The organism is Chryseobacterium sp. Leaf201 (assembly GCF_001421435.1).
Classification (GTDB): domain Bacteria; phylum Bacteroidota; class Bacteroidia; order Flavobacteriales; family Weeksellaceae; genus Chryseobacterium.
The window spans coordinates 1-46483 of record NZ_LMKA01000064.1; the positions used below are offsets into that span (position 1 = coordinate 1).

General features: G+C 40.5%; 47 protein-coding genes and 2 pseudogenes. 23 read left to right on the plus strand and 26 right to left on the minus strand.

The window, feature by feature from the left end; genetic code table 11:
* Together ASE55_RS08110 and ASE55_RS08115 are read right to left on the minus strand one after the other, a co-directional pair.
* Window positions 1-452: transposase (locus ASE55_RS08110; protein ID WP_185116284.1), on the minus strand; the 452-nt coding region annotated here is incomplete at its 3' end.
* Between the two features lie 28 nt (window positions 453-480).
* Window positions 481-834 carry a hypothetical protein gene (locus tag ASE55_RS08115; RefSeq protein WP_056217676.1) on the minus strand — a complete coding sequence of 118 codons (354 nt, stop codon included), beginning with the start codon at window positions 832-834 and terminating at the stop codon, window positions 481-483.
* Between the two features lie 125 nt (window positions 835-959).
* On the opposite strand from ASE55_RS08115, the gene ASE55_RS08120 reads away from it, so the two are divergent.
* Genes ASE55_RS08120 through ASE55_RS08130 form a run of 3 tightly spaced genes read left to right on the plus strand, consistent with a single transcriptional unit; the run spans window position 960 to window position 3700 of the window.
* Window positions 960-1838, plus strand: coding sequence for a DMT family transporter (locus ASE55_RS08120; protein ID WP_056217798.1), 879 nt, complete (start codon window positions 960-962; stop codon window positions 1836-1838).
* 12 nt (window positions 1839-1850) lie between these two features.
* Window positions 1851-2933, plus strand: coding sequence for a PorV/PorQ family protein (locus tag ASE55_RS08125; RefSeq protein WP_056217680.1), 1083 nt, complete (start codon window positions 1851-1853; stop codon window positions 2931-2933).
* Window positions 2934-2947: 14 nt separating this feature from the next.
* Window positions 2948-3700, plus strand: a complete 753-nt coding sequence (locus ASE55_RS08130) for a hypothetical protein (RefSeq protein WP_056217682.1) — start codon at window positions 2948-2950, stop codon at window positions 3698-3700.
* A 58-nt stretch (window positions 3701-3758) separates the two neighbouring features.
* On the opposite strand, the gene uvrC is transcribed toward ASE55_RS08130, so the two are convergent.
* Complete coding sequence (gene uvrC, locus ASE55_RS08135) at window positions 3759-5552, minus strand: excinuclease ABC subunit UvrC (RefSeq protein ID WP_056217686.1); 1794 nt, start codon at window positions 5550-5552, stop codon at window positions 3759-3761.
* An 80-nt stretch (window positions 5553-5632) separates the two neighbouring features.
* Window positions 5633-6394 (minus strand): hypothetical protein, encoded by a 762-nt coding sequence (locus ASE55_RS08140; protein WP_056217689.1) that lies wholly within the window; start codon window positions 6392-6394, stop codon window positions 5633-5635.
* A 131-nt stretch (window positions 6395-6525) separates the two neighbouring features.
* Here ASE55_RS08140 and hutH point away from each other — a divergent pair, with 131 nt between their 5' ends.
* Together hutH and ASE55_RS08150 are read left to right on the plus strand one after the other, a co-directional pair.
* Window positions 6526-8013, plus strand: coding sequence for a histidine ammonia-lyase (gene hutH / locus ASE55_RS08145; RefSeq protein WP_056217692.1), 1488 nt, complete (start codon window positions 6526-6528; stop codon window positions 8011-8013).
* 217 nt (window positions 8014-8230) lie between these two features.
* The gene (locus ASE55_RS08150) at window positions 8231-9727 is read left to right on the plus strand and encodes a S8 family peptidase (RefSeq protein WP_056217694.1); all 1497 of its coding nucleotides are present in this window, start codon (window positions 8231-8233) and stop codon (window positions 9725-9727) included.
* A gap of 34 nt (window positions 9728-9761) precedes the next feature.
* On the opposite strand, the gene ASE55_RS08155 is transcribed toward ASE55_RS08150, so the two are convergent.
* From ASE55_RS08155 to ASE55_RS08170, 4 genes are all read right to left on the minus strand, one after another.
* Window positions 9762-10319, minus strand: a complete 558-nt coding sequence (locus ASE55_RS08155; RefSeq protein ID WP_056217698.1) for a hypothetical protein — start codon at window positions 10317-10319, stop codon at window positions 9762-9764.
* A 7-nt stretch (window positions 10320-10326) separates the two neighbouring features.
* The gene (locus tag ASE55_RS08160) at window positions 10327-10932 is read right to left on the minus strand and encodes a carboxypeptidase-like regulatory domain-containing protein (RefSeq protein WP_056217701.1); all 606 of its coding nucleotides are present in this window, start codon (window positions 10930-10932) and stop codon (window positions 10327-10329) included.
* Window positions 10933-11055: 123 nt separating this feature from the next.
* Entirely contained in the window at window positions 11056-11883 is an 828-nt protein-coding gene (ygiD, locus tag ASE55_RS08165; RefSeq protein WP_056217703.1) for a 4,5-DOPA dioxygenase extradiol, read from the minus strand.
* A gap of 97 nt (window positions 11884-11980) precedes the next feature.
* On the minus strand, window positions 11981-12493 hold the full coding sequence (locus tag ASE55_RS08170; protein ID WP_056217706.1) for a YceI family protein: 513 nt from the start codon (window positions 12491-12493) through the stop codon (window positions 11981-11983).
* A gap of 460 nt (window positions 12494-12953) precedes the next feature.
* On the opposite strand from ASE55_RS08170, the gene ASE55_RS08175 reads away from it, so the two are divergent.
* The 5 genes from ASE55_RS08175 to ASE55_RS08195 all read left to right on the plus strand — a co-directional run bounded on the left by ASE55_RS08175 (window position 12954) and on the right by ASE55_RS08195 (window position 18326).
* Window positions 12954-15095 carry a S9 family peptidase gene (locus tag ASE55_RS08175; protein WP_056217708.1) on the plus strand — a complete coding sequence of 714 codons (2142 nt, stop codon included), beginning with the start codon at window positions 12954-12956 and terminating at the stop codon, window positions 15093-15095.
* A gap of 15 nt (window positions 15096-15110) precedes the next feature.
* Window positions 15111-16178: an acyltransferase family protein gene (locus tag ASE55_RS08180; protein WP_056217710.1), complete on the plus strand. Its 1068-nt coding sequence runs from the start codon at window positions 15111-15113 to the stop codon at window positions 16176-16178.
* A 176-nt stretch (window positions 16179-16354) separates the two neighbouring features.
* Complete coding sequence (locus ASE55_RS08185; RefSeq protein ID WP_056217713.1) at window positions 16355-17377, plus strand: LLM class flavin-dependent oxidoreductase; 1023 nt, start codon at window positions 16355-16357, stop codon at window positions 17375-17377.
* 82 nt (window positions 17378-17459) lie between these two features.
* Window positions 17460-17711 carry a VF530 family DNA-binding protein gene (locus tag ASE55_RS08190; RefSeq protein ID WP_056217714.1) on the plus strand — a complete coding sequence of 84 codons (252 nt, stop codon included), beginning with the start codon at window positions 17460-17462 and terminating at the stop codon, window positions 17709-17711.
* A 114-nt stretch (window positions 17712-17825) separates the two neighbouring features.
* On the plus strand, window positions 17826-18326 hold the full coding sequence (locus tag ASE55_RS08195) for a peptidylprolyl isomerase (protein ID WP_056217717.1): 501 nt from the start codon (window positions 17826-17828) through the stop codon (window positions 18324-18326).
* Between the two features lie 62 nt (window positions 18327-18388).
* Here the strand turns inward: ASE55_RS08195 and ASE55_RS08200 are convergent, their stop codons facing one another.
* From ASE55_RS08200 to ASE55_RS08210, 3 genes are all read right to left on the minus strand, one after another.
* Window positions 18389-18766 carry a YchJ family protein gene (locus tag ASE55_RS08200; protein ID WP_056217720.1) on the minus strand — a complete coding sequence of 126 codons (378 nt, stop codon included), beginning with the start codon at window positions 18764-18766 and terminating at the stop codon, window positions 18389-18391.
* Window positions 18767-18974: 208 nt separating this feature from the next.
* Window positions 18975-21116, minus strand: coding sequence for a M3 family metallopeptidase (locus ASE55_RS08205; RefSeq protein ID WP_056217722.1), 2142 nt, complete (start codon window positions 21114-21116; stop codon window positions 18975-18977).
* Window positions 21117-21265: 149 nt separating this feature from the next.
* Window positions 21266-21631 (minus strand): SPW repeat protein, encoded by a 366-nt coding sequence (locus ASE55_RS08210; protein WP_056217725.1) that lies wholly within the window; start codon window positions 21629-21631, stop codon window positions 21266-21268.
* A gap of 232 nt (window positions 21632-21863) precedes the next feature.
* On the opposite strand from ASE55_RS08210, the gene ASE55_RS08215 reads away from it, so the two are divergent.
* Complete coding sequence (locus tag ASE55_RS08215) at window positions 21864-22685, plus strand: head GIN domain-containing protein (RefSeq protein WP_056217726.1); 822 nt, start codon at window positions 21864-21866, stop codon at window positions 22683-22685.
* A 1-nt stretch (window position 22686) separates the two neighbouring features.
* Here ASE55_RS08215 and ASE55_RS08220 read toward each other — a convergent pair whose 3' ends face one another.
* The 5 genes from ASE55_RS08220 to ASE55_RS08240 form a co-directional block, all read right to left on the minus strand.
* Complete coding sequence (locus ASE55_RS08220; protein ID WP_056217729.1) at window positions 22687-24573, minus strand: monovalent cation:proton antiporter-2 (CPA2) family protein; 1887 nt, start codon at window positions 24571-24573, stop codon at window positions 22687-22689.
* 3 nt (window positions 24574-24576) lie between these two features.
* Entirely contained in the window at window positions 24577-25098 is a 522-nt protein-coding gene (locus ASE55_RS08225) for an NAD(P)H-dependent oxidoreductase (protein ID WP_056217732.1), read from the minus strand.
* Between the two features lie 270 nt (window positions 25099-25368).
* Window positions 25369-26172 (minus strand): TPM domain-containing protein, encoded by an 804-nt coding sequence (locus ASE55_RS08230; protein WP_056217734.1) that lies wholly within the window; start codon window positions 26170-26172, stop codon window positions 25369-25371.
* Entirely contained in the window at window positions 26153-26584 is a 432-nt protein-coding gene (locus ASE55_RS08235) for a TPM domain-containing protein (protein ID WP_056217737.1), read from the minus strand. The genes ASE55_RS08230 and ASE55_RS08235 overlap by 20 nt, the downstream gene beginning before the upstream one ends.
* Window positions 26585-26589: 5 nt before the next feature.
* A complete protein-coding gene (locus ASE55_RS08240; protein ID WP_056217739.1) occupies window positions 26590-27198 on the minus strand; it encodes a LemA family protein in 609 nt (202 codons plus the stop codon).
* Between the two features lie 72 nt (window positions 27199-27270).
* Here ASE55_RS08240 and ASE55_RS08245 point away from each other — a divergent pair, with 72 nt between their 5' ends.
* Together ASE55_RS08245 and ASE55_RS08250 are read left to right on the plus strand one after the other, a co-directional pair.
* Complete coding sequence (locus ASE55_RS08245; RefSeq protein WP_056217741.1) at window positions 27271-27756, plus strand: dihydrofolate reductase; 486 nt, start codon at window positions 27271-27273, stop codon at window positions 27754-27756.
* A 107-nt stretch (window positions 27757-27863) separates the two neighbouring features.
* Window positions 27864-28433 (plus strand): hypothetical protein, encoded by a 570-nt coding sequence (locus tag ASE55_RS08250; protein WP_056217743.1) that lies wholly within the window; start codon window positions 27864-27866, stop codon window positions 28431-28433.
* A gap of 173 nt (window positions 28434-28606) precedes the next feature.
* On the opposite strand, the gene ASE55_RS08255 is transcribed toward ASE55_RS08250, so the two are convergent.
* The 4 genes and pseudogenes from ASE55_RS08255 to ASE55_RS08265 all read right to left on the minus strand — a co-directional run bounded on the left by ASE55_RS08255 (window position 28607) and on the right by ASE55_RS08265 (window position 31274).
* Entirely contained in the window at window positions 28607-29239 is a 633-nt protein-coding gene (locus ASE55_RS08255) for a trimeric intracellular cation channel family protein (protein WP_056217746.1), read from the minus strand.
* Between the two features lie 56 nt (window positions 29240-29295).
* Window positions 29296-29675 (minus strand): annotated as a pseudogene (locus tag ASE55_RS19865) (four helix bundle protein).
* A gap of 10 nt (window positions 29676-29685) precedes the next feature.
* A complete protein-coding gene (gene coaD / locus ASE55_RS08260; protein WP_056217749.1) occupies window positions 29686-30150 on the minus strand; it encodes a pantetheine-phosphate adenylyltransferase in 465 nt (154 codons plus the stop codon).
* Window positions 30151-30281: 131 nt separating this feature from the next.
* The gene (locus ASE55_RS08265; protein WP_056217752.1) at window positions 30282-31274 is read right to left on the minus strand and encodes a D-alanine--D-alanine ligase; all 993 of its coding nucleotides are present in this window, start codon (window positions 31272-31274) and stop codon (window positions 30282-30284) included.
* Window positions 31275-31429: 155 nt separating this feature from the next.
* Between ASE55_RS08265 and ASE55_RS08270 the strand changes: the two genes are divergently transcribed.
* From ASE55_RS08270 to murI, 5 genes are all read left to right on the plus strand, one after another.
* The gene (locus ASE55_RS08270) at window positions 31430-32557 is read left to right on the plus strand and encodes a PASTA domain-containing protein (RefSeq protein WP_056217755.1); all 1128 of its coding nucleotides are present in this window, start codon (window positions 31430-31432) and stop codon (window positions 32555-32557) included.
* Between the two features lie 73 nt (window positions 32558-32630).
* Window positions 32631-33704, plus strand: coding sequence for an RluA family pseudouridine synthase (locus ASE55_RS08275; protein WP_056217758.1), 1074 nt, complete (start codon window positions 32631-32633; stop codon window positions 33702-33704).
* Between the two features lie 51 nt (window positions 33705-33755).
* Window positions 33756-34706, plus strand: coding sequence for a type IX secretion system membrane protein PorP/SprF (locus ASE55_RS08280; RefSeq protein WP_027386794.1), 951 nt, complete (start codon window positions 33756-33758; stop codon window positions 34704-34706).
* Window positions 34707-34755: 49 nt separating this feature from the next.
* Entirely contained in the window at window positions 34756-35880 is a 1125-nt protein-coding gene (gene hemW, locus ASE55_RS08285; RefSeq protein ID WP_082474374.1) for a radical SAM family heme chaperone HemW, read from the plus strand.
* Window positions 35881-35944: 64 nt separating this feature from the next.
* A complete protein-coding gene (murI, locus tag ASE55_RS08290; protein WP_056217764.1) occupies window positions 35945-36775 on the plus strand; it encodes a glutamate racemase in 831 nt (276 codons plus the stop codon).
* Between the two features lie 100 nt (window positions 36776-36875).
* On the opposite strand, the gene ASE55_RS08295 is transcribed toward murI, so the two are convergent.
* The 4 genes from ASE55_RS08295 to ASE55_RS08310 form a co-directional block, all read right to left on the minus strand.
* Window positions 36876-37457, minus strand: coding sequence for an RsmD family RNA methyltransferase (locus ASE55_RS08295; protein WP_056217767.1), 582 nt, complete (start codon window positions 37455-37457; stop codon window positions 36876-36878).
* 72 nt (window positions 37458-37529) lie between these two features.
* Window positions 37530-38246 (minus strand): DUF3822 family protein, encoded by a 717-nt coding sequence (locus ASE55_RS08300; RefSeq protein ID WP_056217770.1) that lies wholly within the window; start codon window positions 38244-38246, stop codon window positions 37530-37532.
* An 18-nt stretch (window positions 38247-38264) separates the two neighbouring features.
* A complete protein-coding gene (locus tag ASE55_RS08305) occupies window positions 38265-38759 on the minus strand; it encodes a Smr/MutS family protein (protein WP_056217800.1) in 495 nt (164 codons plus the stop codon).
* A 222-nt stretch (window positions 38760-38981) separates the two neighbouring features.
* On the minus strand, window positions 38982-39476 hold the full coding sequence (locus ASE55_RS08310) for a metallophosphoesterase family protein (protein ID WP_056217773.1): 495 nt from the start codon (window positions 39474-39476) through the stop codon (window positions 38982-38984).
* Between the two features lie 80 nt (window positions 39477-39556).
* Between ASE55_RS08310 and ASE55_RS08315 the strand changes: the two genes are divergently transcribed.
* Window positions 39557-41101: a serine hydrolase gene (locus tag ASE55_RS08315; protein ID WP_056217776.1), complete on the plus strand. Its 1545-nt coding sequence runs from the start codon at window positions 39557-39559 to the stop codon at window positions 41099-41101.
* Window positions 41102-41327: 226 nt separating this feature from the next.
* Here the strand turns inward: ASE55_RS08315 and ASE55_RS08320 are convergent, their stop codons facing one another.
* Window positions 41328-41804, minus strand: a complete 477-nt coding sequence (locus ASE55_RS08320) for a SixA phosphatase family protein (protein WP_056217778.1) — start codon at window positions 41802-41804, stop codon at window positions 41328-41330.
* A gap of 113 nt (window positions 41805-41917) precedes the next feature.
* On the opposite strand from ASE55_RS08320, the gene ruvX reads away from it, so the two are divergent.
* The 4 genes from ruvX (at window position 41918) to ASE55_RS08340 (ending at window position 45084) form a co-directional block, all read left to right on the plus strand.
* The gene (gene ruvX / locus ASE55_RS08325; protein WP_056217780.1) at window positions 41918-42334 is read left to right on the plus strand and encodes a Holliday junction resolvase RuvX; all 417 of its coding nucleotides are present in this window, start codon (window positions 41918-41920) and stop codon (window positions 42332-42334) included.
* Entirely contained in the window at window positions 42331-42903 is a 573-nt protein-coding gene (gene def, locus ASE55_RS08330) for a peptide deformylase (protein WP_056217783.1), read from the plus strand. The genes ruvX and def overlap by 4 nt, the downstream gene beginning before the upstream one ends.
* A gap of 81 nt (window positions 42904-42984) precedes the next feature.
* Window positions 42985-43545 carry a DUF5606 domain-containing protein gene (locus ASE55_RS08335; RefSeq protein WP_056217785.1) on the plus strand — a complete coding sequence of 187 codons (561 nt, stop codon included), beginning with the start codon at window positions 42985-42987 and terminating at the stop codon, window positions 43543-43545.
* Window positions 43546-43920: 375 nt separating this feature from the next.
* A complete protein-coding gene (locus ASE55_RS08340; RefSeq protein WP_056217787.1) occupies window positions 43921-45084 on the plus strand; it encodes an NUMOD4 domain-containing protein in 1164 nt (387 codons plus the stop codon).
* Between the two features lie 1198 nt (window positions 45085-46282).
* Here the strand turns inward: ASE55_RS08340 and ASE55_RS19870 are convergent.
* Window positions 46283-46483: pseudogene (locus ASE55_RS19870) on the minus strand (IS5/IS1182 family transposase); the annotation flags it as partial.

A 46483-nucleotide genomic window follows, 5' to 3' on the forward strand; every position in this document is an offset into this window, starting at 1 on the left:
TGCTCAATAGCTTCCCAACGGTGGTTTATCCTTAATTCCTGCAACGCTTCTATGGCTAATTTCTGAACATGGAATCGGTCGATAATTTGTGTGGCATTGGGAAAACATCTTTTGGCGATGAGCTTCATAGAACCCGCCATATCTAAAGTAATTCCTTTTACATTTAACCTTAATTTTTTGTTGATTTTTAAGAGATATTCTATTACGGTATCACTCTTGGTTCCTTTGATGATGGCGACAATACTGCCTTTTCTGCCCATTGCTTTTTTGGAGGTCAGAACAGTGTACAATTCACCATCAGAAAGAGCAACTTCATCGAGAGATAGTTGGTGTGAGAGGTTTTSGGGATAGAGAATCCAATCCTCGGCGTGTGATTTTTGTTCCCACTTTTTAAAATTGCTGATGCTTTGTTTGTATTGCCTTTGGAATTTTCTGCCATCCACGCCATACATCTCGCCAATGGTTTTACAGGGAAGTGCTTTAGTATCGGCTGATTTTTTTTAAGAACTCGGCAAAATCCTGTGTCATGCGGGTTCCTTTGGCAATGAGATTCCAATCTCTCTGGATGATGTTGCCGGTTTTTGTATCGGTCCATCTTCTGCGTCTGATGTGGAGTTTTACTGTTTTTCCACGAAGAGGAAAATCGTCAACGGTAATTTCCGGAACAAAACCTTTTGACTGCAATAACAGAAACGAAAATTCTTTCGGAGCTGTATTTTTCTCGTCAAAGTAAATGTGGAGAATTTTGTTTTCTTCTGCAAATTTTACAATCTCAAAATGCTCAATCAAGAGTTCAGGTAAAAATAATTTGAGGAGTTCGGCATCGTTTAACATTCCTCAAAATTATCAATATTTCTTTTTCTCCCCAAGTTTTGAGATTGATCCCTTTGATGCACATATTTTAAAGGATTTGTAGAAACCGATTTGTAAATTTGCAGAAAATTAAAAAGAAAGCAGATATGTACAAATTGGCTCTTTTCAGGTTGCATTTGATTGTATTTTTATGGGGATTTACGGCAATTCTGGGAAAGTTGATTCAGGCCAATGCCCAGATCCTTGTGTTTTACAGGATGCTCTTTGCAGCCATCTTCCTGTACATCTATATCAGGATCTTTAAAAAAGAGAGCATTAAAGTTTCAAAGAAGATTTTCTTTCAGCTCGCTGCAATCGGTTTTTCAATGGCCTTTCACTGGTACTGTTTCTTTCATTCCATCAAAGTTTCCAATGTATCTATTGCCTTAAGCTGCCTTTCTCTGTCCACTTTATTCGCAGCCATTATGGAACCCATTATCTTTAAGCGCAAGATTGATATTTCCGAAGTGGTGATGGGCGTAGTTATTGTGGCGTGTATCCTCTTGATTTTTAAAACGGAATTCCGATTTAAAGAAGGCATCATGTACGGCGTACTGTGTGCTGTCTTCGGGACTATATTTTCTGTTTTTAACGGAAAGATGTTTGGGAAGACAAGCTCGGGGAATATTATTTTTTATGAAATTTTCTCCGGATGGTTTATTCTGATGGTTATTTATCTGTTCTGCGGGCAAATTTTTCAGATGAATGAAATAAGTTACCGTGATATTGCGTTAATAGTCTTGTTAGCAAGTGTTTTTACAGCTTTTCCGATGCTGGAATCGGTCAATCTGATGAAATATATCTCGCCCTTCACATTAATTTTAACAGTTAATTTAGAACCGGTTTACGGAATTATACTAGCTTTTTTTATCTTTGGGGAATCAGAACATATGAGCCCGGTTTTTTACGGTGCTTCAGGGGTTATGATACTGGCTATCATCGTCAACGGATTTATAAAAGCTAAGAAACAAAAAACTTTAAATTAAGCATCAATCTATATGATGAAAAAATATCTTTTACTCGTATTTTCCCTTGCATTCGGGGTGTCACAATCTCAGATCATCAGAAAATACTCCAATGAATTCCTGAACATCGGAGCAGGAGCCAGAGGTCTGGCTATGGGAGGCGCTGTAGTCTCCAATCAGGACGATGTATATTCCCCGATGTGGAACCCGGCAGGGCTGATGTCTGTAGAAAGAGACTGGCAGGGAGCGGCAATGCACGCCGAATATTTCGAGTCGATTGCCAAATACGATTATCTGGCTTATGCGAAAGTTCTGGAAACAGGCGTTTTCGGGGTTTCCGTAGTGAGATTGGGCGTTGATAATATCTTAAATACCACCCAGCTGATTGATACGGAGGGAAATATCGATTATGATAAAATTACCAGATTCTCCCAGTCGGATTATGCAGCAATATTGTCTTATGCATTTAATCCGGGCGGCAACACAAAACTGGATGTGGGGATCAATGCCAAGGTGGTTTACAGGAACGTAGGGAAGTTTGCGAACGGATATGGTTTCGGTTTTGATATCGGGGCTATTTACAAGCTGGATAACGGCTATAAAATAGGGGGGATGCTGAGAGATGCTACCACTACGGTGAATTTCTGGAGTGTGAACCAGAAGGAGCTTTCCACCATTGTAAACGGCGAAGAATTTAACCCGGCTCCGAAAGATAAAATGGAGCTTACCATGCCTAAACTGAATGTCGGGGCAAGTAAAATATTTGAGATCAACAGCAGTATCTATGTTTTGCCTGAAGCGGGGATCAATGTAGATTTCGCTAAAACGGCTGCGCTTCTTTCAACTGATTTCGCCAGTATTACGCCATATGCCGGTGCTGAACTGGGATACCAGAAAATGATCTTCGTGAGATTGGGGGTAAACCGCTTCCAGTCAATTACCGATATTGAAGATCTCAGCAGAAAAGTTTCTTTCCAGCCAAGTGCGGGGATCGGGATCAAGTACAGGGGCCTTACCCTGGATTATGCGATTACCAATTCCGGCATCGGAGGATCAAACTTCTATTCCAACTTCTTCTCCCTGAAACTGGATATGGGACAATTCAGAAACGATTAAATTAATTCCATTCAATGAAAAAGATTTCACTTATTATATTAACAGCCTGTTCAGTGGCTGCATTCGGACAAAAGGTTTCGGATTATAAATATATTTCGCTTCCTTCTAAATTTACAACCTTTAAAGAAGATTTCGGTTTAGGAGAGCTGCTGACCAAAACATTAAGAAGTAAGAATTACACCGTTATTCCGGCAGATAAGATGCAGTGGCCTTCAGAAGCAAAAGATAACCCGTGCAGCGTTGCAGCGGCAGATGTTATCAATGACAGCGGTTTTTTACGCAATAAAGTATTGCTTCAGTTTAAAGACTGTAATGATAAGGTGATTACATCGGTTAAAGGAGCCTCAAATATCAAGGAATATAAAGAAGGCTATCAGGATGCATTGAAACAGACGTATGTTTCTATTTCACCGGCTAATCCGGTAGTGCAGGCACAGCAGCCAGTCCGTGCCCAGGAACCTGTAGAAACTGCATCAGCTGAACCTGCCGTAACAACTCCAGCTCCAGCTGATACCGGCGCTGTGAAATACAGCAACGGAAAAACCGATTTCCAGAAAATACAGATTGATGACAGCCAGTTTATTTTAGTCGGTGCTAACAGTTCATCTCCCTTTGCCACTTTTAAGGCAACCACAAAGAATGATACTTTCAGGGTAAAGCTGCAAAACGGCAATTCTACTATGGGATATTACGAGAACGGAAATATTGTGATCGAGATTCCACAGGCGAACGGAGAGTATACCCGGGAAATATTTTTGAAGAAATAGTTTTGTCCATAAATTAAATAAAACACAAAGGGTTGGAAATTTTTCCAACCCTTTTCTTTTATGCATTATTAAAAAAATCATATACCACTTTCGCTTTGCTTTTCCCGAGAATCTCTTCCAGTGTTTCCAGGCTCGATTCTTTAACCCTCTTTACCGATTTTAATCTGGACAGAAGCATTTCAATGGTTTTTTCGCCCACACCGGGAATGCCCTCCAGCTCAGATTTTATGGTTGAATTGGATCTCCGGGTCCTGTGATGCTTCACCCCGAAGCGGTGGGCTTCATCCCTTACCCGCTGTAGGATTTTCAGCGTTTCAGATTTTTTATCGAGATACAGAGGGATGGGGTCTTCCGGAAAGAATATTTCTTCCAGCCTTTTGGCAATCCCTACAATCGTGATCTTTCCGTACAGTCCCAGTAAGCGTAAACTTTTCACGGCAGAAGACAATTGGCCCTTTCCTCCGTCAATCAGGATTAACTGCGGCAGGCTGTCCCCTTCTTCCAGTAGCCTTTTGTACCTGCGGTAAATAACTTCCTCCATCGTAGCGAAATCATTCGGGCCTTCCACTGTTTTGGGGTGGAAAATCCTGTAATCGGCTTTGCTGGGCTTCCCGTCTTTAAAAACCACACAGGCTGAAACGGGATTGGTTCCCTGGATATTCGAGTTATCAAAGCCTTCAATGTGCCTCGGTTCAACGGGCATCCTGAGCAGTTTCTGCATTTCTGCCATGATCCGGGTGGTATGCCTTTCCGGATCGATGATCTGTACCTGCTTTAATTTTTCCAGTCGGTATTCTTTGGCATTTTTTTCAGAAAGCTCCACAATCCGTTTTTTGTCGCCTACTTTAGGAACAATCAGTTTCACGTTCGGAATTTCGATTGGGAGATGGAAGGGAAGCAGGACTTCTTTTGAATCCGAATCAAATTTCTGCCGGATTTCAATCAGGGCTTCCTCCATAATATCCTCATCACTTTCTTCAAGGATCTTCTTGATTTCAGTGGTAAAACTCTGGATGATGTTTCCGTTCCTGATTTTAAAGAAATTCACGTAGGCAGCCGTTTCATCACTCGTCATCCCGAAAACATCCACATCATCGATATTCGGGTTTACTACGGTGTTTCTGGACTGGTAATCATCAAGTATATCAAGCCTTTCCTTAATGATCTGGGCATCTTCAAACTGAAGGTTGGAAGCATAGGTCGTCATTTTATCCGTCAGGTATTCTTTTGCCTTCCGGAAGTCTCCTTTGATAATACCGCGGATCGCATCAATCTTTTCATCATATTCCGCCTTGCTTTCCAGGGCTTCACAGGGGCCGTTGCAGTTTTTGATATGGTATTCCAGGCAGACTTTATATTTTCCTTCCTCAATTTTGGCAGGTGCCAGGTTAAGGTTGCAGGTCCGGAGTTTATAAATATGTTTGATGGTATCCAGTAAAATTTTTGCCGGACGTACTTTCGCATAAGGGCCGTAATATTCAGAGCCGTCCCGTATTTTGGTTCTGGTGAGGAAAATCCTTGGGAATTCTTCATTCTTAATGCAGATCCACGGGTACGTCTTGTCATCTTTCAGCATGACATTGTAGAAAGGCTGATGCTCTTTGATCAGGTTGTTTTCCAGCAAAAGGGCATCATACTCACTGTTAACGATTGTAGTCTCCAGCCGCTGGATTTTCCCCACCATAATCCTTGTCCGGTATCCGGGAAGGTTTTTATTGAAATAGGAAAGCACCCTTTTCTTCAGATTCTTTGCCTTTCCCACATACAGCAGCTGATCGTTTTTATCATAATAACGATAAACGCCGGGTTCAGAGGGTAAAGTTTTAAGCTGTAATTCTAAAGAAGGATTCATATAACAAAATTACGTAATTTAAGAGCAAGAAAAAAGCCACAGAATTCCTGTGGCCTTACAATTTATGTTAAAATTACCGGTTAGCTGTTGCTCATTTCGGTATATTCATTCACTAAGAAGCTGAAATAATCCCATTCAACAGAATTCTTAGGGTATTTTTTTATGAATTCAGCATTGTCCCCGAAAAGGAAATCATAATTGTCTTCAAAATCATCTTTATGAAGCCACATTATTTTATCGCCTTTTTTCACATAATATGATTTAAGCACACCACCGCCAAGCTGAGGGCCTCCGCCAAATGAGACCCCTCCGGTTTCTTTTGATCTCGGGTCATGATACACCGAAATAATCTCATCAAAACCGGGATTGATCACCTGCATCAGGAATTCTTTATCGTCTTTCTTATTTTTAAGGGAAACGGTTTGATTAACGAAGTAGATTCTGTCGTTACTGGTTCGTTTGGTTAACTTTTTGGTGCTGTAGTTTCTGATATTTCCCATATACTTTGCCACCTTTACTATTTTTTCGGCATTTCCTGCATATACATACATTTCAGCGATCTGATCTGCATTAAACAGTTCAGCTTTTTTTGAGATACTGTCTTTAAGGGAGACTTCAAAGATCTGTCCTTTTTTCGTGTCAATTTTACTGCAGAATCCTTTGTGCGTGCTTCCGTCTTTTAAAATCACAGTTGATGTCTTTCTCGGAGAAGGGGTGTTGAAGCCTTCATTGAAAAGATAGGTCTCCATCTTTTTGATGTCTTCTTTGGAATATTTTACTTTCTGAGCAAAAGAAGTTGCGCTTACAACGCATAAGGCAAGGAGTAAAGTTTTAAGTTTCATTTAGGTATTAATTTTTTATTTCGGCGGTAAAAATAGTAAATTAATTAAGTTATTTCAGCAAAAAATAAGGTATTGAAAATTAGTTTTCCCAATTATGGCTAAATGCTTAATTTTAAGACAAAATTTAGAGCATGATATACGGTGTAGATGTTTTCAGTTTCCATGATGTATTGGAAATCTGTAAAGCCCCAAATAAAGCAAAGCTGAACAAAACGGCAAAAGAACAGATTTTGAAATCCCAGAAAAATGTGCAGCAGATTGTAGAGTCAGACCGTTGTGTGTATGGAATCAATACGGGTTTCGGGCCGCTTTGCGATACGAAGATTTCGGCTGATGAAACGGCGCTTTTACAGTACAATTTAATTATTTCCCATGCCGTAGGCGTAGGCAAGCCGATTGATAAGGAACTTTCAAAAGTCATGATGATTGCGAAAGTCCATGCCCTGTCCAAAGGGTTTTCGGGTGTTTCCCTGGAAGTAATTGAGAGGCTGATCATCATGCTGGAAAAAGATATTATTCCGGTCGTTCCGGAGCAGGGATCGGTGGGGGCTTCAGGAGATCTGGCTCCGCTGGCTCATCTTGTTTTGCCGCTTTTAGGATTGGGAAAAGTATGGGTAGGAAACGAAATTTTTGAAACGGCGGAAATTTTAGAGAAAAATGGTCTTGAGCCTTTAATTTTAGGTCCCAAAGAAGGGCTGGGATTAATTAACGGGACGCAGTTTATCCTTGCCCACGCTATTAAAGGCCTGGAAAAGTTTGAATATTTGCTGGATCTTGCAGACATGACGGCGGCGATGAGCATTGAAGCGTACAGAGGCTCAGCCAGTCCGTTCAGAAAAGAGCTTCATGAGATCAGGCCGTTTGAAGGAAGCCGGAAAGTAGCGGCAAGAATGCTGAAGTTTTTGAAAAATTCTGAAAACCTGAAATCCCACGAATACTGCGACAGGGTTCAGGATCCATATTCCATTCGTTGTGTTCCGCAGGTGCACGGTGCCAGCAGGAATGCTTTTGAACACCTGAAAATAATGGCCGAAACGGAACTGAATTCTGTAACCGATAACCCAATTGTATTAAGTGCCGAAGAATCGATCTCAGGAGGGAATTTCCACGGTCAGCTGATGGCATTGCCATTGGATTATGCCACATTGGCCGCCGCTGAGCTGGGAAATATTTCAGACCGGAGAAGTTATTTACTGCTGGAAGGAAAATACGGTTTACCAAGACTTTTAACGGAAAGCTCAGGGCTGAATTCCGGGTTTATGATTCCGCAGTATACGTCTGCAGCATTGGTGACGGAGAATAAAACATTGTGTTTCCCGGCTTCCGCAGATTCTATCCCGACAAGTTTAGGACAGGAAGACCACGTATCCATGGGCAGTATTTCCGGAAGGAAATTCAATCAGGTTCTTGGGAATCTGGTTAATATTCTAGCTGTTGAACTGATGTTTGCCGCCCAGGGCCTTGAATTCAGGAGGCCTGCCACCTGTTCAAAACTCATTGAAGAAAACTTTGCCGTTATCCGTTCCAGAGTGGCTAAGCTTGAAGATGACCGCCTGATCGGTGAAGATATGCTGGCTATTGCAGAACTGATTAATGAGAGACAGTTTATTGTAAACTAGGATACATAATAATAGTACAGAATACATTCATAAAACGGACTTTTGTCCGTTTTTTTATTTCAGCAATTTATCAATCAGGTTCAGCCAAAAGCTTTAATGCAACACTTAATTCTGCATTGTTTCGTATTTCCAACATAACAAATTAAAGATAATTTGCACTTCATGTATCTGTAATTCAGGGTAAAGTGATATATTAGAGTCATCCAAATTATAGTATATGAAAAGAAATGTGTTTTACCTACTCATGCTGTTCTCAGTTTTTACAGCATGCAACAGAGATGATCTTCAAAGCAGTGCAGACTCCATTGAAGTAGTGCAGAAAGATCCCCTAACTGCAAGAGAGATCAATGAAAAAATCAATGAAACCATCAAAACCAAAGGACGGTTTTCATGGAATGCCTCATCTGATCATTTTGTGTGGAGTGCCATTTTCCAGGGAAATAAAGTGGCTTCCATCGGTTTCGGATCTTCTTTCGACAGAAGCCTGAGCCCGGACAGTGATGCGGTTGAACAGGAAATTTTAGACCTGATTAAAAAATATGAAGGAAAAACCGACCGTGTTCTGCTGTCTTCAGATCCGTATCTGAATCAGATTGATGTGGCCATCGAAAAACAGGAGACTATTATTGCCCTTCGCAAAATGAAAAATATCCGGTATTTGGAACCTGCAGATTACCGTTATTTTGAAAATGAAAAGAAATTCGGCGGAGCAGCAAAATCCGGCAGTTCATCATCGGGATGCGGATTGGAATCAACAGCTTTGAATGCGGCTGATTATACTACCGTAACCCCGAATGCAAAAGCACCGTGGTCTTTTTCAAAACACAATATCATAAGTGCTTGGAGCTATAGCAGCGGTGCAGGAGTAACCATCGGCGTTATCGACAGCGGGATTTCCCCAGAACAGACTTTATTGGGAAGCAGCTTCAATAACGGGCTTTCATCCGGAAGGACAATTACCAAAAATGGCGTTTATGTAGATTCGGCATGGCCGTGGAGCAGCGGGTATGACGGGCCGAATGACCAGTGCGGGCACGGAACAAGCATGGCTTCTGCAGCAGCAGCTCCGAGAAACAGCCTGGGTCAGCCGGTGGGTGTGGCATACAATGCAAGTTTGGTAACCTACAGAGCGGCTTCAAATGTAGTACTGGATGGCTACCATGAACAGAACGGGGTGAAAACCGCTTTTACGGAACTGGGGAATAATACCAAAGTGAAAATAATCTCCATGTCTATGGGGCACATTTTCTCAGTCGGAAAAATTGAAGACGGTGTAAAATATGCCTATTCTAAAGGAAAGCTGATTTTTTGCGCAGGCGGGACTTCTACAAGCTTCACTAATTTTGCCGGCGTGATTTTCCCTGCCTGGATGTCCGAAGCCCAGGCAGTAACCGGAGTGAAAGAAAATACATCCAACCAGAAATGTGATGTCTGCCATTCGGGATCTGAAATTGATTTTACGTATCAGATGGAACGAGCGTCCGGAAACAGCATCCCGGTACTGAGCTATTATAACGGACAGACCGATTATGTCGGTGGTTCTTCTGTAGCTACCGCTTCCACGGCCGGAATTGCAGCTTTGGTCTGGTCTAAAAACCCATCATGGACACGCGATCAGGTGTTGAATAAAATGAGACAGGCCTCAACGTATTATCCCAATCCGAATTCAGATTACGGCTACGGAAATATCAATGTCCTGCAGGCTGTTCAATAAAATGTAACTTAAATAAAAGGCGAAACGATAACTTCTAATCTCCCAGCTGATAATCCAGGGGAAGCATATTTTCAATTTTATTTTTTGTAAAATCCCCTTCAGTCAGCAGCAGATCCGGATTGGAAATACTTCCGTCTTGTGATACCTCGAAAGTTTCACCTTCAGGATGCAGGAATGACGATATAACAGCCAGGTTTTTACTTTTTATGAATTCTTTCCCTTTCAGTTCGTAATTATATTTTTTATAATTTACCTGAAGTATATCTTTAAAGCTGAAAAGAACACCGTCGCTGTTTCTTTTAACATAATCAGAATCCGGAATCATGGTCTTTATAATGGCCAGCGCAAACGGGTTCTGGTTATTTTTTCTCCGGGAAATATCAAGCAGATGCGAAGGAATGTCAAGCGTTTTGGTGAGCTTTGCAGCGTCCGTGAAATCTTTTAAAGTTTTTAATTCTTCCTCAGTAGGGTATTTCGGATTGGGAACCCTTATGACATGGTTGACAATAAACTGGTCGGCAGAAACCGTATTGCCGTGTATGCTTCTGAAAAAATGAAGCAGGCTTCCCTCATAGGCATTCATCCTGTTCATCCTTGTTTTAGGATTGTTTTTTTACCTCTTTAAAAAGGCTGGTCCCGGAACAGTTGACTATCTTCGAATCAAAATCAGCAGAGAAATTCACCAGGTTGTATTCTATTTCATAGCCCAGGTTTTTATTTTCAATCAGTAATGTTTTAGGAGCCTTTACCTTCAGTGTTTTATTCTTTTTATCATACGAGAATTTTAATGTTCTCTGATTTTTAATTCTTACATGCTCACGGTCCTGCCCGATAAACTTGTCCAGGAAATAACTGATGTAGTTTCTGTATGCTTCTTCCGTATAAGGAACAATGGTGACTTCTTCAATATCATTGCTTTTAAGCAGTACCACTTTTAATGTTTTGCCTGCAACTTCAGAAACAGGCTTCGTGAAACTTTCATATTCCTCTTTCCGGAAAACAATATTCCCTGAATTTTTTGCAGCCAGCGGTAAAGTAAAACTTCCGTCTTCTTTCGAAACGGTTCCGGTTCTGGTACCGTCAATATAGATATTTACATTACTGATTTTCAGTCCGGCATCATTGACTACGGTTCCCATGACTACCTGAGCCAATGAAAGATACAGCGGAAATAAAATTAAGAAAAGGAATATTGCTTTTTTCATGGTCAACAATATTACTAAATTTTTAGTGATAAAAACAAGTGGTTTCAAATGAAAATTTGGTAAGCCATAGGAACAGCCTTCCGTTTTTTTTAATTTCCAAATTCTTCCGCAGTCCCGGTTTTACTAACTGATCCTTACGCTTGTCATGCTCAGCGAACCGCCGATCAGTTCATCATTGAACAGAGCGAGATTTTCAGACTTATCTTTCAGTCCTAAAGAATAAATTAAAGGCAAATAATGGTCAGGGCTTGGGACAGCGTACTGCAGGGAGGTTCCCTGTTTATGGTAATCGATTATATTTTGGAAGTTCCCGTCCAGAAGCCAGCTGTTGGTCTTTTCCCGGGCTTCAATGGCCCAGTCCCATCCGGCACCGACGGTATTGAGATTTCTCCAGTCGATCAGCCGGAGATTATGGATAATATTTCCGCTCCCGATAATCAAAATTCCTTTTTCACGGAGCTTATGCAGCTTTTTTGCCAGGTCAAAATGATACTGTGGAGGCTTCGTATAATCAATGCTCATCTGGATAACAGGGATATCGGCTTCAGGATACATATGCCTGATCACCGACCATGCACCGTGGTCCAGTCCCCAGTGATGATCTTCCTCAACCAAAACGGGCGATAAAAGGCCGGCCGTTTCCTTTGCCAGTTCAGGGCTTCCGGGCGCAGGATATTCAACATCAAACAGAGCCTGCGGAAAACCTCCGAAATCATGAATTGTTTTCGGCATATCCATCGCGGTTACCTTAGTCCCGTCCGTAAACCAGTGTGCAGAAATACATAAAATGGCATTCGGCTTCGGTATTTCATCCGCTGCTTTCCTGAATCCCTGTACAAACTGGTTTTCTTCAATGGCATTCATCGGGGAACCGTGCCCTAAAAATAAGACAGGCATTTTTCCGGTATTCGTAAAATTATTGCTGAGGTTCTGTAAATCGCTGAGGTTCATAATCCAATGAGATGAATAAAGTTAGTATATTCAATAAATAAAAAAACTCAGTAATTTAGCGGGTAAATTACTGAGTCCTGGAAATTATAATAATTTACTATGCTTGTTTTACAAACTGCAGCTCTCCGGCAATTTTTACCTCTTCGCTTACCATGACACCGCCTGCTTCCAGAGCAGCATTCCAGTTCAGTCCGAAATCTTTCCTGTTGATTTTCCCTTCAAAAGAGAAGCCTGCTTTTGTATTTCCCCACGGATCTACATTGATACCGCCGAATTCCACATCCAGAACCACAGGTTTTGTAACGCCGTTAAGGGTAAGGTTTCCGGTTACTTCGTTGTTTAATGCAGAAGATTCAAAAGTAATCGTAGGGTTTGCTTCAGCATTGAAGAATTCCGCAGATTTCAGGTGGTTGTCCCGGTCTGTGTTATTTGTAGAGATAGAATTGGTCTGAATCGTAGCAGTTGTTTTTGCGTTGGCGAAAGTGTCGTCGTCAGCATCAATTTCTGCTGTAAAGTCGGTGAAGTTTCCTTTGATATTGGAAATCATCATGTGTTTTACTTTGAAAGTAATTTCACTGTGCACTAAGTCTAAGGTCCATTTTGTAGCCATTGTATTATATTTTTTATTGTTATGTATGATGCAAATGTAGAACAACAGACCTATACAAATCATTGATATAGGATAAGAAAAAAGTTCCTGCCTTAATTTAACTTTAAATTAACCTTAGCCTTGTTATTTGATAAGGAAGAACCCATTACCCATTACCGATTACTCATTACTTATTTCTTAGAAGCTGTTTCCAGCTATCCACTCATACTCCTCACGCCCAAGCTTGCCCGATGCCTGTTGCGGGGTAACCGTTGCTATCTGGGCTAGGGTTGGTGCCATTATTTTAGATATTTGGTATTTAATTCAAACCATACAACAACATTCATCAGCTAAAATTATCATCATGAATGTAAGAAATAAATACCACAGTTCATGGCCCTGGATTTTACCAATCTTTTATTTTAACACTTATTAACGGTTGATTTTTATTTCTTATTTTTGGTGCATTCAATTTTATACAATGAAATTACATACGTTTTCTTTAATGATGCTGGTTTTGGGCGGTTCAGCAATGGCACAGACCCAGAAATTTACGATGGCGGAAGCTGTTAACGGCTTGAGAAGCAACCTTGCCGTGAAAAATATCTCACAGTTTTCATGGTCTGATGACGGAAAATCATATATTCAGGCAGTAAAAGGCGGATACCTTATTACCAGTTTAAAAACGAATAAACAGGATACCCTGGTATCTCTGTCCCAGTTAAATAAAAACCTGGCAGACAATAAATTCAAAGCAGTTCCGCAGATTAAATTTACCGGGAATTCCAAAGGCTACTTCAGTGCCAATGGCCAGATGATGTGGGTAGAAAAATCCGGAAACGACTGGAAGGTAAAAAATTCCGTTGCTATGGACAAAGAAGCTGCCAATATGAAAGTCTTCAGTGATGGCCAGACGTTTGCCTTTACGGTAAAAAACAATCTGTTTGTCAGTAAAAACGGAAAAACAATCGCGGTAACCAAAGATACTGATGAAAATATACTGAACGGTGCTTCCAATGTCCACAGAAATGAGTTCGGAATTGATACGGGTATTTTTCCTGCTCCCAATTCTGAAAGTGTAGCCTTCTACAGGATGGATCAGACAATGGTAGCCGATTATCCGATCATCGATTGGTCCGTAACCCCGGCCGTGAATCACAACATCAAATATCCGATGGCAGGGCAGACCTCTCATCAGGTTACCTTAGGCGTTTTCAACATTAAAACACAGTCGACAGCATTTTTAAATATCGAAGGTGAAAAAGACCAGTATTTAACGGCGGTAACCTGGAGCCCGGATTCAAAATATATTTTTGTAGGCGTTCTGAACAGAGGCCAGAACCATCTGAAAATGAACCAGTATGATGCCGTGACGGGAAATCTGGTGAAAACATTATTTGAAGAGACAAGCGAGAAATATGTCGAGCCTCAGCATCCGTTGACGTTCTTCCCGAATTCAAACACAGATTTCATCTGGCAGAGTCAGAGAACCGGTTACAATCACCTGTTCCATTACAGCCTGGAAAAAGGCCTGGTTGCCCAGATCACGAAAGGGGATTGGCTCGTATCCGATATTTTAGGCTTTAATGAAAAGAAAAAGGAAATTTATTTCACTTCCACAAAAGAAACCCCGTTAGAAAAACATCTGTACAGGATCAACTGGGCAAACTTTAAAATGCAGCGTCTGGATAATGCAGCAGGGATGCACACCGGCGTTTTAAGCAGTGACGGTAATTATCTCTATGATATCTACAGCAACGAGAATATGCCAAGGGTCGTCAATATCATCAATACCAATACCTTAAAGACCAGCAATCTTCTTACCGCTGAAAATCCGCTGAAAAACTACCAGAGGCCCGAAATTAAAAATGTAAATCTGAAGGCAGACGACGGTACCCTTTTATACGGAAAAATCATTCTTCCGACGAACTTTGATCCGAATAAAAAGTATCCTGTCATTGTTTATTTATACAACGGACCTCATCTGCAGTTGGTTACCAATACGTTTCCGGCTTCAGGAAACCTTTGGTATGAATATATGGCGCAGAAAGGATACATCATTTTCACGATGGACGGAAGAGGCTCTTCCAACCGCGGACTGAAATTTGAGCAGGCGGTATTCAGAAACCTGGGAACTGCAGAAATGAGCGACCAGATGAAAGGGGTGGACTATTTAAAATCCCTTCCGTATGTTGATGCAGAAAGAATGGGAATCCACGGATGGAGCTTCGGAGGATTTATGACCACCAGCTTTATGCTTCGTCATCCTGAAGTGTTTAAAGTAGGGGTTGCCGGAGGTCCTGTAATCGACTGGAGCATGTACGAAATCATGTACGGCGAAAGATATATGGATACGCCGCAGGAAAATCCGCAGGGATATGCTGCATCAAACCTTTTAAGCAAAGTTCAGAACCTGAAAGGAAAACTGCTGATGATCCATGGGGCGCAGGATGATGTGGTGGTCTGGCAGCATTCGGTTAAATTTATCAAATCGGCTGTTGACAACGGCGTTCAGCTGGATTATTTCGTATATCCTGGGCATCCGCATAATGTAACCGGGAAAGACAGGGTACATTTAATGCAGAAAGTAACAGATTATTTTGATCAGTACCTGAAGAAATAATCCTGACCATACAGAATGAACTTTATAAAAACAGAGAGGGTACACTTTCATACATTTGATTCGCTGAGGTTCCTCTCTTTTTTACTGGTTTTCTTACGCCATTCCCCCGTTCCTGAAGACAGTATCTTGTACTTTTTCGCTAAGGAAGGCGGGATTGGCGTTTCTTTTTTCTTCGTCTTAAGCGGTTTCCTGATTACCTATATCCTGATTCTGGAAAAAATGAATAATCAGGGGAAAGTTTCGCTGAAGAAGTTTTTTAAAAGGAGGGTTTTGAGGATCTGGCCGCTGTATTACGCAATGGTCCTGTTTGCCATGTGTACGCCTTTCATACTTAATTATCTGAATCTTCCTTATTCGGATAAAGGATATCAGCCGAACTGGTTCCTTACGTTTACTTTTCTTGAAAACTATATGGTAATGTTCGCGCAGCAGCTTTCGAATGTATCTCCACTGATGGTAATCTGGTCCCTGTGTATCGAAGAGCATTTTTATATTTTCTGGGGACTGGCATTCTATTTCCTCTCATTGAAAAATATTCCTAAGCTGCTCCTCGGGTGTATCATATTCTCCTTTTTAATGCAGGTTATTTATGAACATTACCGCATCAGTACCTTAGACCTGTTTACGAACATCCATTACTTCGCTTTCGGAGCCATCCCTGCTTACCTGTTTGTTTTCAAAAAGAAGATTATTGAAAAACTGGAAGGGATTTCTGCCGTTTACAAATACGCATATGCTTTTATGGTGGTTGCCGTTATTTTAACGGTTGCCAATACCGATATCATCCCTGATGCGAAAATCAGTTCACTCCTTTTCAGTATCCTGTTTTCGGGGTTGATCCTTTTTACCCTGGGTGAGAAAAATGTATTCAGGATTCCGGACACCAGCATAACGGGAAGGCTCGGGAAATATACCTACGGACTCTATCTGTTCCATACCATCTGCATCAGTCTTTTTGTTAAAGTCGGGAGCATATTGGGAATAGGTTGGATAGCGGTCATTGCATTGTCCTTTGCTTCATCGGTTATATTTTCAGTACTGTCCTATCATCTTTTCGAAAAACACTTTTTAAAACTAAAATAATCCGGATCAGTTTTCATTACATTCTAAGCTTTTTACTGAATTCAATTTAGACAGTTTTTTATAATTATTAATCTTTCTTCATTAAATTCTGAGTCGTTTCAATCCTGTCGATCTTATCATTCATCAATGCTTTTTGCATTGGATTGCTGTAATTTTGTATTCATAAAATCAACAATATGGAATTAGGAATTGGAATGTTCGGCGACCTGTCATTCGACCCCGCTACCGGAAAGTACAGCGATGCCGGTGTTAAGATGCGTGAAATTCTGGAACAGGTAAAATATATGGATGAGGTGGGGATTGATGTTTTTGCCCTGGGGGAACACCACCGTCCCGACTATGCGGTTTCGTCACCGGAAATTGTCCTGGCGGCGGCAGCAAGTATCACAAAAAATATTAAACTGGCCAGCGGCGTTACGGTTTTAAGCTCATCAGAACCGGTAAAGGTATATGAAGATTTTTCAACACTGGATCTGATTTCTGACGGCCGTGCCGAGATTTTTGTCGGGCGCGGAAGTTTCATCGAATCTTTTCCTTTATACGGTTATTCTTTAAATGATTATGAACAGCTTTTTGATGAAAAATTAGAATTGCTGTTAAAAATCAATGCAGAAGAGAATGTAACCTGGTCCGGAAAGCTCCGTGCACCGATGCAGAACCAGACGGTTTATCCGAGAGCGAAAAATAACGGGCAGCTTCCGGTCTGGAGAGCTGTCGGAGGAACCCCGCAGTCTGTTTTAAGTGCCGCAAAGTTAGGAATGCCTTTGGTGGTGGCTATCATCGGCGGAATGCCGGTTCAGTTTAAAAGCTTAATCGAGTTTTACAAGCAGGAATATAAAAAAGCAGGTCATGATGAGGATAAAATGCAGATTGGGATTCACTCCCATACGTTTGTAAGCGATGACCCGAAAGTTATTGACGGCTATTTCAACAATTACAAATCCCAGATGGACAGGATCGGTTCTGCCAGAGGCTGGGCTCCGTTCACAAAAATGCAGTATGAGGGCGGAAGAAGCGAAGACGGGGCTTTATTTATCGGAAATGTTAAAGAAGTGGCCGATAAAATTAATTATATGAAAGAAATCTTCGGAATTACTAGATTTATAGGGCATATGGATGTCGGGAACCCTTCTCATGAAACCATGATGAGATCCATAGAACTATTCGGTAAAGAAGTAAAACCGGCTGTTAAAAATTAACACAATCAGCACCTTTACTAAATATCAGCAAAGGTGCTTTTATTATTTTCAGGATTAATATCCTTAATTTTACAGAAAAATTATGGAACAATCATCCAAAGACCCGCTTCACGGAAAAAGGCTTGATGCCATCCTTGAGGAACTTGTGGAATATTATAATGGCTTTGAAAAGCTGGGCGAACAGATCAACATCAAATGTTTTACCGACAACCCGAGCATCAGTTCTTCATTGAAATTTTTAAGGAAAACAGACTGGGCAAGAACGAAAGTTGAAAGCCTGTATCTATACGTTTTGAGACAGAAAAAGCGTGATGAAATGAACAGCGGAAAGTAAAAGCAGAGTAGTGTTTTAAGATTCTTTTAGCGATTATTCTTAAACCAATGATTTCAAAAACAGTATATTTGTACTGTTAATCGTGAAAAAGAATTCACGACAAAAAGATAATATATGACAATTGAAAACAACCATGTTGTAGCTTTGCGTTACATACTTCACACGATCGAAGAGGATGGAAGTAAGATTCTTGTAGAAGAAACAACAGCAGAAAATCCATTTACATTTTTGTATGGTGTGGGAATGATGATTCCGAAGTTTGAACAGAATATCCTTGGTTTAAAGGCTGGCGATAAAGCGGCTTTTACCATTCAGTCAGAAGAAGCGTACGGTGAAAAACAGCCGGATGCCATCGCGCAGTTGCCGATTGATATGTTTAACGAATCCGGAATTCCGCCTGTAGGTGCTATTTTGCCTTTATCTGATAATGAAGGGAATAATTTCCAGGCATTTGTAGTAGAAGTTACACCGGAAGTTGTAGTGGCAGACCTTAACCACCCAATGGCAGGAAAAACGTTAGATTTCGAAGTGGAAATTTTAAACACACGTCCGGCAACGGAAGAAGAACTGGCTCATGGTCACGCTCACGGAGCTGACGGAAACGAAGCTCACTAAAAACAATATCAATGTCCGGTTTTGCCGGACATTTTTTTGATTATCTATTCACTTATCCTTACTCATTCTAAGAATTTCCCCGAAACATAATACCATTTTTCATGCACTTTCTGAAATACGGAAAACTCATGATGAACCTGTGGATCTCCGTCCTGATCGGTATAATATGCCTTAAACTCAACCTGATTCAAAGCAGGTGTCTGTATAATTTCCAGTTTTGTCCATGTATTGATCTCACCCCATTCCTGCAGGTCTTTCTTATTATGGTATTTTCTTTTGCCGGGAAGCGTAGTTTCCATTAAATATTCACCGTTCGGAATAGCAAAGGCAGAAAACCTTGAGCGCATCAAAGCTTCTGCGGTTGGAGCACTTTTTTCTCCGGTGTGGTAAGGCTGGCAGCATTCGCCGTAGGATTTTCCTGAGCAGCAGGGACAGTTCATTGTTTCTGATTATTGTAAGGCACAAATTTACGCGAATATTCTTTCATGCATTCAAAGCCAACTTCATTTTATTAGTTCTCACTTAAGAAGCGGATTGATGGAAGCTTAAAACAAAATATTTTCTTCATTTTTAAATCCCGGACAGAAGATCTGCCAATAATGTACTCTTGGAATTAAAAAAGCATCCAAAAATTGAATGCTTAATATTTTATTTAATGAATCCTCTGTTCCTCAACAGCGGCTTGATATCCGGATCATGCCCCGTAAAATCCCTGAATGCCTGATTCAGGTCTACAGAATTTCCTACGGATAAAATATATTTTCTGAAACGGTCGCCGTTTTCACGGGTCAGTCCGCCATTTTTACTGATCCATTCCCAGGCATCATTGTCTAAGGTCTCAGACCACAGATAAGCGTAATATCCGGCAGAATAGCCTCCGCCCCAGATATGTGCGAAATAAGGCGTATGATATCTCGGGGGAACGGTTGCCAAAGTAAATCCGTGTTTAGTTAACGACTGCTTTTCAAAATCCAGTACGGGAATCAGCTGGCTTTCGTTGGTTACCGTATGCCAGTCCATGTCCAGCGCAGCTGCAGAAACCAGCTCGGTAGTCATGTATCCCTGGTTGAACGTTGCCGCTTTTTTAATTTTATCAACCAAAACCTGCGGGATCGGCTGTTTTGTTTCATAGTGAAGCGCGTAATTTTTCAAAACAACAGGGTCCAGGGCCCAGTGTTCATTGATCTGTGAAGGGAATTCCACAAAATCTCTCGGAACACTGGTTCCTGAAAGCGATGGGTATTTCTGGCTTGCAAACATCCCGTGAATGGAGTGACCGAATTCATGGAACATGGTAGAGACATCATCATAGCTGATCAGGGACGGTTTTCCCGGAGCCGGCTTCTGGTAATTGTAACAGTTGACAATCACAGGTTTTGTTCCCATCAGGTAAGACTGCTCCACAAAATTACTCATCCATGCACCGCCGTTTTTAGAGTCTCTGGTGTAGAAATCCAGGTAATAAATAGCAATTGATTTTCCGTCATGGTCAAAAACTTCATACGTTACCACATCCGGATGGTATACCGGAAGATCAGTCCTTTTTTTAAAGGTCATCCCGAAAAATTTTTCAGCGGCATAGAAAACACCTTTTTCCAGTACGGTGGTTACTTCAAAATAAGGTTTAATCTGGTTTTCATCTAAATCGAACTTTGCCTTTCTTACCTGTTCAGTGTAGAAATTCCAGTCCCAAGGTTCCACTTGGAAGTTCCCTTTCTGCTGATCGATCAGATCCTGAATGTCTTTTGCTTCACGTTTTGCCGTTTCTACCGCTGGGGTTGCAATCTGGTTCATCAGTTTGGTTGCTGCTTCCGGGGTTTTGGCCATCTGGTCCTGCAGTTTCCATTCCGCAAAACTCTTTTTACCTAAAACCTGTGCTTTTTTAAGCCTTAATGCAGCCAGCTTTTCAATGGTTTCGCGGGTATCGCTTCCATCGCCTTTTTCAGCCCTCATCCAGGATGCTTTGAAAAGCTTCTCTCTTGAAGCCCTGTTTTTAAGGTTCTGCAGAAGAGGCTGCTGTGTCGTATTTTGTAACGCCAGAAGATACTGTCCTTCTTTTCCTGCATTTTTAGCATCCGTTGCTGCCGCTGCAATCTCATCAGCAGTAAGTCCGTCCAGTTCTTTTGCATCGGTAAAGAATACACCGCCCTGTTTCCTGGCTTCGAGTAATTTATTTGAATATTGTGTGGAAAGCGATGCCAGCTCCTGGTTGATCTGCTTTAATTTTTCTTTATCTGCTGCCGACAGGTTAGCGCCCGCAATTTCAAAATTCTGCTTATAAAATTGCAGAAGTTTCCTGCTTTCGGCATCCAGCCCGTTATCCGTAATGGATTTTATTCTTTGGTACAGGTTATCATTCAGGTACATTTTATCCGAATGGGCCGCAAAAACAGGAGCGTATTCCTCGTCCAGGGCCTGAAGGGTAGGGTTGGTATTGGCACTGGTAAGATTAGAAAATACAATCATAGCTCTTTTCAATACTTCCCCGCTTTTTTCCAGGGCTACAACCGTGTTTTCAAAAGTCGGCTTTTCAGGATTATCGGCGATTTTTAAGATCTCAGCGTCATGCTGCTTTAACCCGAAATCAAATGCCGGCTTGAAATGTTCATTTTTGATCTTATCAAATTCGGGAGCTTCATACTGAAGTTTGCTTTTCTTCAGAAAAGGGTTTGATGATAGGGAAGCGTCCGGTGCAGGGACTTCCTGTTTTGTATCAGTGTTTTTCATGGTAGTACAGGATTGATTAAGTGCTAACGCAGAGAGTAATAATACCGACGAAATCTTCTTCATAAATTATTTATTAAAGCATAAAGATATTAAAACTTACGTTACGAATACAGATTGAAGATTTATACAGGCAAAAAAATAAGGTCCTCCTGAATTTCAGAAGAACCCTATCTATCACATTGAAAAATTAAAGGTTTGTTTTGTTTACCGCATTAAACCTGTCCCGTCTGACGGACGGTGCTGGTTTCTTTTCTGGACATCATTACAGCCAGAATTTCAAAAGCTCCTAAAATAACATGGGGCAGGTAAACCCTGTCACTGAAGCCGAACAGCCACGGTGAAGCCAGTAATAAAATACCGGCTACCAGATCAATCGTAAGGTGGATTTTGTAAGGCAGCATACGCGCTACGGCATATTCATAATTGGTGAAAAGACTGTACAGCAATGTGGAAGCCCCCAGAATAACAGGAACCATAGTAGCGGCACTGTCATCTGCAAATCCTAAAAGCCATGGTGCGGCAATTAACAGGATGCCTACCAGATAATCCAATATGGCATGTGTTTTTGATGAAATCATAATGTATATTTTTGTTGGTGTGTACAGTCTTAAGTTCAACTTCTGTACCATTGGAAATAAAAATGTGGTATAAGTGATTGATTTTTAGAATGTTTAATTAAGTTTTTAATAGAAAAAAAAGATTTGAAATATGCCGTATTATGATCAGGATAATATAATTTCTTAAACAGATGTAATATTTTTTATAAATTAGTTGTCATTAAATAACAGTAACCTATAATACAATCAGAATATGAAATCAACACCGCTTTTTATTTTTTCAGCATGCATCGCATTGGCATCCTGCGAAGGCAAACACGACAGGAATACCCGTGAAAACGGAAAAGACAACTGGGTGGAAAAGGTCGTTACCAATGATCACGGGCCGGCAAAACAGAAGCAGATAACCGGGAATTTTGACGAAATAGAGGTTTCCCAGGCTATTGATGCAGAAATTATAAAATCAGACGTTGAAAAAGTAGTCATCTACGCTCCCGAAAATATCATTGATGAGGTTTTGGCGGAGATCAGCGGTGGAAAGCTCCACGTTCACTATAAAGCCGGCATCAGGGTAATGGACAGCCATAATGTTTCAGCAAAGATTTATGCAAAGGACTTTAATAAGCTCAATGCCAATTCAGCGGCAAAAATTACCGTTAAAGATAAATTTGTTCAGGAAAAAACAGATATTGAAGTTTCCAGTTCAGGATCAGTCTCCGGTGATCTTGAAGCCAATGATTTTGAAATTTCAGCAGGCAGCAGCAGTAGTTTCAGCGGCAGGATCTGGGCGGTAGACCTGGATGTCGAGGCTTCATCAGGAGCCAGTATTGATATTGCCGGAAAAGCCAAGAATGCAGAGATTTCTTCTTCTTCGGGCAGCAGTATTTCAGCGAAAGATGTCATGGTACAGAACTTAAAGGCCGATGCTTCAAGCGGGGCCAGCGTTGATGTCAGTGCATTGTCATCCGTTAATGCGGAAGCGTCTTCAGGCGGAAGCATCAATGTTTATAAAAAAGGAAATATCACTTCAATAAATAAAGAAGAAACCAGCGGCGGAAGCGTAAACATCCAGTAAGCTACTTTTCAGTTTCCTGTTCCTCTTCTTCTTCATCGTTTGAAGAATCTTCCCATTGCTGATTATCAAAATTAAGATTATCATAAGCAAGTAAGTCCTCCTCCCGCTGGAGGAGTTCTTTCGTGGTAAACAGATGGATGTCATCATCATCATCAGATTTGGCCAGTTTCCGGATTGATCCTTTATCGATGGCCATGAACCTCTGTCCGAGCCGCCTTGCGGAATATTTCCGCATCCCGGTCTCATGAAGCACATCAACCGCCATATCCACGGCTGTCCCCAGGGTCTCACGATAAATATTATCAATCCCGTTGTTTAAATAATCGTAGGCATCAATCCTGTTTTTAGCCCGTACGAAAATCTTTACGTCAGGATAATGTTCCCTTACAATATCTGCAACAAATTTGTTATCGTCAGGATCATCCAGGCAGAGTACAAGGATTTCGGCATCTTCAATTCCGGCAGCACGCAGCGTAGGGAGCTTTGTGGCATCGCCGTAATATACTTTAAACCCATAGCTTCTCAGCAGTTTCACACGGTCTGAATCCCGGTCCAGTACGGTAGCGGATATTTTATTGGCTTTCAGCAGCCGTCCTACCGTACTCCCGAAATGTCCGAAACCGACAATGATAATTTTCTTCTGGCGGATCTGCCCATCCATGATATTAAAATCGTTGTCTGCATCAGGAACCTCTTTCATGAATTTAGGGTTGATCAGCTTATCATTAATGATTAAAAGGAAAGGGGTAATACACATGGTAATGGCAGTCACAGCCATCATTTGGGCATTGAGTTCATCATTTAAAAGATACAGGCTTGAGGCATAATTAATCAGGACAAAGGCAAATTCCCCGACCTGAGAAAGGGCAAATGCATAAAACAGGCTTTGTGGCGTATCGATCTTGAAAAATTTTCCGATGACATAAAGCACCATGAATTTTATCCCTAAAACGGCAAAAACCGTACTGAAAATAAATACCGGATCTTCCTGGATGATATTGAAATTCATGGTGGATCCGACACTTACAAAAAATACAGCAAGCAGAAGGCCTTTGAAGGGATCAATATGTGCTTCCAGCTCATGGCGGAATTCACTGTTGGCCAGCATGACGCCTGCCAGGAACGCTCCCAGTGCCGGAGACAGCCCGATGGCCACCATTAATTCTGACACGCCGATTACCAGAAACAGCGAAGAAGCCGTTAAAAGTTCGGTCATTCCCGATTTTGACACATACCTTAAAAACGGCACAAATACATATCTCCCGAGTAAGATTAAAATAGCCACCCCCAGGATTACGGTAGCAAACTGCATCCACTGCGGCAGGTTCTGGATGATCACCTGGATTTCATTGTCATTATTCGTTACCTTATGATGAGCGATCAGCGGAAGTATGGCCAGAATCGGGATTACGGCAATATCCTGGAACAGAAGTGTGGAAAAAGAGGCTTCTCCGGCCAGTGTTTTCAGGTTGTTCTTTTCCTGCAGCGTCTGCAGCACAATGGCGGTGGAAGAAAGAGCAAAGCACATGGCAACGGCAACGGCTTTATCAATCTGCCAGCCGGCCCACATGAATACGACAAAGAGCAGTGAAATGGTGAGAAGCATCTGGGTCATCCCGAGACCGATGATCTTCTTGCGCATTTCCCAGAATTTCCGGGGCTCCAGTTCCAATCCCACCAGAAAGAGCAGCATGATCACCCCGAATTCACTGGCGTGCATAATATCATTCACATCTTTTCCTGTCAGCCGTAACACATAAGGCCCGATAATAATCCCACCCGCAATGTATCCGATCACAGAACTGAGCCCGAATTTTCTCGCAAGCGGAACCATAATAATGGCAACGCCCAGAAAAAGAAGGGTGTTCATCGCTAAGCTGGTTTCCATGCTTTATTTTTTTAAAAGTTCAGTGAATTTCTGCTTATGCACTATGATGTCTTTTTTTGATAATTTATTGGCTTCGTACACCACTTTGATGTTTTTAACATCAGCTTTAAAGACGTTCAGAGAAACAATAAGCCCGCTGATCAGTTCTTCTACCGTGTATCCGTAGGTGCCTTCCTTACTGAACGATCTTTCTTTGCCACCTGTGGTGACCAGGATATAGACTTCTTTCCCTTCCAGCGGATTGGTATGCCCTTCTTTAAGCCAGTCGCGGTCAAATACCTCATCAACCCAGAGTTTCAGCAGGGGAGGAGTCCCGAACCAGATCAGAGGAAACTGAAAAATAAAACGGTCATAATATCTAAGCCTCTTCCTTTCCCTGAATGCGGCAATGTGAAAATCCGGATATTCTTCATACAGATCCCGAAGGGTAAAATGCTGGTGGCGGACATAGAAATTAATAAGCTCTGCATTTGAATTGGAGTGCTCTAAATAAGGATGTGCAAAAACGACCAGCGTCTTCTTCATAAGGCTGTTTTCAGTAAATATAATGAAAAAATTTTGGACTAAAGGTGTATATTAAGGCAGTTTAATGATTTTTAATTGTTAAAAAATAGAATTTGTATATCAATATATCATCACAACAGCCGTATATTTTTCTTTTCTCTCTATTGAAATCTTAAAAATTAAAATAGCTGTATCTGTCTCTATTTTAATTTTTTTGGAAGCAGTTTTATATGCTAAAAAATCGGTCATTGTATGACCGATTCTATTATTTGAAATATATATAGCTGTATTCTACCAGCCTCCGGATGCACCGCCTCCGCCGAAGCTTCCGCCGCCTCCAAATCCACCGAATCCGCCGCCGCCTGAACTTCCGCCACCAAATCCACCGCCTCCGAAGCTGCCGGGGAAAGGGAAAAATCCGCCCGGATAATTTCTGCGGCCCCTTCTGGAGATGATTACATCGTCATCGTCATCACCGCCTCTTCCGCCGCCTCTGTTTCTGAAAACAATGATAATGATGATGAAAATAACAATGGCAATAAATATAAAATTGCCGGCCCCTTTCTTACTGCCGGTCTTAGGATTGTTCAAAGGTTTGAATTTCCCCTGAACCGCTTCCATAATCGCAGAAGTGCCGCGGTTGATCCCTTCATACCATTGGCCTTTCTTAAAATGAGGCGTAACGATATAATCCAGGATCTGCCCTGCAACGGATGCTGTAAGATACTGTTCAACCGCTCTTCCCTGCTGGATAGACATGGTATGATCCTCAGTGGCAATTAAAAAAACAACCCCGTTGTCCACATCTTTTTTACCAATTCCCCATTTTTCCCCGAACATGGTCGCAAGGAAATTTATATCTTCCCCTTTGGTGGAAGGGATGATGACCACTTCAATTTCTGTAGAGGTGGAATCTGCAAAAGCAATCAGTTTTTTATTAAGATCGTCTTTTTCCTGAGGACTCAGTAAATTGGCTTCATCATAAACAGGATAAAGCAAATTGGGTTTTGCAGGAACCGTATACTGTGCCGATACAAAAGTGTAGAGGCAGATCAGTGCAAATGAAAAAACAATGTTAAGAGAAGGTAATTTCATTAGAAAGCTCGTTGTGGTTTTCCCCTTTTACAGGAAAATGTTTTTTTAGTTCAAGGCCTGTTTCCAGGATGCCGCTTTTTAAGGCTTTATAATAATTCCCTTTGGCAAACTCAGAGGTGATATAATCATGCAGGCGATCCCAGTAAGCCTGGTGTACTTTTTCATGAATGGCGGTATCTCCGATGATTGTAAGGTACCGCTGTTCAAAATTCACATGGAACAACACGGCGTTTCTTTCGGCCGTTTTATCCATGCACAGTTCCCTGAAAACCTCAAATGCCGTTTTGGCACTGTCCTGATCCGTTGAAGAATCAATATGTACCCTGATCTCGCCGGTAGAATGCTCCTCTGCTGACTGAATCGCTTCCACAAGGAAAGCGATCTGCTGACTGGTTAAGAAATTACTGCTCATTTATATTATTCTGAGAATACATCAGGTGCTTTCTGTGCTCCTGCATCTGCTTTGAAATAAGGCTTTTCCTTAAAGTTGGTGAAGTTTGCCAGAATATTATTCGGGAAAGTTTTGATTGAGGTATTATAATCCTGGGCAGCTGCATTGTAGTAAACGGTTTCCGTTCTTACACTGTTCTCAATTGCCGTGTACTCTCTCTGGAAATTGATGTACTGCTGGTCTGCTTTTAAATTCGGGTAAGATTCCACCGTTGCAATCAATCTGCTTAAAGCTCCTGACAGTTCTCCCTGTGCAGCCTGGAATTTGGCAAGATCCTGCTCGGTCATATTCGTAGGATCAATATTAATGGATGTTGCTTTTGAACGCGCTTCCACTACTCTGGTTAACGTTTCCTGCTCAAATTTTGAATAGGATTTTACGGTTCTTTCCAGATTTGGGATCAGGTTAGCTCTTTTTTGGTAAACGGTTTCTACATTAGACCATTTGGTATTGACGTTCTGTTCTTTTGTAACAAAATTGTTGTACCCGCTTTTTCCCCAGAAGAATAATACGGCAACAATAATCAGAAGAGCAATACCGATGGTTCCGGCGCTCAGACAGCCTCTGTTTTTCATAGTTTATTTATTTTACTTTCTTGTGCTAACCAAATATACAAATTATGTGCTAATTTTGTAAAAAATTATTTAATGGTTACAATCGTTGTTGCGATGGGGGAAAACAGAGGGATTGGTTCTAATAATCAAATGCTTTGGCATCTCCCGAAAGATTTAAAACATTTTAAAGAAATCACATCAGGACATCCTGTGGTAATGGGGAGAAAAACCTTTGAAAGTATCGGGAAACCACTGCCTGACCGTACGAATATTGTAATTTCAAGAAAAAACGACTGGTTTGAGGAAGGTGTTTTAATCGTGGGAAGCATAAAAGAAGCGATTAAGTTTGCCAAGAAGATTGATGAGGATATTTTTATTATCGGAGGAGGGAATATCTACAAACAGACCATGGATATGGCTGATAAGATAGTGCTTACCACAGTAAAAGCAGATATTGAAGCGGATACGTTTTTCCCGGAGATTGATAAAAAAGCATGGAAAAAAGTACAGGAAATCTGCCATGAAAAAGATGAAAAGAATCCTTATGATTTCTGCTTTGAAACCTATGAAAGAATCTGACTTTTCAGATGTTGGGGTTTAAGGTGACAATAACGTTAAACTTTTAGGTCCCGGACCGCAAAGTCTGAACCTTAAATTTATTATCTTTGCAATTCTAAAATTTAATAATGAATAAATACATAAAAGTTGCCGTTGCAGCAGTTCTTATACTTTTAGGACTTTACATGATGTTCTTCACCCGAAACCTGGGCTGGGGAATTGTAATTTTCCTTCTGGCAGCAGCACCGATCCTTCTGTTTTTTAAAAATGAGTATATCCTGTTGGCCTTCTGGCAATTAAGAAAACAGAATATGGAGAAAGCAGCGGTCTGGTTACAGAATATCACTAACTACCGGGTACAGCTTCACAAATCACAGTATGGGTATTTCCATTACCTTACAGGATTAACGCAGGCGCAGGCCCAGCCGGCAAAAGTGGAACCTTTTATGAAAAAAGCTCTGGAATACGGTCTGAATATGAAGCATGACAGAGCCATGGCCACATTGAACCTGGCAGCAGCAGCTATTTCCAAAGGAAGAAGACAGGAAGGGCAGAAGCTGTTGGAAGAAGCGAAGAGGCTTGACAGTGCAGGAATGATGACGGATCAGATCAAAATGATGAAAGACCAGCTGAAAATGCCGACCATGCAGAAGCACATGCATAATCCCAATATGAGAAACAGAGGAAAATTCGGTTAATCAGTAAGAATTTTAAAAATAAACAGGCACCTGAATTTTATTTCAGGTGTTTTTTTATGCGAAATATTGAGGTTTGCCCAATCAATACTGATCTTTTAAAAGTGTGTTGAATGGAGTACAGCTTTTATTTAGAAGAATTTTATTTATCGCAAAGGTGTAACAACAAATTCCTCTTACATTTCAGAATTATTCTCGTATCCGTAGAATTTCGGGATCTGCCACTGGTATTTTACGGCTAATGTTCTTATGGCAACAATCAGGAGAATCGTAAAAATCTGAATCGCAGTATAGGTTAATGTTGTGAATTTTGTCAATACTAAAAATGCGGAGCCTCCGACAATACAGGCTGTAGCATAAATTTCCTTTCTGAAAATCAAAGGGATCCTGTTGAGCAGGATGTCCCGGATAATCCCGCCGAAGCAGCCGGTAATGGTTCCCAGCCCGATACAGATCAAAGGATGGATGTCGGCATGCAGCCCTTTCTGGACCCCGATAATCGTAAACAGCCCCAACCCGAAACTGTCGAAAATAAATAAGGTAACCCGGAAGTTTTTTTCAAAAGATTTAAAAATCATGGTAAAAATACTGGTCATGATGATCAGTGCGCAGGTCAGCAGGTCATGCATCCAGAACACAGGGATGTCCAGTAACAGGTCTCTCACCGTTCCGCCACCCACTGAGGTCACGAACGCTATAATCAATACCCCGAACGGATCAAGCCGCCTCTGCATTGCAGCAAAGCTCCCCGACATCGAAAAAGAAATCGTTCCGAGAACTTCTATGGCAAAATTGAACTGTTCGTGCATATTATAAGTAATGGATTACAGGTAATGAGTAATGGATAATAAGTAAAAGGTACTAATTAGTGTGTTATATTTTGTGATAACTTAAACTTATATTTCGTCATTACATTGACTAATTCTTCACATTCGGATTTCAGATATAAAATTTTTTCAGCATCTAAATATTTTAATTCTTCAATGATTTCGAGCCAAAACTGAGTTTCATCAAATTCTTCAACAACAATGCAGAGCTTTGCAAATCTTTCTTTTTCTGATCTTGCTCTGGAAACGGCCTGTAATTGGCTGCTACTGAAGTTGCAGATCTTATTATTTGTTTTCTGACTATTGAAAGGTCATCAGAATAAGGTAATGATGATAATGTTTTTATAACCGAAACAGAAGAATTTTTAGTCCGGCCTCTGAAAGCCTGATTGAAATCCATAGTTATAGAATTACCCATTGCCCGTTACTCATCGTTTTACTCTTACTGAATCTGGAACAAGTAATTCATATTCCCCGTTATGGTTAATGATTTCCCGCACGATGCTGCTGCTGATAAACGATTTTCCGGATGAGGTTAATAAGAATACGGTTTCCAGCTTTTTATGGGCCAGCGTCCTGTTGGTATGCGCAATGGCTTTCTCAAATTCAAAATCGGCAGGGTTTCTGAGTCCTCTGATGATGTACTGGGCATCTTTTTCAAAACAGTAGTCCACCGTCAGGCCTTCAAAATAATCCACTTCCACATTAGGGAATTCTGCAACGGAATTCTGGATGAACTCCATCCTTTTTTCCAGCGGGAACATATATTTTTTCTGGGAATTCTGCCCGATGGCAATGATTAACTTATCAAAAAGCGGAGCGGCACGTTCTATAATGTCATAGTGGCCCAAAGTAATAGGATCAAAAGACCCCGGAAAAACAGCAATTTTCATGCGTATAAAGTTATAAGTTATGCGTTATAAACTATAAGTTACAATTATGAATATGAACCCTCGACCATAAGTTTCAGATCCTGCCATTATCAATTATACGAATCTAGTTTCTAACTTCTAATTACTAAAGTCTAATTTCTAAATGTACTCAAAGCTTTTTCAACTTCGTTTCCGCAAAGGTCTGCAATGGAAATCCCGTAAATTTTTGCCTGCTGCGGAAGGATACTTGCCGGAGAGAATCCCGGGTTGGTGTTCATTTCCAGCATATAGGGAACATCGTCCATCAAAATAAATTCACTTCTTGAAAAACCGCTCATCCCTAAGGAATTATAAGCACGTTTTGCAATTTCTTCCACTTTGATTCTGGTTTCATCGTTAATTCTTGCCGGCGTAATTTCTTCTGAAGCCCCTTCATATTTAGCTGCATAATCAAAGAATTCATTGGTAGGGACAATTTCCGTAATACCCAGGACAATGGTTTCCCCTTTATAATCGATTACTCCTACGGAAACTTCCATTCCGTCCAGGAAGCTTTCAATTAAAATTTCATCATCTTCTTTAAAAGCAACTTCTGCAGCGGCAAGTAATGCCGATTTTTCCTTTACTTTTGAAATTCCCAGTGACGAGCCGGACTGGTTAGGCTTCACGAAAACAGGAAGTCCCAGCTGATCTGTAATGCTGTCAACATCAATGTCTTCACCTTTTCTTAAATAAACGCTTTTGGCAGAAGGGATTCCGTATTTTGAAAGTACAGCTAAGGTATCTTTTTTATTGAAGGTGAGAGCACTCTGGTAAAAATCGCAGCCGGTATATTTTTGCCCGATGGCATCCCAGTAAGCCTGAAGGATTCCGTTTTCGCCCGGTGTACCGTGGATGATATTGAAGCAGACATCAAATGTAAGGATGTCATTATTTTCTAACTGTACTGAAAAGTCGCCTCTGCTGATCTCGTGTTTCTGATCCTTTTCATCTGAAAAATACCATTCGTCTTTAAGGATAACCACTTTATAGACATCATAAAGATCCCTGTCTAAAGAATCATAAATTAACTGCCCGCTTTTTAATGATACAACGTATTCATCAGAATAGCCTCCCATTACTACGGCAACACTTTTTTTGCTCATAACCATATAGTATCAAGTAAGGCAAATGTAATGATTTTATATCATGGATAAACGCATGCAGGGAAATTTTCAGTACGAAAATGAATTGTGTTAAATAAAAAGCACATTCTAAAATTATTAATTATATTTGCTGTCTAATTATAGTAATTTTAAGTATGCTTAAATCACTTTTCAATTGGAAAGTTTTACTGAACTTAGTCGTGGCCATCGGTGTTTTTGTGGGGTTGGTTTGGCTTACGTTCCGTTGGTTGGAGTACCATACCAATCACGGGCAGGAGATTCCTGTTCCTAATATCGTCAATAAATCTGTATATGAAGCTATTAAAATCCTGGATGATTCGGGATTGGAATATGAAGTGGACAGTCCCCAGTATAATCCTAAATACAGGCCGTTCCAGGTGCTGCAGGTATATCCTATGCCGGGATCCCGTGTAAAAGACGGAAGGGCTATTTTATTAAAAGTAAACCCGAGGACGTGGGCAAAAGTTGAGATTCCGGATGTCATAAATAAATATTCCGGTCTGGCTTTCCAAAGGCTGGAGCAGGTAGGACTGAAAGTAGGGGATACCATCTATGAGCCGAGTATTCAGAAAGATGCGGTATTAAGGATTTTATTTAAGGGGAATCCTGTAAACCCGAAAACAAAAGTTCCGAGATTTTCTGTGGTAGATGTAGTGATAGGCTCAGGGCCTATGCGGAATATTTCCATTCCGAATGTGGTGGGATTAACCGTAAAAGAAGCGAAAGCCATTATCGCAAGGAATATGTTTGAAGTGGGGATCGTAGATCATGAAAACGGAGGCAAGGACGAGTCTGATATCATTTATTACCAGGATCCTGCGGCAGGAGATGTCCGCGATCAGGGGATGCAGATTGACCTCTGGGCCAGTGAAAGGACACCCGCCGAACTGAGGGATAAGATTGAACAGCTGAATTCTGTGTACAGGATGAAAGTAGATACCGGACTGCCGCCTGTGCAGTACCAGGAAGTTCCCGCCCGTCAGGAAGAACCTGTTTACCAGACGCCGCCGCCGGCAGTGCCCGAAACAAGAAGGGAAACCCCGAAACCGGCAACAGACGGTGTAAAAAGAGATGCCGTTAAAACAACAACAGTTCAGCCAACGGCTTCCGGAGGCCAGACAGGTAATAGACCTAAAACAGTTACTTCAGGTTCAGGAAGCGGTTCCAATACAGCTTCCGGTTCCGGTACTTCAAGGCCGGCGTCTTCAGCACAGCAGAAGCCTGCAGAAAAGCCAAAAGCTAAAAAAGTAGTTGTAGAATAACAATCAATTATTATAAAAGATACGGGCTTCAACTTCTTATGTTGAAGCTTTTTGTATAAAGATAAAGTGAATAATGACAGAAGATAACGAAGATTTTTTAGAAGAAGGACTGCCGGAGCAGGACAGCATCGATGCGGTGGATATTGATGAGGAAAACAAAGGCCTGTATGAGCATCTCAATATGGTTGTTGATAAAAATCAGGAACCTTTGAGAATCGATAAATTTTTAATGATTTACCGTCAGAATTCTTCCAGAAATAAAATTTCACAAACCTGCAGGGCCGGGAATGTCATTGTAAACGGGGCCGTGGTAAAACAGAACTACCGGGTAAAGCCGGGAGACCATGTTTCCGTGCTGCTGGCACACCCGCCGAGGGAAAATGTCATTGTTCCGCAGAATATTCCCATTACCATTGTTTATGAAGATGATGATCTGATTGTGGTGGATAAGGATCCGGGCATGGTGGTGCATCCGGGATTCGGGAACTGGGACGGTACTCTGGTAAATGCCCTGGCTTATCATTTCGAACAGAACGGGGCGAAATCCGATCTTGACAGGGTAGGACTGGTTCACAGGATTGATAAAGACACGTCCGGGCTTCTGGTTATTGCCAAAAACGAATATGCCATGAGCTTTCTGGCCAGACAGTTCTTTGAACGGAAAACCAAAAGGCTGTACTGGGCTTTTGTCTGGGGCAATGTGCAGGAGGATGAAGGTACCATACAGGGCCATATCGGCCGTCACCCCAAGAACAGGATGCAGATGCATACCTATGCAGACGGAAGCCAGGGAAAGCATGCGGTAACGCATTATAAAGTTTTGGAAAGATTCAGGTACATGACCTGGGTGGAATGTAAACTGGAAACCGGAAGGACGCATCAGATCAGAGCGCACTTCAAACACATCGGGCATACTTTGTTTAATGATGAAAGATATGAAGGCCATACCCCTCTGCGCGGCGTGAATCTTCCTAAGTATAAGCAGTTTATAAAAAATGTTTTCGAAATTCTTCCAAGGCATGCGCTTCATGCCCATACTTTGGGATTCATACATCCGGCTACAAAGAAGGAATTATATTTTGAGAGCCCAATGCCGAAAGATATGGCGGATGCTGTAAAAAAATGGAGAAATTATTTAGAAAACTAAAAATATATTGAGAATTTTTTTATATTTGTTGAATTGAAATCAAGATTTGTTATGAGAAAACTATATGCTATCGTATGTTTAGCTCTTTTGTCAAATGCATACAAAGCACAGGAAACATTACCCTACTATCAGCAATATCTTTTAGATGGTGAGTTTCTGTTCAACCCAGCACAGTACGGAAAGACAGACTATGTGCAACTCAATCTTAACTATCAGCAGCAATTTTCGAAGTTCAGTGAATCTCCCAATGTACAATCGGTTGGGTTTAACGCGAACATCTTTGATAGAGTAGGAGCAGGTATCTCTGTGTTCAGGGACAGCAACGGTCCCATTTCCGCAGGCGGAATTACAGCTGGGGCATCATATTTTATTCCTCTTAGCAGCGAAGGAGACCGAAAAGACCAGTTCTCTTTCGGTACCAGTGTGAATTTCTATAACATGAATTTTGATTATTCAAAAATTAACACCCAGGATGCTTCAGACCCTTTATTGCAGGGAAGCGAGAGCAACATCTTCATGGCATATGCCAACTTTGGGGTAGCTGCTACCTACAGGGATATCTTTGCAGGGGTTTCGGTTAACGATATTGCCCTTACCAATGATGAAGCGATTGTGAACGGACGTGAGCCTTCGCCAATCAAATTCTTCTTAAACCTTGGATATGACTGGCATGTAGGCGATAACATCTATTTTACGCCTTCCGCTCTAATCAACCTTAATACCAACTCTACAAGAACCATCGATTATAACTTAATGGGTACGTTCTTTAATGATATCAATTCATTCTCTTTCGGGGTAAGCTACAGATCAGTTCAGAACAGATTTGACAGCCAGCAGCTGCAGATTGCACCGGTAGTGAAAGTAAGATTCAACAAATTTATGATCGGGGCTACCTATAACCTTGGGTTGTCTGATATCCAGGAATATGGAGGAAACAGCTTCATGATCGGATTAGGATATAACTTTGATAACTTCATTAATCACAGAGGGTATAGATATTAATCAATTTAAATTAAATACATTTGAGCTCTGAATTTTCAGGGCTTTTTTTATGATCTATATTCACATTCCGTTTTGTAAACAAAAGTGCAGCTACTGTAATTTCCATTTTTCAACATCTTTAAATTTCAAGGATGAGATGCTGGCTGCTATGAGAAAAGAAATATTTCTGCGGAAAGACGAGCTGCAGAACAAAAATTTACAGTCTTTATACTTCGGCGGCGGAACCCCGTCTATCCTTTCAGCAGATGAAATTAAGCGTTTGGTTGATGAGGTGCTGCACCATTTCAGCTTTGATAAAGATATTGAAATCACACTGGAGGCAAATCCGGATGATCTGGACGGCAGTTTTCTGAAAGGACTGGCAGATTCTCCTGTAAACCGGCTTTCCATCGGGACCCAGAGTTTTTTTGACCAGGACCTGAAACTCATGAACCGTGCCCATAATGCTTCCGAAGCCGAAGGATCGATCAAAAGGGCCCAGGATTTTGGCTTTGAAAATATAAGTATTGACCTGATTTACGGTTCCCCGACTTCCAATATGGAAATGTGGAAAGAAAACCTGAATAAAACCATTGCTCTTGAAGTACCGCATATTTCCTCTTATGCCCTGACGGTAGAACCCAAAACAGCCCTGGAAAACTGGATTTCAAAAGGAAAAGTAATGAGCCCGAAAGAAGATGAACAGAATAAAGAGTTTTATTACCTGTCAGACTTCCTGAAAGACAACGGATTTGAACACTATGAAGTTTCAAATTTCGCACGTCCCGGGTTTCATTCAAGGCACAATGCGTCTTACTGGAAATACAGGGAGTACCTGGGCGTCGGCCCGTCTGCACATTCGTACAACGGTTCTGATGTCAGGAGCTGGAATATAGCCAACAATCAGCAGTACATAAAGAAAATAAGTTCCGGTGTCTTAGCCAAAGAAGAGGAAATTCTTTCCCGGGAAGACCAGTTCAATGAAATGATCATGATCGGCTTAAGGACAATCTGGGGCGTAGATCTGGAAAACCTGAAAGATAAATTCGATGACCGCATTTTCGAGCATTTCCAGAATGAAATAAAGCACAAGCTGGAAGACGGAATTCTGACGATTGAAAATAGTCATCTTAAAATTCCTGAAAAACACTGGTTTATGGCAGACGGCATTGCTTCGGACCTGTTTATGGTCTGATCATTTCAGATATGCAGCATTGTATGATAAATTCCTTATTTTTGTATAAAATTCCAGCTTCATTTTGAAAACTAAAAAACAGAATTATTCGCATCTTTCCCCCAATCAGCCGATCGGGATTTTTGACAGCGGGGTAGGAGGCTTAACGGTGGCCAAAGAAATCAAAAGGCTGCTTCCGAACGAAGACCTGATTTATTTCGGGGATACGAAACATTTGCCTTACGGGGAAAAATCTAAAGAAGCCATCATAGAATATTCTACAAAAATTACCAATTTTCTGCTGAGCCAGAACTGTAAGGCCATTGTTATTGCCTGCAATACAGCCACGGCCAACGCTCTGAATGAAGTCATGGAATCCGTTGCAGGAAAAGTCCCGGTGATTGATGTTATCAACCCGGTTGCAGAAAAGGTATCCTACGAAATCCACAACAATGTGGGTGTGATTGCCACCAAGGCAACCGTAAATTCCGGCCTGTATAAAAAAAGCATCAAGAAGCATAATAAATGGATCCGGGTGGATGAACTGGCAACACCGCTGCTGGTTCCTGCCATTGAAGAAGGTTTTAAAAACCATCCGATTACCCATGCGATCATTTACAATTACCTCAGCAACAGCAAGCTGAAAAATATTGAAACGCTGATTTTGGGATGTACCCACTATCCGCTATTAATCGAAGAAATAAAACAGTATTACGGAAACCGTGTAAGAGTAATCGATTCCCCGAATATTGTAGCCAACCACCTGCAGATCATCCTGGATAAATACCACCTGCTGCAGACGGCCAACCCAAAGCCGAATTATCATTTCTATCTCTCTGATATCACAAAGAATTTTGAAAAAATATCGAAGAAGTTCTTCGGGAAAACCATTGATCTGGAGTTAAAGGTTTTATAAAAGAAGCACTCCCTGCAATCTGAAGTATCTTTTGCTCCTTCTAAAGCTAAAATAAAAACTGAAATAAGAGCTCAAAAAAAATAATCAGGAAATTTCCTGATTATTCTTCTGTTGTTTCTATGCTGCTCTCTTCATTAGGCCTGTAAAAGCTGAAGCTTACATTGCCGTATTTCCGGGTATCCGTTAAATTCGGATGGTCCAGTTTCATCCGGCTCTGATGTTCTATAATCAGGACTCCGTTTTCCTTCAGGTATTTATTTTTCAGAACCAGGGAAATCAGTTCCTGGTACTTTTTCTCTTCCGTTTCAAAAGGCGCATCCGAAAATACAATTTCAAAGGACTTTTTATTTCTGAATTTTTTAAGCCAGTCGAATACATCGCCACGCTGGACGCTCACCTGTAAACTGAACCCAAGTTCAGAAGCGGTGGAATTTAAAAATGACGTATGTTTCGGATTCATTTCAACCGAAGTGATGTCCTGGGTGCCCCGGGAAGCAAATTCAAAGCTGATCGAACCGATTCCTGCAAACAGATCCAGTACAGCAACCGACTGCATGTCATACGTGTTCTCCAAAATACTGAAGAGTGCTTCTTTGGCAAAATCCGTTGTAGGCCTTACATCAAAATGTCTTGGGGCGGCTATTTTCTTGGCTTTCCATTTGCCTGCTATAATTCTGTACATATTGGTTAAATTTGGGATAGGTATAATGGCAGCCGGGAATTGAAAAACAAGTCCTGTTCCGCAGCCTGTAACCTAATTAAGGATAAAGTTTTTGGTTGGAATATTATCCGATACAATTTTCAGGTTCTTCACAAATTTCTGAAGCTCTGAAATAAAAGTCTCGTTCTCAGTGGTCTCCCCGTACACAAAGAAATGGGTTTCATTAATCCCGAAACCGATCTTGCTTAAGGTGAACATCACGAAATACAGAAAATCTACCTCCGAACTCACATCCAGATTATTGTAGAGAATGATCTTTTTATGGTCTATCGCAAAAAACTCGCACTGGTTATGGTAAAGATTGATGTGGATTTCCTTATTATTTTTATTGCTGATGGAATTTAAAAACTTCTCACCCGAAAAATTAAAATTCACGGGCAATGCCAAGTCTTTGATTTTCTTATACAGGCTTTTCGGGAAAGTATAATAAAACTGGACTTTGAATTTTTCATTGATCGAAAGCATCAGTTCCTCTTTTTCCTTGTCCACGGGCGCATTGTAGGCAATAAGCTCAAAACCCGTTTCATGCTGAGAGAATCCTTCAGGCATCAGGGTAAAATGGTTCAGTGCGGAAACCACATAAATTTCATCGAATCTCTGTCTGATCAGCATTTCGTCTAGCTGGTCGGCAATAAAGTTTTCCGGAGAATCCTCATCTACGAAATAAGATTTCTCTTCCACAATGCTTTTGTTTTTCGCAATCTGGCAGATCAACCCGTCTTTGATAAAAAGTAAATTAAGTACGTTCATATTCCAATTCCTGCAAATTTAGTGAAATTCTACCATTACTACACCTGATTGATGGTGAAGTATTTCCTTATTGTAAAAATCCAGATTCGTCTGGCTTTCCAGTACGTCCCAAACCAGCCGCTGTAAAACGCCGTCCCCGATTCCATGGACAATTTCCAGCCTCTTCAGGTGGTTCTTCCGGCAGAATGAAATTACTTCCAACAGCTTTTCTTTCTGAATAAAAAGTCTTTCAAAACTGTCATAATCGTGCGGATTTTTAACCAGGTTATGAAAATGAAGATCCAGAACCAATAGGTTTTTATGATGTTTTTTAGAAACGGCTTTTTTCGGTTCTGCTTTTTTTATAACTTTAATATTTTCATATAAATCAGCATTTTTAGGAACCAATTTCTCTTTTGGATATTGATAGGTAAATCCATATTCATCTTTAAAAACTACAATATTCCCGTTCACGGAAGTAACTACTCCGCTCAAATCCTCATCTACTACAGAAACGGTATCCCCGATTTTCATCATTTATTAATTCATTTTTTTTAGAAGCTGTTCCCGCTATCCACTTTTACTCCTCGCGCCGGGCTTTTCCTGCTGCCTGCTGCGGGGTAACCGTTGCTATCGTGGCTAGGGTTTCAGTCATAAATTTAAGCCTCGGCAAAATTCAACGCTACATCAGTAGCTGCCTGGTCATCCTAAAAAAGCAGAGATATCAGACTACCAAAGGCCAGACTTTTTGCTTTATTATTTCGGACCCAGCTCAATTACTTCAAGATCTTTAATCTCCGTATCATCAATCACAAACCGCATCATGGTCCTCATTTTGTGCCATCCCTGTTTTCCGCAGGCTCCCGGGTTCAGGTGCAGCAGATTGTTTTTTTGGTCAAACATCACTTTCAGGATATGCGAATGCCCGGAAATAAAAAGTTTCGGCGCTTTTCCGGCAATCTCTTCTTTGGCCAGCGGAGTGTATTTTCCGGGATAACCTCCGATATGGATCATTAAAACTTCTACATTCTCGCAGAAAAAACGGTTCACTTCAGGAAACTCAGACCGGATTTTTGCATTGTCAATATTGCCGTAAACCCCTTTCAGAGGCTTTATTTTTTCAAGCTGTTCAATCACTTCCATGCTCCCGAAATCCCCGCCGTGCCAGATCTCATCGGCCTGACGTGCATAATCGATAATGCGGTCGTCAATATAAGAGTGAGAATCAGAAAGGAGCAGGATTTTAGTCATGATAACTTTTTTAGGCTTTGCAAATATAAACAAGCTTTATTAAAAATGTTATTTATTACATTTGGAGAAAATTAAAAAAAATGAAGCAGAAACTTTCTTTTTTCCTTTTACTTCTGGCAGCAGGGATCTTCAATGCACAGGTAGAGGAAAAAAAGCTCGATGAATTAATCCGGAATACTTTAAAGACTTTCGACGTTCCGGGAATGTCCGTCGGGGTTATCAAAGACGGAAAAGTTATTTATTCAAAAGGTTTCGGGGTACGTTCTCTCGCAACGAATCAACCGATGGATGATCAGACCCTGGTGGGGATCGCCTCCAATTCCAAAGGGTTTACCTGCACTGCACTGGCGATTCTGGCAGATGAAGGGAAACTGAATTGGGACGATCGGGTTTCAAAATACATCCCGGAATTCCAGATGTACGACCCTTATGTTTCCCAGAATGTAACCATCAAAGATTTGGTAACGCACCGCGCCGGATTAGGATTGGGGCAGGGAGACCTGATGTTCTTCCCCGAAGGCGGAAACTTAACCGTTAATGAAATTGTTCACAACGTACGGTATCTGAAGCCTGAAAACCCTTTCAGGACTACACTGGATTATAACAATATCATGTTTATTGTGGCCGGTGAAGTTATCCACAGGGTTTCCGGGTTAAGCTGGGCAGAATTTATCGAACAGAGAATTATGAAACCTGTGGGAATGGCCTCAAGTTTCGGGAGCTACAGCAGGGCAAAAGCAGCAGTCAATAAAATTGATGCCCATGCACCGGTAAACGGGAAAGCCATTGCCGTTCCCCACGACTGGAATGAGACAGCCAATGCAGCCGGAGGAATTATGAGCAATATTAAAGACATGACACTCTGGGCAGAATGCCTGTTGAATAATTTTACCACAAAAGACGGTAAAAAATTAGTTTCAGATAAAAATGTCCAGCAGTTGTGGAGCTTACAGATCCCAGGCGGGGTAGCGGCAAAGAATCCATACGACACGAGCTTCTACGGATATGGCATGGGCTGGTTTTTAAGTGACGTGAAAGGCCATAAGCAGGTTCAGCACACAGGAGGACTGATCGGGACAGTAACTCAGTTTACGCTGATTCCTGATATGAAACTGGGAATTGTAGTCCTGACCAATCAGCAGTCGGGGGCAGCCTTTAACACCGTGACAAATACCGTAAAGGATTCTTATCTTGGTGTGGCAGACAGAAACTGGCTGAAAACCTATGGTGACAGAATGAAAAAAACAGAAGAGGTTTTTGATAAGCAGAAGAAAGAAGCATTCGCAAAATCGGAAGCCTTCAGAAAAGAAAAAAACCTTCAGCCAAAAGCGGAACAGTTTGCAGGAACGTATACCGACAGATGGTTCGGCGATGTGGAAATTATGCAGCAGGGAAATACCTACAGGATTTCATGCAAAAACTCTCCGAGATTAAAAGGCGAACTGCTGCCATTTTCCGGCAATTCATTTATTATCAGATGGGATGACAGAAGCTACGATGCCGATGCCTATATCATTTTTGATTATGATGAAACAGGAAAAGCACAGTCGGCCAGGCTAAAGCCCATTTCAGATATCACGGATTTCAGTTTTGATTTTGAAGACCTTGATTTAAGAAGGAAATAATTCTGAAACTGAAGCGAATCAATTAATAGACAATAAAATCACTGGATTCAGTGATTATTCAATACAGGTGGGCGAAAGCCCATCTTTTGTTTTGAGGATATGAGCTCTAACCGAAATCTGTAAACTGTTGAAATTAGTATTGAAAATTTTAGTTTAAAATCCATATTCATCAACCATCCTGTCAAAAATTTTGAATTCCGCTGACTCTTTTCGAAGAGAGGGACTTTTAAATTTTCTTCGGTTCATAAAAAAACAGCAGCTTCTTGTTGGCCCCGTTAAACTCAGACCAGGAGTGGCAGTCGATTTCAAAGCCGGCAACGCCGCAGGTGGGGAAGTGGAAGATATCTTCGGACATGGAATTCGCAAAATTGGAAATCCCGTTGTTATGGGAAAATAAGGCTACGGAATGATGGCTGTCATCAAGATCATAAATCACAGACTCAAAATTACGTTCCGAAGGATTGTACAGTTTTTCATCCGTTGTCACATTAATCCGGTAAGACTCGTTAAAAATTTCACACGTAGTCAGGGCACGGACGGCAGGGCTTGATACGAAACGGTCAATAGCCACATTATTATTTTTTATAAATGAAGACATGCGTTTCGCTTCTTCTAACCCTTTGTCTGCCAGGGGTCTGTTAAAGTCGTCCGTTTCTTCCGGCCAGTCGCTTTTTGCATGTCTTACGAGGATGAGCTTCTTCATAGAATAGGTTTGTCTCATTAAAATTATAAAAAAATTAGCGTAATAAAAACAGGATTTAGAAAAAAAACTGTGTTTGGAATAAAATCATTAAAATTTACTAAATTTGCAGACTTATGGGACAGATCCTTGCAATAGACTATGGAAAGGCCCGTTGCGGCATTGCGGCGACGGATGACATGTGGATTATTGCCAGCGGGCTGGATACCGTTCAGACACCGGTGCTGATTGAATTTTTAAAAAAATATTTCAATGACAACAGGGTGGACGAACTGGTGGTCGGGCTTCCTGTAGACCTGAAAGGGAATGTTTCAGAAGTGGAGACTGATATTTTAAAGTTTATAGCGGTTTTTCAGAAAGAATTTCCTGCTGTACCGGTTCACCGCTTTGATGAAAGATTTACGTCTAAAATGGCTTCATTTTTTATTTCCCAGAGCGGGAAAAGCAAAAAGCAGAGACAGGAGAAAGGATTGATAGATAAAGTAAGTGCAACCATCATATTACAGAATTTTTTAGAACAAAGAACAAGATGATTTTACCGATAAGAGCCTTTGGGGATCCGGTTTTAAGAAAAGTAGCGAAGGAGATTGACAAAGATTATCCGGAGCTGCAGAACCTGGTCGATAATATGTTTGAAACCATGTACAGTGCAAACGGTATAGGATTGGCTGCACCGCAGATCGGTCTGGATATCCGCCTGTTTGTCATTGATGTTTCTCCCCTTGCGGAAGATGAAGATTATGACGATATTAAGGATGAGCTGGCCGAATTCAAAAAAGTATTCATCAATGCCAGGATTCTGGAAGAGTCCGGTGAAGAATGGAAATTCAATGAAGGGTGCCTGTCCATTCCGGATGTGAGGGAAGATGTAAAGAGAAAGGATACCATCGTTATTGAATATTATGACGAAAATTTTGTAAAACATACAGAAACTTTTTCCGATATTAGAGCCCGCGTAATTCAGCATGAATATGACCATATTGAGGGGATCCTGTTTACCGATCATTTAAGCGCCCTGAAAAAGAAGCTGGTGAAAGGGAAACTGAATAAAATCACCCAGGGAGAAGTAAGCATCAGCTATAAGATGAGGTTCCCGAAGTAATAACAATTAAAGGATAAAAAAAATAAATAATAAAGCGCAAAAAGCCCAAAGCCGATTGTAGAATTTACAAAAAATAAAATTATGCTGTTAGAAAAAATAATTTCAATCTCTGGCAAGCCAGGACTTTTCAAATTAGTTTCTCAACTTAAAAACGGATTCATTATTGAAGACGTTACAACCAAGAAAAAAGTAAGCATCGGGAACTCCAGCCAGGTAAGCCTTCTGGATAACATCGCCATGTTTACTGTGGACAAAGAAGTTCCTTTGTTCGAGGTGTTTGAGAATATTGCTAAAAACTACGATTATAAAGAAGCCATCAGCCATAAATCAAATGATGCCGAGCTGAAAGAATTCATGACGGCTTCCCTGCCAAGCTATGATACCGAAAGGGTATATGCTTCTGACATCAAGAAACTGGCGCAGTGGTACAACATCCTTCATAAAGCAGGTTATATTACACCGGAAAGCTTTGTAAAAGCAGAGCCTGAAACGTTGGAAGGCGAAGGATCAGAAGAAGTAAATATAGACAAAGAAGCGCCGAAAAAAGCAGCTCCAAAGGCTGAAAAGCCGGTAGCGCCTAAAGTAAAAGCTACTTCTGCCGCGAAAGCTGCTCCTAAAAGTACGCATACCAAGAAAGGATAATTCATTCATCTGAATTTACAATATAAACCTCATCATTTTGATGAGGTTTTTTTGTTGGTGATCCGCTAAAATGTAATAAATGAATATTAAAGAATAGTCGACAAGACTCACCTGATCCTCGGCTTCGCCCGGCACCTGCAATAGAAACATGCTGATTCTTTTGTCATCTTCTGCTGATACAATATTCATATTGGAAAATTAATTCCTAAGAGATGAACTCCGGATTAATAGGTAATCTTTTAGAATAGGCAATTTAGCATCATATTAGCTGATACATTTTTGATAAGTAGATCGTATAAATATTGGTGTAAAGTTTTTATATTTTTGTAACGGTGAATTAAATGAAAAGTATAATCTATTTTATTACAGACAAATATGAAACTTCCCGAAGAATTTGAAGATGAGTATGTAAAAGAAGTCCTGTACAACACTTCTTTGAGGAATCTACAAGATGAAGAATGGAAACTGATCGAAGGTTTTGAAAATTATGCTATTTCAAACTACGGTCGGTTAAAGAGTAGAGAACGTTTTGTTGCTCTTCCTACAGGACACGATTTTAAGTTACCGGAGTTGGTTATGAAACTGATTTTTGTGAAACAGGTCAATGCCTACCTCAATAGTAATATTTATAACGTTCATTGTACATTATCGTTGGAAGGTAAAAAATACAGAAAATCAGTAGCGCGCCTGGTATATTATCATTTTAAAGAAAGGTTTGATTTGAATGACCGACGCATTGCCATTATCTCAAAGGATGGTAACGGACTTCATGTTCATTCCGGTAATTTATTAAAGATTTCGGCAAGCGAAAGAAGATTAAGAATATTCACCGGTAATAGAGCAAGAAACCGCCATGTTATCTATCAGCAACCGGTTAATCAATACACAGTAGAAGGTAAACTGATTTCTTCATTTGACAGTATTTATGAAGCTGCTAAACAGATAGGACAAAGTGCTGAATCTATCATGGATGTTATCCATAGAGAATTTTTGACGGCCGGAGGATTCCGTTGGTTTCTGCAATCCTATATTCCCGGGAAAGCAGATTTTACAGTGAGTGGCCAAGGTGATATTAAATCTGACGTGCTTAATGTTTCTCTTTGGAAAAAGTTGGGAAAACCAAATGTTGATCGTAAAAATCCTCCTGCATGTATGAATAAGTCTTTACAGGATCTGCCAGAGGAAGAATGGAAGCCTATTCCTGGTTTCGATGATAGATTTTTGATATCTGATAAAGGGAGGGTGAAAAGGACGGGCGGCTGGACAGTAGTAGGCAGAAGAGTCTTTTTAAAAGAACAAATCCTGGCACAGTTTATACATACTGACCGAACTCATCAGTCTCTGTACACAATTTTGAACTATAAGGGCAAAAAAACAGCCATTACGATTACCAAACTTTTATATTATTGTTTTGTAAAAGAATTTGATATATTCGGCAAAACTTTGCTTGTCGTTAATCATAATGATCCGTTCTGGAATTTGGAACACAGCAAACTGTCTCTACATTCGATACACGCAGTGCTAAAAAGAAAAATATGAAGTTACCTTTTCCCCCTTGCTGCCACACGATTGCATCGTGTGGCCTAATAAGATTTTCTTTAATGGCTTTTACAATGGTTTTGCTTGTAAATTCTTTTTAAATTACCAATCAAAAGTTCAGGTTTTTATTAGACTCTCTTTTTTTATCAATTTTATAAGAAAAGAAAGAACAAAAAATTAAAGATGATTATTAAAAAAAGTAATCCTAAAAAGTACAGTTTTTGTGTTTTTCATTACAAAGATTAAATTTTATATGTTACAGCTCCTGTAGAAAAAAAGTATAAAATCAGTTTTGAAATGGAAAGAAATAATAATATTATCCAATATAGCCAATGTATAAGACTTCGCTCTTGCTTTTTCCAGATTAATATGATTAATACTATAGGAATTTGCAACCATTCAATTAAAATACTCAAAACAAATGGAAATTTATCATTAATTGATAAAATATTATACAGATTTCCTTCATAATTCCAAACACTGTAAGATAACAAAATAGAATAAATTGTTATTGTATAATTTATTAACCATAACCATCTTAAATTTTTCATTCTATTATTTTTTTTATTGCAGACATTATTTTTTCTGCATTTTTTGATTTTTCTGCAACTTCAGAGACTGTTAATATTGTTGGACTAAGATCTTTTGTTGCTTTAAAAGCGACAGAATTAGGATGTGTTCTTAAAGTTAAAAGGCTATCTAAAAACCTCTGAGACTGCTTTAGCGCAAGATTCTATATATGCAAAACTTTTAACTAATCGGTTTTTATCAAATGATTTGTCGAATGTTCGTACCGTAATATAAAATTGAGCCATTCCCTCTACTGAATCTTGCATATTTGCCAAAACGTCATTTCTATTAGTCAGATTTCCATTTTCAATCATACTATTAACAATACATGCCTTATTGTCTACCATGCTCCTTACTTTGATAATTTTAGAGAACGGCGAGCAGCAACTTACATATTCAGGTTCCAGAGACTGGTGATTTTAGAAATTTGAATTTAATTTTTTATATCCGATAATATTACCCGTTTAAACGATGAAGTCATTTAAACTTTTTTAGTTTTATAAAATTTCTTCAGAGCTATTACTATAAAAGCTATGTAATTGAAAGATTTCCAACTTGATACTGTTGTATCNAGGCCCAGGAAATTTCAGCAAAATTCGGTAATAATGTAGATACCTTTTGAAGTCATTTAAACTTTTTTAGTTTTATAAAATTTCTTCAGAGCTATTACTATAAAAGCTATGTAATTGAAAGATTTCCAACTTGATACTGTTGTATCAAAACGGTTGAGCAATGATCTAAAGCTATCCAGCCAGGCATTTGTTCTTTCTATAGCATATCTTTCTCTGTATAAAATTTCATCAAAATAATAATCTTCTCTATCTGTTCC

Excerpts from the sequence above, each read along its gene's own strand:
- ASE55_RS08115 (WP_056217676.1), bottom strand. The coding sequence starts at position 834 with ATGTTAAACGATGCCGAACTCCTCAAATTATTTTTACCTGAACTCTTG.
- ASE55_RS08120 (WP_056217798.1), top strand. The coding sequence starts at position 960 with ATGTACAAATTGGCTCTTTTCAGGTTGCATTTGATTGTATTTTTATGG.
- ASE55_RS08125 (WP_056217680.1), top strand. The coding sequence starts at position 1,851 with ATGATGAAAAAATATCTTTTACTCGTATTTTCCCTTGCATTCGGGGTG.
- ASE55_RS08130 (WP_056217682.1), top strand. The coding sequence starts at position 2,948 with ATGAAAAAGATTTCACTTATTATATTAACAGCCTGTTCAGTGGCTGCA.
- uvrC (WP_056217686.1), bottom strand. The coding sequence starts at position 5,552 with ATGAATCCTTCTTTAGAATTACAGCTTAAAACTTTACCCTCTGAACCC.
- ASE55_RS08140 (WP_056217689.1), bottom strand. The coding sequence starts at position 6,394 with ATGAAACTTAAAACTTTACTCCTTGCCTTATGCGTTGTAAGCGCAACT.
- hutH (WP_056217692.1), top strand. The coding sequence starts at position 6,526 with ATGATATACGGTGTAGATGTTTTCAGTTTCCATGATGTATTGGAAATC.
- ASE55_RS08150 (WP_056217694.1), top strand. The coding sequence starts at position 8,231 with ATGAAAAGAAATGTGTTTTACCTACTCATGCTGTTCTCAGTTTTTACA.
- ASE55_RS08155 (WP_056217698.1), bottom strand. The coding sequence starts at position 10,319 with ATGAACAGGATGAATGCCTATGAGGGAAGCCTGCTTCATTTTTTCAGA.
- ASE55_RS08160 (WP_056217701.1), bottom strand. The coding sequence starts at position 10,932 with ATGAAAAAAGCAATATTCCTTTTCTTAATTTTATTTCCGCTGTATCTT.
- ygiD (WP_056217703.1), bottom strand. The coding sequence starts at position 11,883 with ATGAACCTCAGCGATTTACAGAACCTCAGCAATAATTTTACGAATACC.
- ASE55_RS08170 (WP_056217706.1), bottom strand. The coding sequence starts at position 12,493 with ATGGCTACAAAATGGACCTTAGACTTAGTGCACAGTGAAATTACTTTC.
- ASE55_RS08175 (WP_056217708.1), top strand. The coding sequence starts at position 12,954 with ATGAAATTACATACGTTTTCTTTAATGATGCTGGTTTTGGGCGGTTCA.
- ASE55_RS08180 (WP_056217710.1), top strand. The coding sequence starts at position 15,111 with ATGAACTTTATAAAAACAGAGAGGGTACACTTTCATACATTTGATTCG.
- ASE55_RS08185 (WP_056217713.1), top strand. The coding sequence starts at position 16,355 with ATGGAATTAGGAATTGGAATGTTCGGCGACCTGTCATTCGACCCCGCT.
- ASE55_RS08190 (WP_056217714.1), top strand. The coding sequence starts at position 17,460 with ATGGAACAATCATCCAAAGACCCGCTTCACGGAAAAAGGCTTGATGCC.
- ASE55_RS08195 (WP_056217717.1), top strand. The coding sequence starts at position 17,826 with ATGACAATTGAAAACAACCATGTTGTAGCTTTGCGTTACATACTTCAC.
- ASE55_RS08200 (WP_056217720.1), bottom strand. The coding sequence starts at position 18,766 with ATGAACTGTCCCTGCTGCTCAGGAAAATCCTACGGCGAATGCTGCCAG.
- ASE55_RS08205 (WP_056217722.1), bottom strand. The coding sequence starts at position 21,116 with ATGAAGAAGATTTCGTCGGTATTATTACTCTCTGCGTTAGCACTTAAT.
- ASE55_RS08210 (WP_056217725.1), bottom strand. The coding sequence starts at position 21,631 with ATGATTTCATCAAAAACACATGCCATATTGGATTATCTGGTAGGCATC.
- ASE55_RS08215 (WP_056217726.1), top strand. The coding sequence starts at position 21,864 with ATGAAATCAACACCGCTTTTTATTTTTTCAGCATGCATCGCATTGGCA.
- ASE55_RS08220 (WP_056217729.1), bottom strand. The coding sequence starts at position 24,573 with ATGGAAACCAGCTTAGCGATGAACACCCTTCTTTTTCTGGGCGTTGCC.
- ASE55_RS08225 (WP_056217732.1), bottom strand. The coding sequence starts at position 25,098 with ATGAAGAAGACGCTGGTCGTTTTTGCACATCCTTATTTAGAGCACTCC.
- ASE55_RS08230 (WP_056217734.1), bottom strand. The coding sequence starts at position 26,172 with ATGAAATTACCTTCTCTTAACATTGTTTTTTCATTTGCACTGATCTGC.
- ASE55_RS08235 (WP_056217737.1), bottom strand. The coding sequence starts at position 26,584 with ATGAGCAGTAATTTCTTAACCAGTCAGCAGATCGCTTTCCTTGTGGAA.
- ASE55_RS08240 (WP_056217739.1), bottom strand. The coding sequence starts at position 27,198 with ATGAAAAACAGAGGCTGTCTGAGCGCCGGAACCATCGGTATTGCTCTT.
- ASE55_RS08245 (WP_056217741.1), top strand. The coding sequence starts at position 27,271 with ATGGTTACAATCGTTGTTGCGATGGGGGAAAACAGAGGGATTGGTTCT.
- ASE55_RS08250 (WP_056217743.1), top strand. The coding sequence starts at position 27,864 with ATGAATAAATACATAAAAGTTGCCGTTGCAGCAGTTCTTATACTTTTA.
- ASE55_RS08255 (WP_056217746.1), bottom strand. The coding sequence starts at position 29,239 with ATGCACGAACAGTTCAATTTTGCCATAGAAGTTCTCGGAACGATTTCT.
- coaD (WP_056217749.1), bottom strand. The coding sequence starts at position 30,150 with ATGAAAATTGCTGTTTTTCCGGGGTCTTTTGATCCTATTACTTTGGGC.
- ASE55_RS08265 (WP_056217752.1), bottom strand. The coding sequence starts at position 31,274 with ATGAGCAAAAAAAGTGTTGCCGTAGTAATGGGAGGCTATTCTGATGAA.
- ASE55_RS08270 (WP_056217755.1), top strand. The coding sequence starts at position 31,430 with ATGCTTAAATCACTTTTCAATTGGAAAGTTTTACTGAACTTAGTCGTG.
- ASE55_RS08275 (WP_056217758.1), top strand. The coding sequence starts at position 32,631 with ATGACAGAAGATAACGAAGATTTTTTAGAAGAAGGACTGCCGGAGCAG.
- ASE55_RS08280 (WP_027386794.1), top strand. The coding sequence starts at position 33,756 with ATGAGAAAACTATATGCTATCGTATGTTTAGCTCTTTTGTCAAATGCA.
- hemW (WP_082474374.1), top strand. The coding sequence starts at position 34,756 with ATGATCTATATTCACATTCCGTTTTGTAAACAAAAGTGCAGCTACTGT.
- ASE55_RS08295 (WP_056217767.1), bottom strand. The coding sequence starts at position 37,457 with ATGTACAGAATTATAGCAGGCAAATGGAAAGCCAAGAAAATAGCCGCC.
- ASE55_RS08300 (WP_056217770.1), bottom strand. The coding sequence starts at position 38,246 with ATGAACGTACTTAATTTACTTTTTATCAAAGACGGGTTGATCTGCCAG.
- ASE55_RS08305 (WP_056217800.1), bottom strand. The coding sequence starts at position 38,759 with ATGAAAATCGGGGATACCGTTTCTGTAGTAGATGAGGATTTGAGCGGA.
- ASE55_RS08310 (WP_056217773.1), bottom strand. The coding sequence starts at position 39,476 with ATGACTAAAATCCTGCTCCTTTCTGATTCTCACTCTTATATTGACGAC.
- ASE55_RS08315 (WP_056217776.1), top strand. The coding sequence starts at position 39,557 with ATGAAGCAGAAACTTTCTTTTTTCCTTTTACTTCTGGCAGCAGGGATC.
- ASE55_RS08320 (WP_056217778.1), bottom strand. The coding sequence starts at position 41,804 with ATGAAGAAGCTCATCCTCGTAAGACATGCAAAAAGCGACTGGCCGGAA.
- ruvX (WP_056217780.1), top strand. The coding sequence starts at position 41,918 with ATGGGACAGATCCTTGCAATAGACTATGGAAAGGCCCGTTGCGGCATT.
- def (WP_056217783.1), top strand. The coding sequence starts at position 42,331 with ATGATTTTACCGATAAGAGCCTTTGGGGATCCGGTTTTAAGAAAAGTA.
- ASE55_RS08335 (WP_056217785.1), top strand. The coding sequence starts at position 42,985 with ATGCTGTTAGAAAAAATAATTTCAATCTCTGGCAAGCCAGGACTTTTC.
- ASE55_RS08340 (WP_056217787.1), top strand. The coding sequence starts at position 43,921 with ATGAAACTTCCCGAAGAATTTGAAGATGAGTATGTAAAAGAAGTCCTG.